The organism is Streptomyces sp. NPDC055099, assembly GCF_053607685.1.
This window is the reverse complement of the sequence record NZ_JBSGUA010000016.1, coordinates 57,672-112,918: the sequence shown is the minus strand read 5'-3', so window position 1 is coordinate 112,918 and position 55,247 is coordinate 57,672. Positions and strand designations below refer to the sequence as shown.

54 protein-coding genes, 5 tRNA genes and 1 other RNA gene (2 of these 60 cut by a window edge) are annotated in these 55,247 nt (G+C 71.1%); 29 read left to right on the top strand and 31 right to left on the bottom strand.

Features of this window, described 5'->3' with window-relative positions; all coding sequences use genetic code 11:
• Positions 1-639: the 5' portion of a PAS domain-containing protein gene (locus tag ACWFRU_RS32675; protein ID WP_453691743.1), read on the bottom strand. It extends 3,912 nt beyond the left edge of the window; only the first 639 of its 4,551 coding nucleotides appear in the window; the start codon lies at positions 637-639; its stop codon lies off the left edge, out of view.
• Between the two features lie 255 nt (positions 640-894).
• The gene (locus ACWFRU_RS32670; protein ID WP_453691741.1) at positions 895-1,380 is read right to left on the bottom strand and encodes an SSI family serine proteinase inhibitor; all 486 of its coding nucleotides are present in this window, start codon (positions 1,378-1,380) and stop codon (positions 895-897) included.
• Positions 1,381-1,635: 255 nt separating this feature from the next.
• Between ACWFRU_RS32670 and ACWFRU_RS32665 the strand changes: the two genes are divergently transcribed.
• Positions 1,636-1,726, top strand: a tRNA-Ser gene (locus ACWFRU_RS32665).
• 191 nt (positions 1,727-1,917) lie between these two features.
• Positions 1,918-1,990, top strand: a tRNA-Arg gene (locus ACWFRU_RS32660).
• A gap of 85 nt (positions 1,991-2,075) precedes the next feature.
• On the opposite strand, the gene ACWFRU_RS32655 is transcribed toward ACWFRU_RS32660, so the two are convergent.
• Complete coding sequence (locus ACWFRU_RS32655; RefSeq protein WP_453691739.1) at positions 2,076-3,290, bottom strand: NAD(P)/FAD-dependent oxidoreductase; 1,215 nt, start codon at positions 3,288-3,290, stop codon at positions 2,076-2,078.
• Positions 3,291-3,400: 110 nt separating this feature from the next.
• Entirely contained in the window at positions 3,401-4,348 is a 948-nt protein-coding gene (gene sigJ / locus ACWFRU_RS32650; protein WP_453691738.1) for an RNA polymerase sigma factor SigJ, read from the bottom strand.
• 161 nt (positions 4,349-4,509) lie between these two features.
• On the opposite strand from sigJ, the gene ACWFRU_RS32645 reads away from it, so the two are divergent.
• The 6 genes from ACWFRU_RS32645 (at position 4,510) to ACWFRU_RS32620 (ending at position 9,056) form a co-directional block, all read left to right on the top strand.
• Positions 4,510-4,932 (top strand): hypothetical protein, encoded by a 423-nt coding sequence (locus ACWFRU_RS32645; protein WP_453691736.1) that lies wholly within the window; start codon positions 4,510-4,512, stop codon positions 4,930-4,932.
• Positions 4,933-4,964: 32 nt separating this feature from the next.
• Positions 4,965-5,774 (top strand): ATP-binding cassette domain-containing protein, encoded by an 810-nt coding sequence (locus ACWFRU_RS32640; protein WP_453691735.1) that lies wholly within the window; start codon positions 4,965-4,967, stop codon positions 5,772-5,774.
• On the top strand, positions 5,774-7,072 hold the full coding sequence (locus tag ACWFRU_RS32635) for a DUF7224 domain-containing protein (protein WP_453691734.1): 1,299 nt from the start codon (positions 5,774-5,776) through the stop codon (positions 7,070-7,072). The genes ACWFRU_RS32640 and ACWFRU_RS32635 overlap by 1 nt, the downstream gene beginning before the upstream one ends.
• Positions 7,069-7,683: a hypothetical protein gene (locus ACWFRU_RS32630; RefSeq protein ID WP_453691732.1), complete on the top strand. Its 615-nt coding sequence runs from the start codon at positions 7,069-7,071 to the stop codon at positions 7,681-7,683. Before ACWFRU_RS32635 ends, ACWFRU_RS32630 begins: the two co-directional genes overlap by 4 nt.
• Before the next feature lie 28 nt (positions 7,684-7,711).
• A complete protein-coding gene (locus ACWFRU_RS32625; RefSeq protein WP_453691731.1) occupies positions 7,712-8,581 on the top strand; it encodes a DUF2797 domain-containing protein in 870 nt (289 codons plus the stop codon).
• Positions 8,582-8,705: 124 nt separating this feature from the next.
• Positions 8,706-9,056 carry an antibiotic biosynthesis monooxygenase family protein gene (locus ACWFRU_RS32620; protein WP_453691730.1) on the top strand — a complete coding sequence of 117 codons (351 nt, stop codon included), beginning with the start codon at positions 8,706-8,708 and terminating at the stop codon, positions 9,054-9,056.
• An 83-nt stretch (positions 9,057-9,139) separates the two neighbouring features.
• Here the strand turns inward: ACWFRU_RS32620 and ACWFRU_RS32615 are convergent, their stop codons facing one another.
• A complete protein-coding gene (locus ACWFRU_RS32615; protein WP_453691728.1) occupies positions 9,140-9,424 on the bottom strand; it encodes a hypothetical protein in 285 nt (94 codons plus the stop codon).
• Entirely contained in the window at positions 9,424-9,717 is a 294-nt protein-coding gene (locus ACWFRU_RS32610; protein WP_453691726.1) for a hypothetical protein, read from the bottom strand. Before ACWFRU_RS32610 ends, ACWFRU_RS32615 begins: the two co-directional genes overlap by 1 nt.
• A gap of 158 nt (positions 9,718-9,875) precedes the next feature.
• Here ACWFRU_RS32610 and ACWFRU_RS32605 point away from each other — a divergent pair, with 158 nt between their 5' ends.
• The 7 genes from ACWFRU_RS32605 (at position 9,876) to ACWFRU_RS32575 (ending at position 19,113) form a co-directional block, all read left to right on the top strand.
• Positions 9,876-10,376 carry a GntR family transcriptional regulator gene (locus ACWFRU_RS32605; protein ID WP_453691725.1) on the top strand — a complete coding sequence of 167 codons (501 nt, stop codon included), beginning with the start codon at positions 9,876-9,878 and terminating at the stop codon, positions 10,374-10,376.
• Positions 10,377-10,698: 322 nt separating this feature from the next.
• Complete coding sequence (locus tag ACWFRU_RS32600; protein WP_453691724.1) at positions 10,699-11,460, top strand: response regulator transcription factor; 762 nt, start codon at positions 10,699-10,701, stop codon at positions 11,458-11,460.
• A complete protein-coding gene (locus ACWFRU_RS32595; protein WP_453691723.1) occupies positions 11,457-13,040 on the top strand; it encodes a sensor histidine kinase in 1,584 nt (527 codons plus the stop codon). The genes ACWFRU_RS32600 and ACWFRU_RS32595 overlap by 4 nt, the downstream gene beginning before the upstream one ends.
• Positions 13,041-13,066: 26 nt before the next feature.
• Positions 13,067-14,425 carry a glycosyltransferase gene (locus ACWFRU_RS32590; RefSeq protein WP_453691721.1) on the top strand — a complete coding sequence of 453 codons (1,359 nt, stop codon included), beginning with the start codon at positions 13,067-13,069 and terminating at the stop codon, positions 14,423-14,425.
• Positions 14,422-16,581, top strand: coding sequence for an ArnT family glycosyltransferase (locus ACWFRU_RS32585; RefSeq protein ID WP_453691720.1), 2,160 nt, complete (start codon positions 14,422-14,424; stop codon positions 16,579-16,581). Before ACWFRU_RS32590 ends, ACWFRU_RS32585 begins: the two co-directional genes overlap by 4 nt.
• Positions 16,582-16,728: 147 nt before the next feature.
• On the top strand, positions 16,729-18,246 hold the full coding sequence (locus ACWFRU_RS32580) for an MFS transporter (protein ID WP_453691718.1): 1,518 nt from the start codon (positions 16,729-16,731) through the stop codon (positions 18,244-18,246).
• 96 nt (positions 18,247-18,342) lie between these two features.
• Entirely contained in the window at positions 18,343-19,113 is a 771-nt protein-coding gene (locus ACWFRU_RS32575) for a TetR/AcrR family transcriptional regulator (RefSeq protein ID WP_453691717.1), read from the top strand.
• Positions 19,114-19,135: 22 nt separating this feature from the next.
• Here ACWFRU_RS32575 and ACWFRU_RS32570 read toward each other — a convergent pair whose 3' ends face one another.
• The 4 genes from ACWFRU_RS32570 to ACWFRU_RS32555 form a co-directional block, all read right to left on the bottom strand.
• Complete coding sequence (locus ACWFRU_RS32570; RefSeq protein ID WP_453691716.1) at positions 19,136-19,597, bottom strand: PPOX class F420-dependent oxidoreductase; 462 nt, start codon at positions 19,595-19,597, stop codon at positions 19,136-19,138.
• Between the two features lie 35 nt (positions 19,598-19,632).
• Positions 19,633-20,451 carry a YceI family protein gene (locus ACWFRU_RS32565; protein WP_453691715.1) on the bottom strand — a complete coding sequence of 273 codons (819 nt, stop codon included), beginning with the start codon at positions 20,449-20,451 and terminating at the stop codon, positions 19,633-19,635.
• Positions 20,452-20,645: 194 nt separating this feature from the next.
• Positions 20,646-23,174, bottom strand: a complete 2,529-nt coding sequence (locus tag ACWFRU_RS32560; RefSeq protein ID WP_453691714.1) for an MFS transporter — start codon at positions 23,172-23,174, stop codon at positions 20,646-20,648.
• A gap of 14 nt (positions 23,175-23,188) precedes the next feature.
• On the bottom strand, positions 23,189-23,668 hold the full coding sequence (locus tag ACWFRU_RS32555; protein ID WP_453691713.1) for a MarR family winged helix-turn-helix transcriptional regulator: 480 nt from the start codon (positions 23,666-23,668) through the stop codon (positions 23,189-23,191).
• A gap of 172 nt (positions 23,669-23,840) precedes the next feature.
• Between ACWFRU_RS32555 and ACWFRU_RS32550 the strand changes: the two genes are divergently transcribed.
• Positions 23,841-24,044, top strand: a complete 204-nt coding sequence (locus ACWFRU_RS32550) for a hypothetical protein (protein ID WP_365827773.1) — start codon at positions 23,841-23,843, stop codon at positions 24,042-24,044.
• 80 nt (positions 24,045-24,124) lie between these two features.
• Here the strand turns inward: ACWFRU_RS32550 and ACWFRU_RS32545 are convergent, their stop codons facing one another.
• From ACWFRU_RS32545 to ACWFRU_RS32505, 9 genes are all read right to left on the bottom strand, one after another.
• Positions 24,125-24,913 (bottom strand): hypothetical protein, encoded by a 789-nt coding sequence (locus tag ACWFRU_RS32545; RefSeq protein WP_453691711.1) that lies wholly within the window; start codon positions 24,911-24,913, stop codon positions 24,125-24,127.
• Between the two features lie 107 nt (positions 24,914-25,020).
• Complete coding sequence (locus tag ACWFRU_RS32540) at positions 25,021-25,896, bottom strand: RNA polymerase sigma factor SigF (RefSeq protein ID WP_453691710.1); 876 nt, start codon at positions 25,894-25,896, stop codon at positions 25,021-25,023.
• Positions 25,897-26,140: 244 nt separating this feature from the next.
• Positions 26,141-27,073 carry a SigB/SigF/SigG family RNA polymerase sigma factor gene (locus ACWFRU_RS32535; RefSeq protein WP_453691708.1) on the bottom strand — a complete coding sequence of 311 codons (933 nt, stop codon included), beginning with the start codon at positions 27,071-27,073 and terminating at the stop codon, positions 26,141-26,143.
• 236 nt (positions 27,074-27,309) lie between these two features.
• Positions 27,310-27,603, bottom strand: coding sequence for a Dabb family protein (locus tag ACWFRU_RS32530; RefSeq protein WP_363210197.1), 294 nt, complete (start codon positions 27,601-27,603; stop codon positions 27,310-27,312).
• 52 nt (positions 27,604-27,655) lie between these two features.
• The gene (locus ACWFRU_RS32525; RefSeq protein WP_367043590.1) at positions 27,656-27,835 is read right to left on the bottom strand and encodes a hypothetical protein; all 180 of its coding nucleotides are present in this window, start codon (positions 27,833-27,835) and stop codon (positions 27,656-27,658) included.
• Between the two features lie 395 nt (positions 27,836-28,230).
• Positions 28,231-28,315: transfer RNA gene (locus tag ACWFRU_RS32520), tRNA-Ser, on the bottom strand.
• A 58-nt stretch (positions 28,316-28,373) separates the two neighbouring features.
• On the bottom strand, positions 28,374-28,805 hold the full coding sequence (gene tadA, locus ACWFRU_RS32515) for a tRNA adenosine(34) deaminase TadA (protein WP_453691849.1): 432 nt from the start codon (positions 28,803-28,805) through the stop codon (positions 28,374-28,376).
• 110 nt (positions 28,806-28,915) lie between these two features.
• The gene (locus ACWFRU_RS32510) at positions 28,916-29,488 is read right to left on the bottom strand and encodes a tRNA adenosine deaminase-associated protein (protein ID WP_453691706.1); all 573 of its coding nucleotides are present in this window, start codon (positions 29,486-29,488) and stop codon (positions 28,916-28,918) included.
• A gap of 205 nt (positions 29,489-29,693) precedes the next feature.
• Positions 29,694-29,879, bottom strand: coding sequence for a hypothetical protein (locus tag ACWFRU_RS32505; RefSeq protein ID WP_363210195.1), 186 nt, complete (start codon positions 29,877-29,879; stop codon positions 29,694-29,696).
• 141 nt (positions 29,880-30,020) lie between these two features.
• Between ACWFRU_RS32505 and upp the strand changes: the two genes are divergently transcribed.
• Positions 30,021-30,656, top strand: a complete 636-nt coding sequence (gene upp, locus ACWFRU_RS32500; protein ID WP_453691705.1) for a uracil phosphoribosyltransferase — start codon at positions 30,021-30,023, stop codon at positions 30,654-30,656.
• Positions 30,657-30,695: 39 nt separating this feature from the next.
• Here the strand turns inward: upp and ACWFRU_RS32495 are convergent, their stop codons facing one another.
• Positions 30,696-31,343 (bottom strand): LytR C-terminal domain-containing protein, encoded by a 648-nt coding sequence (locus tag ACWFRU_RS32495; protein WP_453691704.1) that lies wholly within the window; start codon positions 31,341-31,343, stop codon positions 30,696-30,698.
• Between the two features lie 180 nt (positions 31,344-31,523).
• Positions 31,524-31,820 carry a type II toxin-antitoxin system VapB family antitoxin gene (locus tag ACWFRU_RS32490; RefSeq protein WP_003955420.1) on the bottom strand — a complete coding sequence of 99 codons (297 nt, stop codon included), beginning with the start codon at positions 31,818-31,820 and terminating at the stop codon, positions 31,524-31,526.
• A gap of 279 nt (positions 31,821-32,099) precedes the next feature.
• Between ACWFRU_RS32490 and ACWFRU_RS32485 the strand changes: the two genes are divergently transcribed.
• A complete protein-coding gene (locus ACWFRU_RS32485; RefSeq protein WP_453691702.1) occupies positions 32,100-33,647 on the top strand; it encodes a helicase HerA-like domain-containing protein in 1,548 nt (515 codons plus the stop codon).
• Positions 33,648-33,690: 43 nt separating this feature from the next.
• Here ACWFRU_RS32485 and ACWFRU_RS32480 read toward each other — a convergent pair whose 3' ends face one another.
• Positions 33,691-33,843: a hypothetical protein gene (locus tag ACWFRU_RS32480; protein ID WP_453691701.1), complete on the bottom strand. Its 153-nt coding sequence runs from the start codon at positions 33,841-33,843 to the stop codon at positions 33,691-33,693.
• Between the two features lie 475 nt (positions 33,844-34,318).
• Complete coding sequence (locus tag ACWFRU_RS32475) at positions 34,319-34,909, bottom strand: HhH-GPD-type base excision DNA repair protein (RefSeq protein WP_453691700.1); 591 nt, start codon at positions 34,907-34,909, stop codon at positions 34,319-34,321.
• 198 nt (positions 34,910-35,107) lie between these two features.
• On the opposite strand from ACWFRU_RS32475, the gene ACWFRU_RS32470 reads away from it, so the two are divergent.
• A complete protein-coding gene (locus ACWFRU_RS32470) occupies positions 35,108-36,709 on the top strand; it encodes an ABC-F family ATP-binding cassette domain-containing protein (protein WP_453691699.1) in 1,602 nt (533 codons plus the stop codon).
• A gap of 17 nt (positions 36,710-36,726) precedes the next feature.
• Here ACWFRU_RS32470 and ACWFRU_RS32465 read toward each other — a convergent pair whose 3' ends face one another.
• Positions 36,727-37,923, bottom strand: a complete 1,197-nt coding sequence (locus ACWFRU_RS32465) for a cation:proton antiporter (RefSeq protein ID WP_453691698.1) — start codon at positions 37,921-37,923, stop codon at positions 36,727-36,729.
• A gap of 38 nt (positions 37,924-37,961) precedes the next feature.
• Positions 37,962-38,861, bottom strand: a complete 900-nt coding sequence (locus tag ACWFRU_RS32460; RefSeq protein ID WP_453691697.1) for a LysR family transcriptional regulator — start codon at positions 38,859-38,861, stop codon at positions 37,962-37,964.
• 123 nt (positions 38,862-38,984) lie between these two features.
• Between ACWFRU_RS32460 and ACWFRU_RS32455 the strand changes: the two genes are divergently transcribed.
• From ACWFRU_RS32455 to ACWFRU_RS32440, 4 genes are all read left to right on the top strand, one after another.
• Positions 38,985-39,470 carry a cupin domain-containing protein gene (locus ACWFRU_RS32455; RefSeq protein ID WP_453691695.1) on the top strand — a complete coding sequence of 162 codons (486 nt, stop codon included), beginning with the start codon at positions 38,985-38,987 and terminating at the stop codon, positions 39,468-39,470.
• A gap of 296 nt (positions 39,471-39,766) precedes the next feature.
• Complete coding sequence (locus ACWFRU_RS32450) at positions 39,767-41,146, top strand: FAD-binding oxidoreductase (protein WP_453691694.1); 1,380 nt, start codon at positions 39,767-39,769, stop codon at positions 41,144-41,146.
• Positions 41,147-41,237: 91 nt separating this feature from the next.
• Positions 41,238-41,522, top strand: a complete 285-nt coding sequence (locus tag ACWFRU_RS32445) for a hypothetical protein (RefSeq protein WP_453691693.1) — start codon at positions 41,238-41,240, stop codon at positions 41,520-41,522.
• An 11-nt stretch (positions 41,523-41,533) separates the two neighbouring features.
• A complete protein-coding gene (locus ACWFRU_RS32440; RefSeq protein ID WP_453691692.1) occupies positions 41,534-42,688 on the top strand; it encodes a sulfite oxidase in 1,155 nt (384 codons plus the stop codon).
• Between the two features lie 71 nt (positions 42,689-42,759).
• Here the strand turns inward: ACWFRU_RS32440 and ACWFRU_RS32435 are convergent.
• Positions 42,760-42,847 (bottom strand) — tRNA-Ser (locus ACWFRU_RS32435).
• Positions 42,848-43,001: 154 nt separating this feature from the next.
• Between ACWFRU_RS32435 and ffs the strand changes: the two genes are divergently transcribed.
• The 6 genes from ffs (at position 43,002) to ACWFRU_RS32405 (ending at position 51,837) form a co-directional block, all read left to right on the top strand.
• An RNA gene (gene ffs, locus ACWFRU_RS32430) (signal recognition particle sRNA small type) lies at positions 43,002-43,100 on the top strand.
• Between the two features lie 44 nt (positions 43,101-43,144).
• Positions 43,145-45,475, top strand: coding sequence for a DNA polymerase III subunit gamma and tau (locus ACWFRU_RS32425; RefSeq protein ID WP_453691691.1), 2,331 nt, complete (start codon positions 43,145-43,147; stop codon positions 45,473-45,475).
• 120 nt (positions 45,476-45,595) lie between these two features.
• Positions 45,596-46,894: a phosphoribosylamine--glycine ligase gene (purD, locus tag ACWFRU_RS32420; RefSeq protein ID WP_453691690.1), complete on the top strand. Its 1,299-nt coding sequence runs from the start codon at positions 45,596-45,598 to the stop codon at positions 46,892-46,894.
• A gap of 326 nt (positions 46,895-47,220) precedes the next feature.
• Positions 47,221-49,056, top strand: coding sequence for a hypothetical protein (locus ACWFRU_RS32415; protein WP_453691688.1), 1,836 nt, complete (start codon positions 47,221-47,223; stop codon positions 49,054-49,056).
• 297 nt (positions 49,057-49,353) lie between these two features.
• Positions 49,354-50,856 carry a N,N-dimethylformamidase beta subunit family domain-containing protein gene (locus tag ACWFRU_RS32410; protein WP_453691686.1) on the top strand — a complete coding sequence of 501 codons (1,503 nt, stop codon included), beginning with the start codon at positions 49,354-49,356 and terminating at the stop codon, positions 50,854-50,856.
• Positions 50,857-50,940: 84 nt separating this feature from the next.
• The gene (locus ACWFRU_RS32405) at positions 50,941-51,837 is read left to right on the top strand and encodes a phosphoribosylaminoimidazolesuccinocarboxamide synthase (protein WP_453691684.1); all 897 of its coding nucleotides are present in this window, start codon (positions 50,941-50,943) and stop codon (positions 51,835-51,837) included.
• A gap of 65 nt (positions 51,838-51,902) precedes the next feature.
• Here the strand turns inward: ACWFRU_RS32405 and ACWFRU_RS32400 are convergent.
• The 5 genes from ACWFRU_RS32400 to ACWFRU_RS32380 form a co-directional block, all read right to left on the bottom strand.
• Positions 51,903-51,978, bottom strand: a tRNA-Gly gene (locus ACWFRU_RS32400).
• 23 nt (positions 51,979-52,001) lie between these two features.
• The gene (locus ACWFRU_RS32395; protein WP_453691682.1) at positions 52,002-52,610 is read right to left on the bottom strand and encodes a response regulator; all 609 of its coding nucleotides are present in this window, start codon (positions 52,608-52,610) and stop codon (positions 52,002-52,004) included.
• The gene (locus tag ACWFRU_RS32390) at positions 52,607-53,824 is read right to left on the bottom strand and encodes a sensor histidine kinase (RefSeq protein ID WP_453691681.1); all 1,218 of its coding nucleotides are present in this window, start codon (positions 53,822-53,824) and stop codon (positions 52,607-52,609) included. The genes ACWFRU_RS32395 and ACWFRU_RS32390 overlap by 4 nt, the downstream gene beginning before the upstream one ends.
• A 77-nt stretch (positions 53,825-53,901) precedes the next feature.
• A complete protein-coding gene (locus tag ACWFRU_RS32385) occupies positions 53,902-54,696 on the bottom strand; it encodes an ABC transporter permease (protein ID WP_453691679.1) in 795 nt (264 codons plus the stop codon).
• Positions 54,693-55,247, bottom strand: the 3' portion of a protein-coding gene (locus tag ACWFRU_RS32380) for an ABC transporter ATP-binding protein (RefSeq protein WP_453691678.1). 411 nt of this gene lie beyond the right edge of the window; only the last 555 of its 966 coding nucleotides appear in the window; its start codon lies beyond the right edge, outside the window; the stop codon is at positions 54,693-54,695. The genes ACWFRU_RS32385 and ACWFRU_RS32380 overlap by 4 nt, the downstream gene beginning before the upstream one ends.

The window sequence follows — 55,247 nt, the reverse complement described above, 5'->3', positions numbered from 1 at the left end:
GAGGGGGGACTCCTCGTACGGGAAGGGCTCGCCGTCGGCGCGCGAGTGGAGCACCAGATGGTGCAGCTGCTGCCCGCCGAGGTCGCTGGCCCTGAAGCCCAGTATCTGCGCGGCGGCGGGGTTGACGAGGACGACCCGCCCCTCGGTGTCCGTCCCGACGACACCCTCCGCGGCGGCGCGCAGGATCATCTCGGTCTGCCGCTGGGAACGCGCGAGTTCGGCCTCGGTGTCCACGGCGCCCGAAAGGTCGCGTACGACGAGCATGAGCAACTCGTCGCCGGTGTAGCCGTAATTGTCGTAGGCGTCCCGGATGTCCTCGAGGTTCGAGCTGGTGACCTCGACGGGGAACTCGCTGCCGTCCGTGCGGCGCGCGACCATCCGCGTGGGCTTCGTGCGCCCGCGCTCGTCGATGGATTCGGGCCTGCGCATCGATCCGGGAATGAGCCGGGAGTCGAACTCCGGCAACAGATCGAGGAGCCCGCGGCCCACGAGGGCTGTGCCCGGTGCCTCGAACGCCTCCAGCGCGATCGCGTTCGCGTTCACGACGGTCCCGTTCGCGTTCACGAGGACCAGCGCGTCCGGGAGCGCGTCGAGTATGGCTGCGAGGCGAGCAGCGCCTCGGGATGGCCTGCTGCTCACGACGACGCTTCCTCCCTGGTTACTGCTGCTTGCCGACTCGCCCAGGCCATCTTGCCCCGCGGCCCGCGGCGTGTCACGGGAGGGAGTCTACGGGGAGTGGTTGTGCGCGCGACGCCGGATGAGAGGGAGGTCGCACGCAGAAGATGTGTGGCTTCCGTACCGCCTGGTCACGACGAGGTCCCGGCCGGGCGGTTTTCGCCGTGGCCGGGAACCGATTCAGAAGTGGCCGGAAGTGGCCGGAACGGATCGGCGGAGTCAGGCGCCGGTCTCGGGCAGCACCGGGACGAGCCGGTTCCACCGGGAGATCTCGCATCCGTTGCTGCGGTTGTACGTCGCGTCGACGGGCCGTCCGTTCCACGTCCCCGTGATGTGCGCGGTGGCGGGGCCGCCGTACTGCATGGTGCAGTTCGAGTCGGCCGGCGTGGGCGCGAACGTGTCGGTGCCCCAGGTGCCCTCGTCGAGCTTCGCGCACGCGTCCTTGGCCTGCGGGTGCGTGCCGCCCGCCGGGTGGCACTCCAGCTCGAACTTCCCGTCCCGGCCGTTCCCGGTGTCGGTGACCTCCACCGTGAGCCGGTTGGGGGTCGACTCCGTCACCGGCGTGGGCAGGGGCAGCGGCCCCATGTCGGCATGGGCGACGGCGGGCGCGACGGACAGCGCGGCGACGGAGGCGGCGGCGGTGAGGACGAGACGGCGCAGCATGACGGGGCTCCACTGGGTGCGGGGTACCGGGTACGCGAACACGTACGGGCTCTACCGCGTCTAACGCCGTTGACGCCGCGACGTTGCGGGCAGGAGTCATGGGCACGGAGTTGCGGGCGCGGAGTCGTGCCCACGTAGCCGTGCCCACGTAGCCGTGCCCACAGAGCCATGGGCACGGAAAGATGCTTTGCCCTGCGGGCCGCCCGACTAGTACCTTGGAAGCCGCGATTGGTGACACGCCGCCCGGCTGTGTCATCATCTGCAACGCACCCCCGCGCTCGCGCCGGAGTGCAAGCTGGAGGCGTCGCCTAGTCCGGTCTATGGCGCCGCACTGCTAATGCGGTTTGGGACTTAAATCCCATCGAGGGTTCAAATCCCTCCGCCTCCGCTGCAAGATCCGAAGCCCCGGTCCTGATGGACCGGGGCTTCGGCGCTTCCTGCTCATGAGGAACGTTTCCGCAGGTCGCAAGCGGTGCGGCTAACGGATTTCACATGGCGGCGGCGGTCATGTAATGTTCTTCCTGTCGCCGCGAACGGGCCGAAAGGCCGGGAAGCGAAGACAGAAAACAGAAAAATCAAGCACTCGTAGCTTAACGGATAGAGCATCTGACTACGGATCAGAAGGTTGCAGGTTCGAATCCTGCCGAGTGCACACAGTCGAAAGGCCCCCGGTTCGCCGGGGGCCTTTCGCGTTGTCCGGGGGCGGCCCCCGCACCGGGTGCGGGGGCGGTGCCCGGTCAGGCTGCCGTGGCCTCGGCCGGAGCGGCCGGGCTGGTCGGGCGGCTGGTCGGGGGCTGGGTCACCGGGCGGCGGCGGGCCGGCATGCCGAGCAGGGGGTTGGCGACGCCCCAGGCCGCGCCCTTGCAGATCAGTTCCTTGTAGAGGGCGGCGAGGCGTCCTGTCAGGGCCGCGTTGACCGAGCGGTCGTCGGCGGTGACGTACTGGATCAGGCCCTCCTTGCGGCCCAGCGAGATGCACTGGTTGAAGTAGCGCATCGGCGTCTTCGGGACCTTCTGGCCGGTCAGGCGGGCCGCGATGGCGTCGGCGGCCTGCCAGGCCATGGGGGTGCCGGTGGCGCACGACATCCGCAGCGGCTTGTCGCCGGGGCCCATCGCCATGGCCGCGTCGCCGATCGCGTACACGTCCGGGTGCGAGACCGAGCGCATGCTGCGGTCCACCACGATCTGGCCGGTGTCGGTGACCTCCAGGGCCGTGGCCTCCGCGATCGGGTGCACCGCGAAGCCGGTGGTCCATACGGTGACCGCGGCCGGGATGACCTCTCCGTCGGCCGTGGTGACCTGGTCGGCCCGTACGCCGGTGACGGCGGTCTGCTCGTACGCGGTGATGCCGAGCCCGGCGAAGACCTTCCGCACGTGCTCGCGGCCCTTGGGCGAGAGCCAGTCGCCGAGTCCGCCGCGGGCGGCCAGGGCGACGTCGAGGTCCGGGCGGGCCTCGGCGATCTCGGTCGCCGCCTCCAGACCGGTCAGGCCGCCGCCCACGACGAGCACGCTCTCCCCGGCGCCGAGGCCGGCCAGGCGCTCGCGCAGCCGGAGCGCTCCGGGGCGGCTCGCGATCTCGTGGGCGTGCTCGGCGGTACCGGGGACGCCCTGGGTGTTCCAGCCGCTGCCGATGGCGTACACGAGGGTGTCGTATGCCAGTTCGGCGGTGCCCTGTGCGTTGCTGACGGAGACGGCCTTGCGGTCGACGTCGACCGCGGTGACCTTCGCGAGCCTCAGTTCGACGCCCGTGCCCGCGAACATCTCGCTGAAGGGCCGGTGCCTGAGGTCCTGGCCGACCGTGAGCTGGTGCATCCGGACGCGCTCGACGAAGTCGGGCTCCGGGTTCACGAGGGTGATGGCGACGTCCTCGCGGCGCAGCCGCCTGGCGAGGCGTCCGGCGGCGATGGCTCCGGTGTATCCGGCTCCGATGACGACGATGCGGTGCTGCTGCATTTTCCTGCTCCTGTCATCAGCTCTTCAGCGGGTTCGCCACTTGAACCGGGCAGCCCGGCGATTCCTGACAGGTGTGTGGTGTGAAGCAGGTCACATCGTGGTGGTGGGGGTCAGAACGCCTTGAGCAGGGGTTCCCCGTGGTCCGTCGCCGCCCACTGCCGGGTCGCGCGTTCGAGCTTGTCGGGGTTGACCTGGTTGCGGAACGCGACGATGCCGTCCGCGGCGATCTCCAGGCACATGACGCCGACGACCCGGCCCTCGACGGCCACCACCAGGGCGGGGCCGCCGTTCGCCGTCGCGGCCCAGACGTCGGGCGAGCCGCCGACGATGGCGCGCTTGGCCTCGCTGGGCTTGCCGAACAGACCCCGCATGAACTTCGCGACCGCGATGGCGCCCTCGAACGCCTTGGCGCGCGCGGGGACCTTGCCGCCGCCGTCGCCGATGGAGATGGCGTCCTGCGTGAGCAGCCGTACGAGCGGCTCGGTCTGTCCGCTGGTGGCGGCTGCGAGGAACTCCTCGACGATGCGCTGGGCGGTGGCCTCGTCGATCTCGGTGCGGGCCTTGCCGGCCGCGACGTGCTTCTTGGCGCGGTGAAAGATCTGCTGGCCCGCGGACTCGGTGATGTCGAGGATCTCCGCGATCTCCCGGTGCGAGTAGCCGAAGGCCTCGCGCAGCACGTACACCACGCGCTCGTTGGGCGAGAGGCGCTCCATCAGGGCGAGGACCGCGTACGAGACGGATTCGCGCTGCTCGGCGGTGTCGGCGGGGCCGAGCATCGGGTCACCGGCGAGCAGGGGCTCGGGCAGCCACTGGCCCACGTAGGTCTCGCGGCGGGCGCGGGCCGAGGTGAGCTGGTTGAGGCACAGGTTGGTGAGGACCTTCGTCAGCCAGGCCTCGGGGACCTCGACGCGGTCGACGTCGGCGGCCTGCCAGCGCAGGAAGGTGTCCTGCACGGCGTCCTCGGCGTCGCTCGCCGATCCGAGGAGGCGGTAGGCGATGGCTTCGAGGCGGGGCCTCGCGGCCTCGAACCGGTCCACGTCGTTCACGGTCAGAGCCATGCTGCGGATCCTAGCCCGCGCCCCCTGAGGCTCCCATGACCGTCCCATGACGGACTCCGATGTGATCATCGGCACAGCTGTGGTGAACCTCGCCGGAGTCACGTATTCCGCACATAGCGTGATCAACGACCAAGTAAGTCCTGCTTTATTGGAGGATTTTGATGCGCAAGTTGTACTCGGGGAAGCGCAAGCTCGCGGTCGTCGGGACGCTGACGGCGATCGCCATCGGTGTGCCGGCCGTGGGTGCGGTGGCGGCGGAGATCAGCGGGAGCCGGCTGCCCTTCTCCATAGCCACCGCGGGGAACAAGGAGGACGGTGACCGCTGGAAGGGCAAGAGCAGCGGTCACGCCAAGGCCTGTGGCGATGTGCCGGTGAACGACACCCGTACGTTCAGCGCGTACATCTACCAGGACAAGAGCTTCCGCCCCGACCCGAAGATCGCCGGCACCTCCCGCAGCTACAAGCAGGCGTACGGCTGCAGTGGCTACAAGGGCACCAGCACCAGTGGCAAGTACTACACCAAGGCCACCTGGGCCGGGATTCCCGGCAGCCGGGCCTACGGTTACGTGAACGCCCAGAACTGATTCGTGAACGCCCAGAACTGATCAGGAATCACGTGACCATCAGCAAGAGCGCCGCCGCGACCGGCTCCCAGCCGGTCGCGGCGGTCGCGGCCGTGACCGTCCAGTACGGCTCCACGGTCGCCCTCGACGACGTGTCCCTCGAATTTCCCTCCGGCGTCACCGGACTGCTCGGCCCCAACGGGGCGGGGAAGAGCACCCTGTTGTCGCTGCTCAGCACGGCTCGCAGACCCAAGTCCGGTTCCGTCACCCTCCTCGGTGACGAAGCGCCGGGGCGGGCGCGGGTGCAGCGGATCCGGCAGCGGATCGGGGTGCTCCCGCAGTCCTTCGGGTTCTATCCCCGCTTCACCGTCCAGGAGTTCACCGAGTACGCGGCCTGGCTGCGCAAGGTGCCTGCGGGCGAGCGGCGGGAGCGGGCCCGCGACGCCTTGCGCCTGGTCCAGATGGAGAAGCACGCGGACCGGAAGATGGGCGCCCTGTCCGGCGGCATGCTGCGCCGCGTCGGCATCGCCCAGGCCATGGTCAACGAACCGGCCCTGGTGCTCCTCGACGAACCGACCGTGGGCCTCGACCCGGCCCAGCGCGTCGGATTCCGGGCGCTGATCCAGGAGTTGGGCGAGCGTTCCGCCGTGGTGATGAGCACGCACCTCGCCGAGGACGTCGCCCACGTGTGCGACCGGGTGGCGGTACTCCTCGAAGGTTCGGTCCGCTTCACGGGGACGGTCGCCGAGCTGTGCGCGCTGCCGGACGGGGGCGTGACCGGCGAGGACGGCAAGGAAGTCGACGGGGGAGCCGTGGAAGCCGGTTATCTGCATCTCGCCGGTACGGAAGCGGTGGCGACCTGATGCGTGTGCTGCTGACCGAGATGCGGCGCGGCGAGGCCAAGTGGGCCGCCGCGCTCATGGGAGCCATCGGCGTCTACTACTTCACCGCCGACAGCCCCGACGAGAGCGACTGGATCGGTTGGTGGACCCAGACCAGCCTCCAGGTCCAGCTCTACTCGGTGATCGTGATGGGCTCGGTGATGAGTGCGGCCGCCGCCTGGGGAGCAGGCCGCGCCTTCCGGCACCGCACCAGGGTCTGGGCGGACACCGCGGCGCGCGGTGGCTGGGCGCAGGCGCTGCTGCTGTGGCTCGCGGTGTGGCTGTGGGCGCTGCTCGCGTACGCGGTGCTCGTGGCCGTCGCGTTCTCGCGGACCGCGGGGGTCAGTGACGTCAGCGAGCCCGCCTGGACGCCGCTGCTGCTCGGGGCCGGGATGATGGGCCTGGAGATCGCCGTGGGGGTCGCGATCGGTTCGGCGCTGCCGTCCCGCGTCGTCGCTCCCTTCGCGGGAATCTTCTGGTACGGGCTCTTCGTCTTCGTCGCGTTCGTCCCCGACACCCCGCTGGACAAGCTGTTCCCGGCGATAGACGAGTTCTGGAGCTCGGAGTTCGAGCCCAACACCACGCGCATGCTGATCGCCTTCGCCTGGTGCCTGGCCCTCGGGCTGCTCCTGACCGCACTGCCCGCGCTGCGGCGCCGTGCGTCGCTCACCCCGCGGCCCCTCGCCCTCGGGGCGCTCGTCGTGGCGGCCGTCGTCGCGGGCGGGGCGCTGGTGGCCTTCCGTACGCCGACGCCCGACTCGTACTGGGCGGTGCGCAAGGCCCAGCCCGCGCAGCCGCTCTGCGCCACCAGTGGCGGCACGAAGGTGTGCCTGTGGCCGGAGGACCGCCATCTCCTGCCGAAGGCCCGCGCCGCGGTGAAGACGGTCGACGCGCGGCTCGGCTCGCTGAAGGGCCTCAACCGCGCCTTCTACGCGAGCGGCCTGAAGCGGCCGTCGGACGCCGCCGAACTGTCCCTGATGACGCCGGCCGAGACCGAGGCCGACCTGACCGACGCGCTCTTCGCGGCGGCCCTTCCCCAGCCCAAGTCCTCCTCCTGCGAGCCCCACCTGCTCAAGGAGACCGGCGGCTACCCCGACACGTTCCTCTTCGAGGCCGTCATCCGCGCCCGCGCAGGGGCGCCCGGCGAGTACTACGGCGAGAAGTTCGGCCGCGTCCTCGCCCGGGTCACCGAGGCCCCGGCAGCGAAGCAGGACGCGTGGATCGAGGAGGCGGCCGGGGACATCCGCGCCTGCCGCGCCGTCCCGGAGCCGCCGCGGTGAACGCCGCGACCGCCTTCGTACGGTGTCGTGGCCTGCCCCGGGCGGCCGGTGTCGCGCTGCTGATCGCCCTCGCGGCGACCGCGTTCGCGGGGCAGCGGGTTGCGGTGCCGGAGTTCCGCTATCTGGTCGACTTCAGCGTGCCGGTGGCGGAGATCGTGCCGCTCGCCCACGCGGTGGTCCTCGCCACCACGCTCTTCTCGCCGATGGCGGACCTGGAGCAGACCGCGGCCCAGCCGATGAGCCGCCTGCGGGGCGGGTATCTGGTGCTGCTGCTGGTGCTCGCCCTCGGCCTGACCGCGCTGCCGCTGCTCTCCGGCGCGACCGCCGAGGTGTTCGCCTCGGCGGCCCGCAACGTCGTCGGCTACCTCGGCCTCGGCATGATCAGCGCCCGCCTCTTCGGCAGCGGGCTCGCCTGGCTGCTGCCGCTCGGCATGTTCGGCCCGACGCTGCTGCTCGGCGTGGACAGCGACAACACCCCGGAGCCGTGGGCCTGGTCGCTGCACGCGTCGTCCAGTACGTCGGCCGCTGTGGTGGCCGTGCTGCTGTGGCTGACGGGAGTGGTGGCCGCGGCGACGGGCCGCCCTCGGCAGACGGAGCGGGCGGAGCAGTAGGGGCGCCGGGCTGCGCGAGACTGTGGGCATGGAGTGGCGCAGTGCGGGGCTGAGCTGGGCGGACGGTGCGGACGGCGCACGGCCCGTGCTCGTGTGGGAGCGGGGGGACGCCGTCAGTCCGCTGGTCGTGGGTCGGCGCGTGGGCTTCCGCGCGCTGGGCCACAGGGGGTGCGTGGGGGCCCGGGGCAACCCCTGCCCGGTGGCCGCCCCGGTCCCGGCGCGGGGGACGCAGGCCCGGTGCGCGGAGTGCGCGCGCCTCGACCGTGCGCATTCGGTGGCCGCCGACACGATCGCCGACGATCCGCGTACGTACCGCGTGTACTTGGCGTGGTTCGGCGCTGAGCTGCTCAAGGTGGGGATCACCCGAGAGGAACGAGGCTCCGCCCGGCTCCTCGAACAGGGAGCGATGGCCTTCGCCTGGCTGGGGCGCGGGCCTCTGATGGCGGCGCGCCGGGCCGAGGAGCTGCTGCGGGTGGCCCTCGGGGTGCCGGACCGGATCTCGTACGCGAGGAAGCGTGCCGTGCGGGCGACCTTGCCGGGCGCGGAGGAGCGCCGACGCGAACTGGAGGCACTCCACGGCTTCGCCCTCGCGCTCGAAGGCTGGCCGGAGTCGCTGGAACGGCTGCGGGCGGCTGTCGTGGACCACGGCGAGACGTTCGGCCTTGACCGCCTCGCGGGCGACGCGGGCCACGCGGTGACGGAACTCGTAGACGGTGGGGTGGTGCTGGGCGACGTCGTGGCGGTGGCGGGCCCGGACATCTACCTCACCAACGCCGACCGCCTGCTCGTCCTGGACAGCCGACTGCTGCGGGGCTGGCGACTGGAGGGGCCGGGGGAGGCAACGCACACGAGTGTGCCGGTGCGGGAGATCCCGGCGATCCAGGGCGGGCTTTTCTGACCTTTTCCGGGACCGAGGACCGCGTACCTTCTTGGCTGACCGAATGGTCAAGTCTCTCTGCCCGTACGGCAATGAAGGGCGGGCGAGGGTGGACAGGCTGGTGGGGGCGGTTGAGGGTGGGGGCATGAGTGATCAATCCGAATCCGTCAGACCTGTCCAGAACTTCGAACCCCCTTACTACGCCGTCGTGTTCACCTCCCTGCGGACCGACTCCGACGACGGTTACGACGAGACCGGCGAGCGTATGGACGAGATCGTCGCCTCTGTTCCCGGCTTCCTGGGGATGGACTCCGCGCGGACGCCCGGCGGGCTCGGCATCACCGTCGGGTACTTCCGCGACGTAGAAGCGATCAAGCAGTGGCGCGGCAACGCCGAGCACCGTACGGCGCAGAAGCGGGGGCGCGCCGAGTGGTACGAGCGGTACGTCGTCCATGTTGCCAAGGTGGAGCGGAGCTACGGCTTCGAGCGGGGGTAGGGGGGCGGCTTGGCTGGCCGTCCGTTGCAGGTAAATCCCGGCGGCAGTCCCTCCCGCCGGGATTTCCCTGCAACCCATCCACCTCAGCGCAGCCTGTGACCCCTGCTCTCCGCCACCCGCAGCGCGTCCTGCAACGCCTCCGTCAACCTCTGCGCGAGGTAGCGGAGTTCGCCCTCGGGAGCGTCCGCGAGCATGCCTCGCGCGTATGTGAGTAGTTCGCCGCCCATGCCGAGCTGTACGGACTCCATGGCGTCGGCGACCCGGGATACCGGGCCCGTCGCGTCGCCGATCAGGTAGCAGGGCCTGCCCTCCGGGCCGGACCAGGGCAGCAGGCGGGCGGGGGTGATGAGGTCGTCGTCGTCCGTCATCAAGCCACCTCCACGCCGTGGATCCAGTACGGGCCGGGCGTGTCCAACCCGAGGGTTGCCAGGGCCAGTTCGCGGCGGCGTGCGTGTTGTTCGTGCGCGGTGAGGTAGGGGCGTACGAGGCGGGTCGCCTCACCGGTCAGGGGGAGCAGGGCGTCCAGGCCGTAGCGGCTGCGGGGCGTGGAGGGGGTGGGGTCCGCTGGTCTGGGTGGTGTGGGGGCGGTTGCCGTGGGCGTGGGCTCGGGGATCAGGAAGAGTCTCACCCAGGCGGTCAGGCGGCGGATAAGGTCGGGCATGTCGTCAGCTCCGATGTAGCTGGTGGCCGTGCCCCGGGGCGGTTCCAGCCGTCGCCGGGGCTTCCTTGCCAAGGCATACTGCCATCCGCGTACAGCAGTGTACTAGGGTCTGGTGGGTGTCGCACTGATGTGCCTAGTGTGCCGATGATGGTGCGGTGATGCAGTTCGCTCCGGATATCCCGCGCTGGCGCCAGGTCGCCGACATCATCCGTCGCCGGATCGAGGACGGGACGTACGCCCCGCGTACGCGAGTGCCGTCGGTCGTGCAGATCGTCGACGAGTTCGGCATCGCGACGGCCACCGCGCAGAAGGTGCACAAGGGGCTGCGCACAGAGGGGCTGATCTACACAGAGCCGGGTCTCGGCTCGTTCGTGTCCTCTCCCGAGTCGCGGCCCACGGGCCCCTTCGAGGACGAAGGGGACACTCGTGCTGTCTGGAAAGGGATCGCGGCAACGATCGCCAAGCGCATCGAGCAGGGCGAATACCCCGTAGGCGCACGGGTTCCGTCCGTGTTGGGGCTCTCCGCCGAGTTCGACATCGCGGGCTCGACCGCACAAAAGGTCCTGGCCCACCTCAGGGCGGAGGGGCTTGTGCGTACCGAGATGGGCCTCGGCACCTTTGTCGCTGAGCGCCCCGAGAGCCTGGGCAGTAGCGAGTAGCCAGGGCCTTAGCCCAGACCATGGGTCGGTAGGTGGCCGGTAGCCGGTGCAGATGGCCCGGGGCCTGGGACCCGGCCCCTGGTCGGTGGCTCTGGGCCGTAGCCGTAGCCGTAGCCGTAGTCCGAGTCCGAGTCCGAGTCCGAGTCCGAGCCGGAGCCTGGGCCGTGGCCTGCAGCCGGTAGCCGGTGCCGGTGCCGGTAGCCCGGGACCCAGGAGCCCGGCCCCTGGCCCGCAGCCGGGCAGCACCCCCCACCCCCCTTTCTCAGGAAATTCACAGGTTCCCGCAAGACCCCTCTAAGAGCCGCCCCGCACCCTTTGTGGCATGACTACGACCTCGCCCCAGGGGCGTACCGAACTGCTCAGGGCGGACGGGAGCCCCGTCCGCGTCCTCGTCGTCGATGACGAAGTCTCGTTGACCGAGCTGCTCTCCATGGCCCTGCGCTACGAAGGCTGGCAGATCCGCAGCGCCGGGGACGGCGCCGGTGCCGTACGCGCCGCGCGGTCCTTCCGGCCCGATGCCGTCGTGCTCGACATGATGCTGCCGGACATGGACGGCCTCGCCGTCCTCGGGCGGCTGCGGCGTGAACTGCCCGACGTCCCCGTGCTGTTCCTCACCGCCAAGGACGCCGTCGAGGACCGCATCGCCGGACTCACCGCCGGGGGCGACGACTACGTCACCAAGCCCTTCAGCCTGGAGGAGGTCGTGGCCCGGCTGCGCGGGCTCATCCGCCGGGCCGGGGCCGCCGACCGGCGCAGTGAGTCCGTCCTCGCCGTCGGGGATCTGACCCTCGACGAGGACAGCCATGAGGTGACGCGCGGCGGGGACTCCATCCACCTCACTGCCACCGAGTTCGAGCTGCTGCGGTTCCTCATGCGCAACCCGCGCCGCGTGCTCAGCAAGGCGCAGATCCTCGACCGCGTGTGGAACTACGACTTCGGGGGCCAGGCCAACGTCGTCGAGCTCTACATCTCGTACCTCAGAAGGAAGATCGACGCCGGTCGTGAGCCGATGATCCACACGCGGCGCGGCGCCGGGTACCTGATCAAGGCCGCGCCCTTGGCCGAGGTGGCCGCCGCCTCATGACGCGGCGGCGGCAGCCGCGGTCGCTGCGGACGCGGCTCGTCGTCTCGGCGGTGGCGTTGATCGCCGTCGTCTGCGCGGTGATCGGCACGGTGACCACCATCGCGCTGCGCTCGCACCTGTACGAGCAACTGGACAGCTCGCTCGGCGCGGTGGCCATGCGCGCCTCGGGGCCGGTGCCGAAGCCGGGGGAGGACCTTCCCGGAGGCTTCTCCGAGGGCTCGGGCGATCCGTTGCGGTTCGTGTCCAAGGGGCCGCAGGAGATCGGCACCATCGGGGCCGTCGTCGAGGGTGATGGCTCTGTCGGCCAGGCCCTGGTCAGCAAGGACAGCGACAGCGGTGACGTGGCCCCGCGGGCCGAGCAGCTCGACGCGGGGCAGTCGGACGCGCTCGGCTCGGTCCCGCGTGACGGGCGCGCCCACAACGTCGACCTCCCGGGCCTCGGCGAGTACCGCGTCGAGTACACGACCGGCCCGCACGGCGACTTCCTCGTCGGCGTCCCCACCACCAAGGTGCAGAACACCCTCAATACGCTGATCATCGTCGAGGTCAGCGTCACCGCCGCGGGCCTGGTCGCCGCCTCGCTGGCCGGCGCCGCCATGGTCGGCGTCGCGCTCCGCCCGCTGCGCCGGGTCGCGGCGACGGCGACGCGCGTCTCCGAACTCCCGCTGCACAGCGGCGAGGTGACGCTGTACGAACGCGTCCCCGACGCGGCGCCGAACACGGAGGTCGGGCAGGTGGGCGCCGCGCTCAACCGCATGCTCGACCACGTCCACTCCGCGCTGCACGCGCGCCAGGAGAGCGAGACGCGCGTACGCCAGTTCGTCGCGGACGCCAGCCATGAGCTGCGTACGCCGCTGGCTTCGATTCGTGGCTATGCCGAACTGACGCGCAGGGGGCGGGAGTCCACCGGGCCCGACACCCGGCACGCCCTCGGGCGGATCGAGTCCGAGGCCCAGCGGATGTCGGGGTTGGTGGAGGATCTGCTGTTGCTTGCCCGTCTCGACGAGGGGCGGGACGGCGGGCATTCCGCGACCTCCGGCCACCCCGGAGCCAGACTGCCGCTCTCGTACGAGAGCACTGATCTCTCGCCGCTCGTCGTGGACACCGTGAGTGACGCGCGCGCCGCAGGGCCAGCGCACTACTGGGCCCTGGAGCTGCCGGACGAGCCCGCTCTCGTCCTCGCCGACCCTGCCCGCCTCCAGCAGGTCGTCGTCAATCTGCTGGCCAACGCGCGTACGCACACACCACCGGGCACGAAGGTCACCGCACGCGTACGGCGGGCCGGGACCTGTGTGCGCCTGGAGGTCGAGGACAACGGTCCCGGCATCTCCCCCGCCCTCCTCCCCCACGTCTTCGAGCGCTTCGCCCGCGGCGACGCCTCGCGCTCCCGCACCGCGGGTTCAACCGGGCTCGGACTCGCCCTCGTACAGGCCATCGTCACAGCACACGGCGGAGGCGTGACGGTGGACAGCGTGCCAGGACGGACGGTCTTTACGGTGACGCTGCCCGCAGCGTCCGACCAGGTCAGCAGCCCGGAACGGCACTCACAGTCGGGGCACAGGCTCACCACACAGGCCTGACAGAGCAGTTGGCGAATGTCGGTGCCATGCAAACCGACTCTGCTTCGGGCGGTGCTTTCTCGGTCCCTCTGCCGGCCCGGGCCCACCTCCCCGCCGCCTGGCGCGACGTGCCCGTCCTGGACATCGTGATCCCCGTCTACAACGAGGAGAAGGACCTTGGGCCGTGCGTAATGCGCTTGCACGACCACCTCGTACGGACCTTCCCCTACCCTTTCCGCATCACCATCGCGGACAACGCGTCCACGGACCGCACCCCCGAGGTGGCGGCCCGGCTCGCCGCGTCGGGCGAAGAGGTCCGCTACACGCGACTTGAGCAGAAGGGGCGCGGGCGGGCCCTGCGCGCCGTGTGGTCCGCATCGGACGCCCCCGTCCTCGCGTACATGGACGTGGACCTCTCCACCGACCTGAACGCGCTGCTCCCGCTGGTGGCGCCGCTGATCTCCGGGCACTCGGACCTGGCGATCGGCTCCCGGCTCGCGCGCAGTTCGCGCGTGGTACGCGGGCCGAAGCGGGAGTTCATCTCGCGCTCGTACAACCTCATCCTGCGCGGCTCTCTCCAGGCGCGTTTCTCCGACGCCCAGTGCGGGTTCAAGGCCATCAGGGGCGACGTGGCGGGGGTGCTGCTTCCGCTGGTCGAGGACACCGGGTGGTTCTTCGACACGGAGATGCTGGTGCTCGCCGAGCGCGCGGGCCTGCGCATCCACGAGGTGCCGGTCGACTGGGTCGACGACCCGAACTCCACGGTCCACCTGGTCAGGACGGCCATGGACGATCTCAAGGGGGTGTGGCGGGTCGGACGCGCCCTCGCGGTCGGCGCGCTCCCGCTCGACCGCCTCGCGCGCCCCTTCGGCGACGACCCGCGCGACCGGCAGCTGGCCGGTGTGCCGGGCGGTCTGGCCCGCCAGTTGGTCGGTTTCTGCGTGGTCGGCGCGCTCTCCACGCTCTTCTACCTGCTCCTGTACTCCGGCTTCCGTACGTTCTCGGGCTCGCAGGTGGCCAACGCGCTCGCCTTGCTCGTGTCGGCGGTCGCCAACACCGCCGCGAACCGGAGGCTCACCTTCGGGGTGCGCGGGCGTGACCGGGCGATGCGGCATCAGGCACAGGGCCTGGTCGTGTTCGGGATCGGCCTCGCCCTCACCAGCGGCTCGCTGGCCGCACTCGGCGCGGCCTCCGGCGACCCGTCCCACTCCACGGAACTCGCCGTGCTGATCGCCGCCAACCTCGCGGCGACGGTGCTGCGGTTCCTGCTCCTTCGGGCCTGGGTCTTCCCGGAGCGCCGCTCGGACCCGCCACTGCCCTCGCCACAGTCCCCGCCACTGCCCTCGCCCGACGCCTCGTCCTCGTACGAGCTCACCTCCGCACACGACCCGAGGAACGCACGATGACGACGACTTCCCCCGCGGCCGCGTCGCTGGACGCGGCGACGCACGGGCGAGCGCACCGGGGCCCTCGCACCCTCCCCACGCGCCTCTGGCGCGGTCGCCCCGACGACCCCCGCTGGGCACGCCCCGCCTTCCTGGGCCTGCTGCTCGCGACCGCGGTCCTCTACCTGTGGAACCTCAGCGCGTCCGGCTACGCCAACTCCTTCTACTCCGCGGCCGTCCAGGCGGGCAGCCAGAGCTGGAAGGCGATGTTCTTCGGCTCGCTCGACGCGGGGAACGCGATCACGGTCGACAAGCCCCCGGCCGCGCTCTGGCCGATGGCTCTCTCCGTACGGCTTTTCGGGCTCAACTCCTGGGCCGTGCTCGCCCCTCAGGTGCTCATGGGCGTCGCCACGGTCGGTGTGCTCTACGCCGCCGTACGCCGCCGCTTCAGCCCGGCGGCCGGGTTCATCGCGGGCGCGGTGCTCGCGCTGACGCCCGTCGCCGCGCTGATGTTCCGGTTCAACAACCCGGACGCGCTGCTCGCGCTCCTGATGACGGTCACCGTGTACTGCGTCCTGCGCGCCCTGGAGCACGGCCGCACCAAGTGGCTGGTCTGGGCGGGCGTCGCGGTCGGTCTCGCCTTCCTGGCCAAGACGCTGCAGGCGTTCCTGATCCTGCCGCCGCTCGCCGTCCTGTACGCGGTGTGTGCCCCCGTGCGGCTGCGCAAGCGCTTCGGTCAGCTGGCCCTCTCCGGGCTCGCGATGATCGTCGCGGGCGGCTGGTGGGTCGCGATCGTGGAGCTGTGGCCCGCGTCATCGCGCCCGTACATCGGCGGCTCGCAGAACAACTCCTTCCTTGAGCTGACCTTCGGCTACAACGGCCTCGGCCGCATCAACGGCGAGGAGACCGGCAGCGTCGGAGGGGGTGGCGGCCCCGGTGGCGGCGGCCAGTGGGGCGAGACCGGGCTCGGGCGGATGTTCAACTCCGAGGTCGGCGCCCAGATCTCCTGGCTGCTCCCGGCCGCGCTGATCCTGCTCGTCGGCGGCATCGTCCTCACCTGGAAGGCCCGCAGGACCGACACCACGCGCTCGGCGTTCGTGGCGTGGGGCAGCGCCCTGCTGATGACGGCGGCCGTCTTCAGCTTCATGGCGGGGATCTTCCACCAGTACTACACGGTCGCCCTCGCCCCCTACATCGCCGCCCTGATCGGCATGGGCGCCACGGTCCTGTGGGAGGAGCGGGCCAAGTGGTGGGCGGGCGCGCTGCTCGGCGTGAGCGTCGCGGGCACGGCGTGGTGGGCGTACGTCCTGCTCGGCCGCACCCCGGATTACGTGCCGTGGCTGCGCTGGTCGGTGCTGATCGGCGGCCTCGTGGGCGCGCTCGGCCTGCTGCTCGTGGCCAGGCTCGGGCGGTACCTCGCGCTGGCGGCGGTGGGGCTGGGCCTCGCCGCTTCCGTGGCGGGACCGGTCGCGTACACCCTCTCCACCGTGAACAGTGCGCACACCGGGTCGATCGTGACCGCGGGTCCGGCTTCCGCGGGACGGATGGGCGGTGGTCCCGGCGGCGGCGGTCCCGGGGGCGGCCGTGGTGGTGACGGTGGCCTCGGTGGCGGGACGCGGCCGCCTGGTCAACAGGGGCAGCAGGGCCAGCAGGGCGGCGGCATGGGCCAGCCCCCGGGTCAGAACGGCCAGAACGGCCAGAACGGCCAAGCCCCCGGAGGCCAGCAGGGCCAGCAGCCCCAGCAACAAAACCGCATGCCCGGCGGAGGGATGATCGAGCGCGGAGGCGGCGGCATGGGCGGTCTCCTCAACGGCGCCCAGGTCAGCGCCAAGGCGAAGAAGCTCTTGGAGGCGGACTCCGCGGACTACACCTGGGCGGCGGCGGCCATCGGCTCGCAGAATGCCGCGAGCTACCAACTCGCGACCGGCGACCCGGTGATGGCCATCGGCGGCTTCAACGGCAGCGACCCGTCCCCGACCCTCGCCCAGTTCAAGCAGTACGTCGAGGACGGGAAGATTCACTACTTCATCTCCGGCGGCGGCATGGGAGGCGGAGGAGGCGGCATGGGCGGTGACAGCGGCACCTCCTCCAAGATCACCTCCTGGGTGGAGGACACCTTCGAGAAGGTCACGGCCGGCAGCGCGACGTTCTACGACCTGACCCAGCCCAAGAGCTGACGCGACCCGTACGACGACGGGCCGGCCGCCACCCGCGGCCGGCCCCTCACGCATGCCCGCCGACAACTCTCTTGTACGCCGTACGGGAGATGCTCTACGGTGTAAGGCACACCCCACACGTACACCGTATAAGCAGAAGGAGAGGGCATGACGGCAACGACGACCGCCGAGACCCCCACCCCCTCACAAGGGCACCCGCAGCGCTGGCTGATCCTCGGCGTCATCTGCCTCGCTCAGCTCACCGTCCTCCTGGACAACACCGTCCTGAACGTCGCCATCCCCTCCCTCACCGAGGAACTGGACGCGTCCACGGCCGACATCCAGTGGATGATCAACGCCTACTCGCTCGTCCAGTCCGGCCTGCTGCTCACCGCGGGCAGCGCCGCCGACCGCTACGGCCGCAAGAAGATGCTCGTCGCGGGCCTGGCCCTCTTCGGGATCGGCTCGCTGGTCGCGGGCCTCGCCCAGTCCTCGTCGCAGCTCATTGCCGCACGGGCCGGGATGGGCGTCGGCGGTGCGCTCCTGATGACCACCACGCTCGCGGTGGTCGTCCAGATCTTCGACGACACCGAGCGGATGAAGGCGATCGGCCTCTGGTCGACCGTCAACTCCCTCGGCTTCGCGCTCGGTCCGCTGATGGGCGGGGTCATGCTCAACCACTTCTGGTGGGGCGCGATCTTCCTGATCAACATCCCGGTCGCGCTCATCGGGCTCGTCGCCACGGTCAAACTGGTCCCCGAGTCCAAGAACCCCCTGGGCGACCGCCCCGACCTGCTCGGCGCGCTGCTCTCCACCATCGGCATGGCCGCGGTCGTGTACGCGATCATCTCCGGTCCCGAGCACGGCTGGGCGTCGACGCAGGTCCTGGTGGCGGCCGCGGTGGGCGTCGTGGTCCTCGGCGTCTTCGTCGTCTGGGAGCTGCGCATCCCGTACCCGATGCTGGACATGCACTTCTTCCGCAACCAGCGCTTCATCGGCGCCGTCGCGGGCGCCATCCTGGTGGCCTTCGGCATGGGCGGCTCACTGTTCCTGCTCACCCAGCACCTGCAATTCGTGCTCGGCTACGAGCCGTTGGAGGCGGGCCTGCGCACGGCGCCGCTCGCGGTGACCGTCGTCGCGCTCAACCTCACCGGTCTCGGCGCGCGGCTCCTGAAGAAGACCAGCACTCCCGCGACGATCGCCATCGGCATGAGTCTGCTCGCCGCGGGCCTCGCGGCCATCGCCCTGCTCGGCGGCGACAACTACGGCGGGATGCTGGCCGGTCTCATCGTGATGGGCGCGGGCATCGCGCTCGCCATGCCCGCCATGGCCAACGCGATCATGAGCGCGATCCCGCCGGAGAAGGCGGGCGTGGGCGCGGGCGTCAACGGGACGCTCGCGGAGTTCGGCAACGGTCTCGGCGTGGCCGTGCTCGGCGCTGTCCTGAACTCTCGGTTCGCCTCGCTCGTCACCGTCTCCGCGGTCTCGCTGCCCGCCGCGCTTGCGGCAGCGGGGTCGGACGCCGAACGCGCCAGGATCGCCGACGCGTTCTCCTCGGGTCTTGAGACCAGTCAGCTGGTGGGCGCGGTGGCCGTGTTCCTCGGGGGCATGCTGGCAGCGGCGTTGCTGAAGCGTGCGGAGAGGGCAGACTCTGCGAAGACGGACCCGTCAGCGGCGTCCGCATAGCATCGACGGACGGGCGACGGACTGGCTTATTCCGGTCTGTCGCCCGCTTCGGACCACCGGTACCAGTACAAGAGCTCAGGACCAGGAAGGTGCGCCATGGCGAAGGCAGCCGACCGCGCGAAGCGCCCCGCGCGGACCAGCGTCTGGCTGGAGGGCAAGGCCCCCCGGAACGGCGCGGGCCGCAGGAGTGATCAGCCGTCGGGCCTGGACCGGGAGCGCATCACCGAGGCCACGGTCCGCCTCCTGGACGAGGAGGGCCTCGCCAAGTTCTCCATGCGCCGCCTCGCGGCGGACCTGAACGTCACGGCGATGTCCGTGTACTGGTACGTCGACACCAAGGACGACCTCCTCGAACTGGCCCTGGACGCCGCCGCCGGGGAGATGGTCCTGCCCGACCCGGAGTCGGCCACGCCCGAGCGGTGGCGCGAGGCGCTGCGCGAACTGGCCGAGGAGTACCGGCGGTTGCTGGTCCGGCACGCGTGGGTGTCACCGCTGGTCGGCAACTTCCTGAACATCGGGCCGAACTGGATCAAGTTCGCCCTCGCCGTGCAGGAGGTGGTCCGCGGGACCGGCCTGCCCACGGAGAAGCAGGCCGGCGCGATCGCCGCGGTCTTCCAGTTCGTGTACGGATTCGGCACCGTGCAGGGCCACTACATCGCGCGGTGCGCGGCCGCCGGACTCACGCCGGGGGAGTACTTCAGCCAGGCCATGGGCGCGGTGAGCGACCACCCGAGCCTGGAGGAGACCCTGCACAGCTCCACCGACATGATGAAGGCGCGGGGCGGGTCCACGGTCGAGGAGATGTGGGAGCTGGACTTCAAGGTCGCGCTCGACCTGCTGATCGCGGGCATCGAGGCGACCCTGTAGGCGGACTCCCGGGGCACGGCCGCTAGTCCTTGGGCGCAGGGAATCCCCCGGTGGCCACCGGCCCCCACCGCTCCGGGGTGACGCGGATGATGGACTTGCCCTGCTTGACCATGGCCTCGCGGTACTCGTCCCAGTCCGGGTGCTCGCCGGAGATGTTCCGGAAGTACTCGACGAGGGGCTCGACCGACTCCGGGGAGTCGATGACCTCCGCCGTGCCGTCGATCTGCACCCACGGCCCGTTCCAGTCGTCGCTCAGCACGATGACGCTGACCCGCGGATTCCGCTTGGCGTTGCGCGTCTTGGCCCGCTCCGGGTAGGTGGACACCACGATCCTGCCGGAGTCGTCGACCCCGCAGGTCAGGGGAGATCCCTGCGGGGTGCCGTCGGCACGGGCGGTGAGCAGGATCGCCCGGTGCCGGGGCCGGACGAAGTCCAGCAGCTCGTCAAGGGAGACCGTGGTGTTCGTAGCGATGTTCGGTGCCATGACCGCACCCTAGGTCCCTTCTCCCCTCCGGACGGCTAGACCTGCGGAAGCGAATCCCCTTGCACGGCCTGGATGTCCAGCTCCACCCGCAGGGTGGTGCCGATCGCCGAGATGCCCGCCTGGACCACCTGGTTGTAGTTCATGGCGAAGTCCTCGCGGCGCAGTTCGGCCGTGGCCCGGAACGCCGCGCGGGTCCCGCCCCAGGGGTCCGCACCCGTACCGAGGTAGCTGAGGTCCAGGTCGACCGGGCGTACGACACCGTGCATCTGCAGCTCGCCGTGCACCGTCCAGCGGTCCGCGCCGGCGGGCGTGAGGCCCGTCGAGCGGTAGACGAGCTCCGGGTACTGCTCGACGTCCAGGAAGTCCGGCGACTTCAGGTGGCCGTCGCGCATGCCGTTGCCGGTGTCGATGGACGCCGACCTGATGACCGCCTCGACGCGCGACTTCTCCACGTCCTCGGCGATCTCCACGAGGCCCCCGAACTCCGTGAACCGGCCGTGCACACTGGTGATCCCCAGGTGCTGGGCGACCGCGCCCACGGTCGAGTGCGCCGGGTCGATGGTCCACGGCCCGGGCGGCGGCAGCTCCGTGCCGCCCTGCCGGGCGAGGACGATGTTGCCGACCTCGGCACGGCCGCTCGCCGTGACGAGCGCGGTCGAGGCCACGGGCGCGTAGCCGACCGCGGTGACGATGACGGTGTACGGGCCGGGCGGCAGGTCCGTCGCGTCGCGCACGGCACCTTCCTGGTCCGCGGCGGCGCGCAGCACCTGCGCGCCGGTCATGTCCGTCAGGGTGACGACGGCGTGCGACACCGCCCACCCGTCACGCGTCCGGATCCGAGCGCTGAGTCCCATCCCGTTTCTCCTTGCCAGAGCCCAAGAGCGTATGAGCTCAGAAGTCTCAAAAAGTCTCAAAAAAGGGTGCGGCCCCCGGCGGTGGTGACACGGCCGTCCCCTGCCGTGTACGTCACCACCAACCCGGGGGCCCTTTCCACAACCGGCCCGTGCGCGCCCATCCGCTCGAAAGCGCGCGCACGGGCCGGGGTCAACTACTCGCCCGGGTGGGCGAGTTCGATGTCGTGGTCGCCGACACCTTCACCGGCGACGGTCAGACCCGTCGCGACCGGCGGGTAACCGGTCGCGATGACCGTGTACTCGCCGCTGTCCAGGTCGGTGAAGGCGTACGCGCCGTCCGAGCCGGTGGTCGCGGTGGCGACGACGTTGCCCGCCGCGTCCACCAGCGTGACCCGCGCGTCGTTCAGCGGCCCGCCCGCGGCACGCACGGTGCCGAGCACCTGCGCACCGGAGTTGAGCTCGACCTCGACCCGGGTGACACCGACCGCGCCGACCTCGACGGGCAGCGCCATCGGACGGTGCCCCGCGGCGTTCACCGCGATGGTGACCTGGCCGGGCACCAGCTCGGCGAAGGTGAACTCGCCCTGCTCGCCGGTGAGCCCGGTGGCCAGGACGTCACCGCGCACGTCGGTCACGATGACCATCGCGCCCGCGACCGGCAGCTTGCCGTCGGAGGCCCGCACCACACCGCTGAGGCCGCTCGTGCCGCTCAGCAGGATGTCGTACGTCAGGGCCTCGTCGGAGACGACGATCGTGGAGGCCTGCGGCTGGAAGCCGTCGGCCGAAGCGATCAGCACGTACGAACCGGCGCCGGGGGCGTCGACCGCGTAGGACCCGTCGCCCTGCGCGACCGAGCGGCCGAGCTGCCGTCCCCCGAGGGAGATCAGCGTGACCGCGGCCCGCGGGACCGGGGTGCTCTCCGCGCCACGGACGAAGCCGCGGACGGGAGTGCCGCCGGTGGTCTGCAGGGGGGCGTCACCGGTGGCCGACGAGGCGACGGCGGCGAGCTTCTGCGTGCCGTCGGGGCCCGTCTCGGTGTGCGCGCCGACGGAGGCGAGGACCGGCTGCTCGGCGGCGGCCGCGGCGGCCGACGGGGTGGCGGCCGGAGCGTCGGTGTCCGAGGACTCGGCGGCCTGGGCCAGCGCACCCGACGTACGCAACGGAACCTCCTTGATGAAGATCGTGATGAGGAAGGCGAGGAACGCCAGCGGTGCGGCGATCAGGAAGACGTCGGCGATGCCGTGCCCGTAGGCGCTCTCCATGACCGTGCGGAACGGGGCCGGGAGCTTGTCCAGGTCCGGGATGGCGCCGCCACCCGTGCCGCCGTGCCCCGCCTGCGCGGCCTTGGGACCGAGGTCGGCCAGGCCGTCCTTCACGTAGTCGGTGATGCGGGTCGCCATCACGGCGCCGAGCGCCGAGACGCCGATGGCGCCACCGAGGGAACGGAAGAAGGTGACGACCGAGCTCGCGGCACCGAGGTCCTCGGGAGCGACCTGGTTCTGCGTGGCGAGCACGAGGTTCTGCATCATCATGCCGATGCCGAGACCCATCAGCGCCATGAAGATCGCGATGTGCCAGTACTCGGTGTCGTACCGCATGGTGCCGAGCAGGCCGAGACCCGCGGTCAGGAGCGCACCGCCGGCGACCAGCCAAACCTTCCACTTGCCGGTCTTGGTGATGATCTGCCCCGACACCGTCGAGGAGATGAACAGGCCACCGATCATCGGGATCGTCATGACGCCGGACATCGTCGGCGACTTGTCGCGCGCCAGCTGGAAGTACTGGCTGAAGAACACCGTGCCCGCGAACATGCCGACGCCCACGAAGAGCGAGGCGAGCGAGGCGAGGGTGATGGTGCGGTTGCGGAAGAGGCGCAGCGGGATGATCGGCTCGCTCGCCTTGGACTCGACGAGCAGGAAGAGCAGGCCGAGGACGATCGAGCCGCCGACCATGGCGCCGGTCTGCCAGGACATCCAGTCGTACTTGTCGCCCGCGAAGGTCACCCAGACCAGGAGCAGGCAGACGGCCGCCGTGATGAAGAAGGCGCCGCCCCAGTCGACCTTGACGTCCCGCTTCACGACGGGGAGCTTCAGGGTCTTCTGCAGGACGATCAGGGCGATGATCGCGAAGGGCACGCCGACGTAGAAGCACCAGCGCCAGCCGAGCCACGACGTGTCGGTGATGACGCCGCCGAGCAGCGGGCCGCCGACGGTGGCGACGGCGAAGGTCGCGCCGAGGTAGCCGGAGTAGCGCCCGCGCTCACGCGGGGAGATCATCGCGGCCATCACGATCTGCGCGAGGGCGGAGAGACCGCCGACGCCGATGCCCTGCACGACACGGCAGGCGATCAGCATCTCGGGGCTCTGCGAGAGGCCCGCGACGATCGAGCCGCCGACGTAGATGATCAGGGCTATCTGGACCAGGGCCTTCTTGCTGAAGAGGTCCGACAGCTTGCCCCACAGGGGCGTGGTCGCCGTCATCGCCAGGAGCGAGGCGGTGACGACCCAGGTGTAGGCGGACTGGCCGCCGCCCAGGTCGCCGATGATTTCAGGCAGGGCGTTGGAGACGATCGTCGACGACAGGATCGCGACGAACATGCCGAGCAGCAGGCCGGAGAGGGCCTCCATGATCTGACGGTGCGTCATCGGAGCCCCGGCGTCGTGCGACGCGGCTCCGTGCTTGGCGTGGCTGCCCCGCACACCGGATGGTGTGGTTGTTGCCATGGGCTTCCTCTTCGTTACGCGGGTGTACGGGTGGTCTCTTCCAGGGGGAGCCGGGCCGAAGCCGCACGGCAGTCCCCGAAGCTGTCGCGCAGTCGCGCGAGCAGCGTGCTGAGCTGGGCGACCTCGTCGTCTGACCAGTCATGCAAGTAGTGGGTGAGTGTCCTGATGGACAGGTCGGACAGCTCGTTGACCTTCGCCTTGCCCTCGGGGGTCAGGCGCAGGATCCGGGAGCGCTTGTCGGCGGGGTCGGGATCCCGCAGGATCCACTCCTTCTCCGCGACATGGGCCACGTGGCGGCTGGTCACCGACATGTCCACGGCGAGCAGCTCGGCGAGCCTGCTCATCCGCATCTCTCCGTGCCGGTCGAGCAGGATGAGTACGGCGGCCGACCCTCCGGGGCAGTCGTGCGGCAGACCTCTGCCGAGGCCACGCTTCACGGCACCGATGGCGCTGAGCTGTCGGGCCAGCTCCTCGTAATGACGCTGCGCGGCCACGGCACCTCCTATGTTGTTGCTTAGGGCAACGATAGAGACAGTTGGTTGCCGCAGGCAAACTAAAAGTGGACCAACCGCATAAAGAGTCGGCAAAGCTCTGGGACCGCGCTCGTAAAGTCCGTGGTCAGCGGGGGTTGGGCGGACCCCCGCTGATTCGCTAGGGTCCTGCGCTATGGCACACAACCCCCAGGGCCCCCAGAACACCCCCGACCCCGCCGGCAGCACGCAGATGTTCCGCGCCTTCGTCGACGAGTCCCCGCAGGGCCGCGCCCAGCAGCCGGCGACGGCGTCCGCCGGCCCGCGCGTCGGACTGATCATCGGTGTCGTCCTCGCGATCGTGGTGATCGCGGGGGTGGCTTGGCTGGCGTTGAAGTAATCCGGTGGGGGGCGCCCCTTTAGGGGCGCGGGGAACTGCGCGACCAGCCACAGCGGACCCGCGGACGAAGAGGGCGCCCCTTACTTCCAGTCCACGGAGACGTCCCGCGTCTCCACATGCATCCCCAGCGGCACCCGCCAGGCCTCCACACACACGGGCCAGGTCTTCTTCACGGTCTCCCCCGCACCAATGGGTGCGGGCAGCTTCTCCGTGGATTCAAGCGTGGCCCAGTCGACGCCGAGCGCGCCGATGACGTGCGTACCGAAGGTGACCGTGCCGGACCGCACCGGCGATCCGCCGGTGTTCCGGAAGGAGACGGTCACTTTCTCGCACCAGCGGTCGTCCGCGGGCTTCCGCTGCGGTTCACCGACGCTGAGCTTCGCGGGCCCGCTGGGCTCGCTGGAGCCGCCGGGCGCGGAGGGAGAGTCACTCGGGCTCCCAGAGGCCCCAGAGCCCTCAGGGCGGCCCGCAGAGCCGCTTCCGGAACTTCCCTCTGTACGACCGGGCTTGGTGCCCTCGGCCGAGGAGCCGCCGCCGCCCGGGGTATCCGGTGAGTCCGAACCTGCCCTGCTGTCAGCGGACTTGCCGGAAGAATCGCTGGACGGTTCGCTGGAGCCGGGCTCCCGCGACCCGGAGCCGTCACGCCTGTCGTCGCCCCTCTCGCCGGGAGGCGACGTACCGTCCAAGGGGACCAACTCCACGTCCCCAGTGGGGGCGACACCCTGCCCCGGTGCCCGCACAGGCCCCGCCGCAGCCGGCCCCGTGGCCACATAGCCGTCGCCGTCCCCGCCGCCGCAGGCCGCGAGCAGCCCGCCCAGGCACAGGGCGGCCGTAGACGCACCCAGTACGTTCCGCATGCCACGTCGCATCGCGACAGTGTGGCTGACGGACCGTCAATTAGGAACCCCGTCAGCAACAGTCGCACCGAGGCAACTCCGTTCCCCCTGCGGCGCCTTGAGCCACAGGGGGAGTGCCGTCAGTCCGCGATGAGCCCTTCCCGGAGCTGCGAGAGAGTCCGGGTGAGCAGCCGGGACACGTGCATCTGCGAGATGCCGACCTCCTCGCCGATCTGCGACTGCGTCATGTTCGCGAAGAAGCGCAGCATGATGATGCGGCGCTCGCGCGGCGGGAGCTTGGCGAGCAGCGGCTTGAGCGACTCGCGGTACTCGACGCCTTCGAGCGCGCTGTCCTCGTACCCCAGACGGTCCGCGAGGGAGCCCTCGCCGCCGTCGTCCTCGGGGGCGGGGGAGTCGAGCGAGGAGGCGGTGTACGCGTTCCCGACGGCCAGGCCGTCGACCACGTCCTCCTCGGACACCCCGAGCGCCTTGGCGAGTTCGGGCACGGTGGGCGAACGGTCAAGCCTCTGCGCCAGCTCGTCGCTCGTCTTCGTCAGCGCGAGCCGCAGCTCCTGGAGGCGGCGCGGGACGCGCACCGACCAACTGGTGTCGCGGAAGAAGCGCTTGATCTCACCGACGACCGTCGGCATCGCGAACGTCGGGAATTCCACGCCCCGTTCGCAGTCGAAGCGGTCGATCGCCTTGATCAGGCCGATCGTGCCGACCTGGACGATGTCCTCCATCGGTTCGTTCCGGCTGCGGAAGCGCGCCGCCGCGTACCGGACGAGGGGGAGGTTGAGCTCGATCAGCGTGTCCCTCACATAGACACGCTCCGGGCTGTCCTGGTCGAGCGCGGCGAGCCGCAGGAACAGGGAGCGGGACAGGGTGCGGGTGTCGATGGCTCCGGAAGCCGCGGAAACTGCTGAACTCACCAGCGCGTCAGGCGCTGATTCGCTCGGCGCTGATTCGCTCTTCGTGAGCGTGAGCACCTTCGAGCTGCCCTGGTCTGCGGACATGCCACCCCCTTGAGGTCGCGGACGGTCACGGCGGACGCTCCCGTCGGAGGAACGCAGCCTCCACCTGAATACCGGAAGGTGAGCTGCGGCAAACGCGGTTCCAGCAGAATGTCACATGTCGGCAACACGCTGTAGTTACATGTCGACAAAGAAGGGTGACATCGATGCAGGAAAGAGGGGGTCTGAGGCATTTCTGCGCGCGAGACCGTCGGGAACCGCCTTCGAGGCAGTCCACTCGATACGGTTACGCCTCGATACGGTTTGCGGATCGAAGTCGCGCGAAGCTTCTGGCCAGCAGTCTTGACACATGCATCTGAGAAACGCCCAATTCGGCGCTGATCTGTGATTGCGTCAGATTGCTGTAGTAGCGGAGCAGCAGGATGCGCTGTTCGCGCTCGGGCAGTTGGACGAGAAGATGGCGGACGAGGTCGCGGTGCTCGACGCCGTCGAGGGCCGGGTCCTCGTAGCCGAGCCGGTCGAGCAGACCGGGCAGTCCGTCGCCCTCCTGGGCCGCCTCCAACGACGTCGCGTGGTACGAACGCCCGGCCTCGATGCAGGCCAGGACCTCCTCCTCGGTGATCCGCAGCCGCTCGGCGATCTCCGCGGTCGTGGGCGAGCGCCCGTGGGTCGTGGTGAGGTCCTCGGTCGCCCCGGTCACCTGCACCCACAGCTCGTGAAGACGGCGCGGCACATGGACCGTTCGTACGTTGTCGCGGAAGTACCGCTTGATCTCGCCGACCACGGTGGGCATCGCGAAGGTCGGGAACTGCACGCCGCGCTCGGGGTCGAAGCGGTCGATGGCGTTGATCAGGCCGATCGTGCCGACCTGGACGACGTCCTCCATCGGCTCGTTGCGGCTGCGGAAGCGGGCGGCGGCGTACCGCACAAGCGGCAGGTTGGCCTCGATGAGCGCGCCGCGGACGCGGCCGTGCTCGGGGCTGCCCGGCTCCAGGCCCTTGAGCTGGCCGAAGAGCACCTGTGTCAGGGCCCGGGTGTCGGCGCCCCTGCTGCTGGGGGTGCTGGGGGCCGGCTGCGTGTCCTGGAGGGGCGGCGCGCTCTGTGGACCCTGTGCGCTCTGGGGGCCCTGCGCGCTGCCGTCGCTCTCCGCGTTGGGTGGGCCGGGGCTGCTCGCCTGCGGGGTCACGGGTGGTGCTTCGGGCGCAGTACTGGCCGGCACGGTCAACGCCACCCCTTCTCGGTCAAGCCAAGTCAAGTCCTGTCGAGCTCAGTCAAGATCAGTCGACCTTCGTCAACTCATCCGTCAAAAGCGGTCATAGCATCACAAGACATGTGCACTGTGTGCAAGCACCCGATAACTACGTGTTGTGGGCCAAGTTGGGCCATAAGACGCAGAAAAGCCCCTCACCGTTCCGGTGAGGGGCCGCTTCGGGCGGGGGCGCTGAGCCGGGTGGCTCAGTACTCGTAGTCGGCGATCACCCACGTGGCGAACTCCCGCCACAGCGCGACGCCCGCCTGGTGGGCCGGGTGCTCGATGTACCGCTTCAGCGCATCGGTGTCCTCGACCGCCGAGTTGATGGCGAAGTCGTACGCGATGGGCCGGTCGGTGATGTTCCATTCGCACTCCCAGAACGCCAGCTCCGGGATCTGCTCGCCGAGCGCGCGGAAGGCCTTGACGCCCTCGACGACACGGGGCTCGTCGCGTTCCACACCGTCGTTGAGCTTGAAGAGGACCAGATGGCGGATCATGCGCACTCCTGGGAAGCGGGGAGAGGAGGGTGGGGACGGCGGGCCGAACCGCTCAGTCCTTGCCTCCGTTGGCGACCCACGTCATGAAGTCGCCGATGCTCTGAGCGGCGTCCGAGACCGCCTCGAAGCCTATCTGGACGTAGTCCGCGGCCTTGGCGGGGTCAGTGATGATCACGTAGAGCATGAAGACGACGAGCGCGAAGAGTCCGACCTTTTTCCACTGCACCGCCATGCTCTCGGCCTCCCCTTACCTGCTGCGCTCTGTGGCCCCTGTGACGGCGGTGAGTCTAACCCGGCCAGTGCTCACAAGGTCTTTAAGGACCAACGGCCCGGCAGCGGAGGCCCTTTGCCGTGCCGCTCCCGGTGGCGCCGGGCGCAGGATTGGTGTGTGCCCGGCGGATCTGGCAGGAATCCGCGGGCAAGGGACTGGCCCCACTGCGGGGTCACGCGCCGTCGGCTTCCCCCGGAAGACGGCGCTGGCTCAGGGGTTCCAGTCCTCGTCGGGGGGAGCGGCTTGTCCCCCCGATGCCGCTCCCCCCGTCCTCACCCCGCCCGACCACCCCGTTCCGGCACCGTCCAGAAACGACGAAGGCCCCGTCCTCGCGGACGGGGCCTTCGTTTCAAGAGCGGTAGCGGTGGGATTTGAACCCACGGTGAGTTTCCCCACACTCGCTTTCGAGGCGAGCTCCTTCGGCCGCTCGGACACGCTACCGAGAGGAACTCTAGCCCAAAGAAGGCCGTGGTCAGAAATCCGTTCTTCGGGAGGCTTCTCAGCGTCCCCGGAAGAAGCGGGTGAGCACCCCCGCGGTCTCCTCCGCGAGCACGCCCCCGATCACCTCGGGACGGTGGTTGAGCCTTCTGTCGCGTACGACGTCCCACACGGAACCCGCGGCGCCCGCCTTCTCGTCACGCGCTCCGTAGACGACCCGGTCGACCCGGGACTGGACGAGCGCGCCCGCGCACATCGTGCAGGGCTCCAGGGTCACCACCAGCGTGCAGCCGGTCAGCCGCCACTCCCCGAGCGCGGCCGCGGCCCGGCGGACGGCGAGCACCTCCGCGTGCGCCGTCGGGTCGCCGGTCGCCTCGCGTTCGTTGTGGCCCGACGCGAGCACCGTCGTGCCGTCCGGGGACAGCACGACGGCGCCGACGGGCACGTCCCCGCCCTGTGCGGCCAGTTCGGCCTCGGCCAGGGCGAGCCGCATGGCGGCCCGCCAGCGGTCGCGCACGGGATCGGGTTCGCGGTCGGGTACGGGTGGGGTGAGGGGGGCGTTCCGGTCGGTCACACCGGGAACCTATCGGTCACACCGGGAACCTAGCGGACGGCCTCCAGCACCTCCGCCGCCCCGAGGATCTCGGCGATGTCGCTGAGCGCGTCACCGGGCTCCAGACCGAGCAGGTCCTTCTCGGGCACACCGAGGTCGGCCATCAGCTCGGAGTCGCCGAGGGGCCCCGCGGGCACCGCGTCGCCCGAGGCGTCCCCCGGTTCGTCGTCATCGGCGGAATCGGGGGCGGCGCCGGAGCCGGCGGGTTCGCCGTCCTCCGTGCCGTCCAGGTCGAGGGCGTCCAGATCGACGCCCGGATCGTCGTTGCCCGGCTCGCGGCCGAGCATCTCGTCGGTGAGCAGGATCTCGCCGTACGAACTCCGGGCGGCCGCGGCCGCGTCCGAGACGTAGATACGAGGGTCCTCCTCACCGTCCACGCGGACGACGCCGAACCAGGCGCCCTCCTGTTCGATGAAGACGAGGACGGTGTCGTCCTCAGCGCTCCCGGCCGTGGCTTCACGGGCCAGGTCGGCGAGATCCGACAGGGTCTCCACATCGTCGAGCTCCGTGTCGCTCGCTTCCCACCCGTCTTCGGTGCGCGCGAGCAGTGCGGCGAAGTACACCGTGACTCTCCCACTGGTCATAGACAGTGCCGGTTGACGGTTTGGGTGTCCCCCCGGCGAGTTCGGGGAGCGGGGGAGTTGCTGTTCCAAGCCCCGCCCACTCGGAATCGTGGCAGAAACCACGGCCTGAGGAGAGGTCTTCCGCCCGCTGTGTCCGCGTCGCGTTTCCCGGACAGCTCCCCGACGCCTGCGTGAGAGGTGGCCGCTACCAGCGGAACGTGCGCATACGCATCTGCTGACGCATCCGTGCCGCCCGGGCGCGGCGCGGCTTCACACGGTCGCGGAGTTCGAGGGCCTCGGCCCTCTCGCGCAGGAACTGCGCACGGCGGCGCCCGCGCTCGGCTTCGGTCTCGCGGTCCGGCTCTCGGCCGCCGGGCTCTCTGTCAGGCATGGGCAACACCACCCCAGGTCGTACGTCCACTTTCCCCCGTACGGCGGGTTTGATGCCAGCGCGGGCTGTCGCGGGGCGGCGGCGGAGGTGGCCGGGACGAGGGGAGACCAGGTGGTCCCGGGCGCGGTTACCGTTGATGGCATGCGTATCCATGTCGTCGACCACCCGCTGGTGGCGCACAAACTCACCACGCTGCGCGACAAGCGCACCGACTCCCCTACCTTCCGGCGCCTCGCCGACGAGCTGGTCACCCTGCTCGCGTACGAGGCGACCCGGGACGTGCGCACCGAGCAGGTCGACATCGAGACCCCGGTCACCCCGACGACCGGCGTCAAGCTGTCGCACCCGCGCCCCCTGGTCGTGCCGATCCTGCGCGCCGGGCTCGGCATGCTGGACGGCATGGTGCGGCTCCTGCCGACCGCCGAGGTGGGCTTCCTCGGGATGATCCGCGACGAGGAGACCCTCCAGGCGTCGACGTACGCGACGCGCATGCCGGAGGACCTCTCCGGGCGTCAGGTGTACGTCCTCGACCCGATGCTGGCCACCGGCGGCACGCTCGTCGCGGCCATCCAGGAGCTGATCAAGCGCGGCGCCGACGATGTCACCGCCGTGGTGCTCCTCGCCGCGCCCGAGGGCGTCGAGATCATGGAGCGTGAACTCGCGGGCACGCCGGTGACGGTCGTGACGGCGTCGGTGGACGAGCGGCTCAACGACAACGGCTACATCGTCCCGGGCCTCGGCGACGCCGGGGACCGGATGTACGGGACCGCGGAGTAGCCCTCAGCGGTCCTTGGAACGGTCCTTCGGGACCGGCGCTCAGCAGTCCTTCTTGCCGTCGGACGTCGAGGGCGCCGGCTTGGGTTCGGCGAGTACCGCCAGAGCCTTGTCGGCGTCCTCTTTCTTTGCCAGATCCTTGAACTTCGTGCCCAGGATGAGGTCCACCTCGCCGCCCTTGCGGGCGTCGGCCTTGCTCTCGGTGCCCGCGAGCTGCGTGCCGAGCACCGGGAGCGCGGTGTCCATGGCGGACGGGGCGCCGAGCAGTATCCCGGTGCCCTTGACCTTCTTGTCGTACTCCTTGGGCGCGTTATCCACCTTGCCGATGGCGAAGCCGCGCTTCTTGAGCTCGGCCGCGACGTCCTTGGCGAGACCGGAGCGGGGCGTGGCGTTGTAGACGTTGACCTTGACCTCGCCCGGCTTGGGCAGCGCCTTGGGGGCGGCCTGGGTGGCCGAGGGGGCGGGCTTGGCCGCGCAGCCGCTGCGCGAGCTCGCCGCGGTGGCCTTGTCGCCGCCCGTGAAGACATCGATGAGCTGCAGGGTTCCCCAGCCGATCAGGCCGACCGCCACGACGGACGCGACCACCGCGAGCACGAGCCTGCGGCGGCCACGGGGCCGGCGCATTCGCGGGTACTTGGCCCCCGTGATGCGGTACTTGCCGCCCATGCCGGGGGGAGTGAGCATGCTCATGGGCGCAGCGTAGTGCGACGACGCCGTGATGCCTACTAAATGATCATTGGCTTGGGCGCAGTCCAACCCGAAAGGGCCAATGGAGGTGTGGGCGCGGGTGTGGGCACGCGCACGGGTGTGAACGCGAGGTGGGCACGCGTGTGACACGCGTGCCCGTCGTCACGGCTGTGTGCGCCGCCGTCAGCCCAGTTCGAGTACGCGGGCGTGCAGCACCTGGCGCTGCTGGAGCGCCGCGCGGACCGCGCGGTGCAGTCCGTCTTCCAGGTACAGGTCGCCCTGCCACTTCACCACGTGCGCGAACAGGTCGCCGTAGAACGTCGAGTCCTCCGCGAGGAGCGTCTCTAGGTCCAGCTGGCCCTTGGTCGTCACGAGCTGATCGAGGCGGACCGGGCGCGGCGCGACGTCCGCCCACTGCCGGGTGCTTTCCCGGCCGTGGTCGGGGTACGGCCGGCCGTTTCCGATGCGCTTGAAGATCACACGGAAAGCCTACCGGGCAAGGCTCTCCGGGCGCAGCCATGGAGACGCAGTGCGACTCTGGGAAATGACGCCGGATATCGGGGCAAACCGGGAACACTCAAGCCGGGAACAGGGGCAGAAGTGAGCGAGAGCCATCCGATCCCGTCCACGACGGGGACCGCAAACCCCTCTAACGTGTCGTCGCCGGTCACAGGGGTGACGACCGGAGGAGAAGGTTCCGGTGGGGGTGCCGCGTCTGCGGGTGGCGCGCCTGGGAGTGCCGCGCTGCCCCAGGAAGCGATGGAGATCGTCTCCGGCTATGCCTTCGCCGGGCCCGCGCTGGACCTCGGCGCGCTCCTGTGGGACGGGCAGTGCCTTCCCGACGCCCAGATCCGCATCCCGCTGGCCATGCTCAACCGGCACGGGCTCGTCGCGGGCGCGACCGGCACGGGCAAGACGAAGACCCTCCAGCTCATCGCCGAGCAGCTTTGCGCGCAGGGCGTGCCGGTGTTCCTCGCCGACATCAAGGGGGACGTGTCCGGGATCTCGGTGCCGGGGGAGAGCGGCGAGAAGGTGGCCGGGCGGGCGCGGGAGGTCGGGCAGACGTGGGAGGCGAAGGGCTTCCCGAGCGAGTTCTACGCGCTGGGCGGGACCGGCACCGGGATTCCGGTACGGGCCACGATCACGAGCTTCGGCCCCGTGCTGCTGTCGAAGGTGCTGCGACTGAACCAGACGCAGGAGCAGTCGCTGGCGTTGATCTTCCATTACGCCGACCAAAAAGGGCTTGAACTGGTCGACCTGAAGGACCTGCGGGCCGTGGCGACCTTCCTGACGTCGGACGAGGGCAAGTCCGAGCTGAAGGGGATCGGCGGGCTCTCCACGGTCACCGCGGGCGTCATCCTGCGGGCGCTGACCGCCTTCGAGGCGCAGGGCATGGGGGACTTCTTCGGGGAGCCGGAGTTCGACACGAGCGAGTTCCTGCGGACGGCGCCGGACGGGCGGGGCCTGGTGTCGGTCCTCGAACTGCCGGCCGTGCAGGACAAGCCGCAGCTCTTCTCGACGTTCCTGATGTGGCTCCTCGCGGATCTCTACAACGACCTGCCCGAGGTGGGCGACGTGGAGAAGCCGAAGCTCGTCTTCTTCTTCGACGAGGCGCACCTGCTCTTCAACGGGGCGTCGAAGGCGTTCCTGGAGGCGATCACGCAGACCGTGCGGCTCATCCGCTCGAAGGGGGTCGGCGTCTTCTTCGTGACGCAGACGCCGAAGGACGTGCCCTCCGACGTCCTCGCCCAGCTGGGCAACCGCGTCCAGCACGCGCTGCGGGCCTTCACCCCGGACGACCAGAAGGCGCTGAAGGCGACGGTCCGTACGTTCCCGGACTCGGCGTACGACCTGGAGGAGACGCTGACCGCGATCGGCACGGGCGAGGCGGTGATCACCGTGCTGAGCGAGAAGGGCGCGCCCACGCCGGTGGCCGTGACGCGGCTGCGGGCCCCGGAATCGCTGATGGGGCCGGTGGAGGCCGGTGCGCTCGACGCGGCGGTGAAGGGTTCGCCGCTGTACGGGCGGTACGCGGAGGCGGTCGACCGGGAGTCGGCGTACGAGAAGTTGACCGCGCGTCAGGCGGAGGCGGAGGAGGCGGCAGCGGAGGTCGCGGCGGCCGCTGAGGCGGCGAAGGCGGCGGCGAAGACGGGGGCGAAGGGCGGCAAGGCGTCGCAGGCTCCCGGGTCCGTGGTGGACCAGGTGGTGGGGAGCGGGATCTTCAAGTCGCTCGCACGGTCGTTGGGGACGCAGATCGGGCGGGAGATCTCACGGTCGGTGTTCGGGACGGCGAGGCGCAGACGCTGATCCCGGCGGGGGCGCGTGGGACCGGCGTCTGCGCCTGGGGGGCCTAGAGCTCGCGCGTGGTCTGCACGCCCCGCTCCTGCTCCTTCTCCCTCTCCTGCTGCTGATCGGCCTCTTCCGTCCGCGCCGGGTCAGGTGCGTTGCGCACGGCTTCGGCGCGGAGGAGGGCGTGCAGGGCCGCGTACGGGTCGATGGGCATGGCTGTCTGTCCTCGCTGCTGTGGTGGTGGTCGTGGTCGTGAGTGACGGGACCTGTCAGCAGCGGAGGACGACGGAACGTGGTGCGGGTACGTGTCTGCGGCACCGGGCGGGGAGGGGCGGGCTCCGGCGCGGGGCGCGGGGACGGGCGGCCGGAACGCTGACGGTGACGGACCGTCTGCCGGACACCCGTACGGAACTGTCGACGGTGTCCTGATGGGCCTCCCCGGCGGGCTCGGTGGAGATGACCGCGGGCGGGGCGGCGAGGGCTTCGGAGGGGGCGGAGGGGGCGAGAACGGCACCGAGGAGGGCCAACAGGACAAGAGCAGCGCGAAACCACACGGGGCGGCGCATCGCGACACAACTCATGAGGGTCATGTCCCACGACCGCCCCCACTACCTGTTCCCCATCCCCCAGATCCGCCCTCTTGGGCTACGGGCACCCGCCCCGTGAACCGCGGGACAACCGAACCGGGGTCACTGGCCGGAGGCCTTCGCCTTCGCCTCCGCCTTGAGCTGCTGCTTGTGGGCGCGGACCCGCCGCAGGGACTCGGGTCCCGTGATGTCCGCGACAGAGCGGTACGCGTCCGGCTCCCCGTAAGCCCCCGCGGCCTCCCGCCACCCCTCAGGACGTACGCCCAGCTGCTTGCCGAGCAGGGCCAGGAAGATCTGGGACTTCTGCTTGCCGAAGCCGGGCAGGTCGTTCAACCGCGCAAGGAGATCCTTGCCGGACGCGGCACCCTCCCACAGGGCGGCGGGGTCACCCCCGTAATGCTCCACGAGGTACGCGCACAGCTGCTGGATCCGCTTCGCCATCGACCCGGGATAGCGATGCACCGCGGGCTTCGCGGAGAGCAGGGCGGCGAACTCCTCGGGGTCGTACGCAGCGATCTCGTGCGCGTCGAGATCGTCCGCGTTCAACCGCCGCGCGATCGTGTGCGGGCCCGCGAACGCCCACTCCATCGGTACCTGCTGGTCCAGCAGCATCCCGACGAGCGCGGCCAGCGGACTGCGGCCGAGGAGCTCATCGGCTTCCGGCTCCTGGGCCAAATGCAGCGTGACGTCCATGGAGTCGATCATCCCGCGCCGGGAGGGGCTCCGCACGGGGAGGCCCGGAGGCCCTGAGCCCTCGGGAGGGAAAATCCGCGTGCGGTCCCGGAACCCACGCCGTTACCCTCGCCGTATGTCTACGCCCCGCATCTCCTAGCCAGGACACCGGTCTCCACGTCACCCGTGTGTCCATTCGCTACTGCGGAGCGTTACCACATGATCACCGCCCGACGCATCGACGTCCGCGGCGGCGCCCGGCTTCTGCTGGCCGGCGCCTCCTTCCACATCGCCCCCGGCGACCGCATCGGCCTCGTAGGCCGTAACGGCGCCGGAAAGACCACCCTGCTCAAGACCCTCGCGGGGCAGCTCGCCCCGGCCGCGGGCACCCTCACCCGCACCGGCTCCCTCGGCTACCTCGCCCAGGACCCCGCCGCCGCCGACCCCCACGGCACCGTCATGGCCCGCATCCTCTCCGCCCGCGGCCTCGACCGAGCGGCGCAGGCCCTGCGTACCGCCGAGAGCGCGATGGCCTCGGCGACGAGCGCCGCCGAGCAGCGGCGGGCCATGGCCGCCTACGCCCGCGCGGACGACGCGTTCCAGGCCCGCGGCGGGTACGCCGCCGAGGCGGAGGCCGCCCGCGTGGCCGCCGGCCTCGGGCTCCCCGAGCGCACGATGGACGCACCGGTCGGTCACCTCTCCGGCGGCCAGCGGCGCCGCGTCGAGCTGGCCCGCATCCTCTTCTCGCGCCACGACACCCTGCTCCTCGACGAGCCGACCAACCATCTGGACGCCGATTCGGTGGGCTGGCTGCGGGGATACCTCGGGGCCTATCCCGGCGGGCTCGTCCTCATCAGCCATGACACCGGGCTCCTCGCGGACACCGTCAACCGCGTCTTCGCGCTCGACCCGGGCCGCGCCGCCCTCGACGTACACAACACGGGCTGGCGCACCTTTCTCGACCAGCGCGCGGCCGACGAGCGGCGGCGCGGCCGCGAGCGGGCCAACGCCGAGCGCAAGGCCGCCTCGCTGCGCAGTCAGGCGGAGAAGATGCGCTCGCACGTCGCCACCGCCACGGCGGCGAAGAACATGGCCCGCCGAGCCGACCGGATGCTCGCCGCCACCGAGCCCGTGCGGCGCGGCGAGCGGGTCGCGCGTATCCGGCTGCCGGAGCCCGCGCCGTGCGGACGTACGCCGCTCGGCGCGGTCAGCCTGGTGAAGGCGTACGGAGGCCGTCGCGTGCTCGGCGGCGTCGACCTGGCCGTCGACCGGGGGAGCCGGCTCGTCGTCCTGGGGTTCAACGGCGCGGGGAAGACCACCCTCCTGCGTCTCCTCGCCGGGGCCGAACTCCCGGACAGCGGCCGTGTGGTGCACGGTCACGGTGCCCGGCTCGGCTACTTCGCGCAGGAGCACGACACCCTCGACCCGGGGTCGACCGTGCGGGAGAACCTCGCGGCCGCCGCTCCCGGCCTGACGGACGGGGAGGTGCGGGGCGTCCTGGGGTCCTTCCTGTTCCGCGGGGACGACGCCGACAAGCCCGCAGCGGTGCTCTCCGGCGGCGAGAAGACCCGCCTCGCGCTCGCGGGCCTCGTGCACTCGGGGGCGAACGTGCTGCTCCTCGACGAGCCGACCAACAACCTCGACCCGGCGTCGCGCGACGAGGTGCTCGGCGCGGTGGGCACGTATCCCGGCGCGATCGTGATGGTCACGCACGACGAAGGAGCCGTCGACGCGCTGCGGCCCGACCGCGTGCTGCTCCTGCCGGACGGGACCGAGGACCTCTGGGGCCCTGACCACCGCGAGCTCGTCACGCTCGCCTAGGGCCCGCGGGAGGGACCTCAGCCGGTGCCGGGAACGCTGAGGCTGCGGGACGAACGTGCCCGCAGCCTCAGCGCAAGCAGCGGGAAGACGAGCACCGACACCATCGCGGCCCCGACGAGCGCCGCGGCCTCACCCGCCGTCAGGGCCTTGTCGTCGAGGCCGATGGTGGTGATCGCGACGACGAGCGGCAGGGCCGTCGAGGAGTAGAGCGTCAGCGCGCGCCGGTCGTGCGCGGCCAGGTCCCGAGGCGCCAGGAAGTACACAGGCAGGCCGCGTACGACGAGGAAGAGGAGGAGGAAGGCGGGCAGCAGGACGAGTGCGCGGCCGCCGTGCAGCAGGGCGTCCAGGTCGAAGTCGATGCCGGTGACGATGAAGAAGACCGGCACCAGGAAGCCGAAACCCATCGCCTCGATCTTCCCGAGGATCACCTCGCTGCTCCCGGGCACCGCGCCCTGCAGCACGAGGCGGGTGAGCAGGCCCGCCGCGAACGCGCCCAGGAGCGTGTCGAGGCCGAAGGCGTACGAGAGGCCGAGCATCGCGGCGAGCAGCAGCATCACGAAGCGCACCGCGAACTGGCCGCTGCTGTGCAGGGTCTTGGCGATAACCTGGGAGAACCAGGGCGGCCTCGGCCGCAGCGCCCAGAAGACCGCGGCGGCCGTGACGGCGGCGAAGGCGACGAGCACCACGGTCGAGACGCCGGGGGAGCGTCCGCTCAGGAGCAGCGACATCGCGATGATCGGCCCGAACTCGCCGACCGCGCCGAAGGCCATCATCACCGTCCCGAAGCGGCCCCGCAGATCCCCGGAGTCGCGCAGGATCGGGAGCACCGTGCCGAGCGCGGTGCTGGTCAGCGCCGTGCCGATGACGAAGCTCTTGGTGACGGCGCCCGCGGTCAGCGCGAACGCGACGCCGAGTCCGAGCGCCAGCGAGATCACCCACGCCCACACGGAACGCCGCAGGGTGTCGCCGCGGACTGCGCCGAACTGGATCTCGTACCCCGCGAGGAAGATCAGCATCGAGAGGCCGAGGTCCGAAAGCATGTCGATGGCCGCGTCCTGATGGGCCCACCCCAGCACGTCGGGGCCGATGAGGATGCCGAGCAGGATCTCGAAGATGACCAGGGGGACGGGGAGCCAGCGGCTGAAGCCGTGGGTGAGGAGGGGTGCGAGCACGGCGATGGCCATGATCAGGATGAGGGTCCCCGGCTGCGACATAGCTTGTATTTAACCTAAAGCCGGGCAAATGTGCCGTCTCAGGGCAGCTGAGTCGCCGTGGCCCTCAGCGCGTCCAGGAGGCCCCCGACCGCCGGGCGGTCCGGCGCCGGCCCTCGCACCGCCGCGTGGATCGACCGGAGCGGCACCGGATTGCGGACCTCGCGGACGACGACACCGGAGTGCGGCGTGTCCAGGCCCAGTTCCGGTACGAGGCTGACGCCGAGCCCCGCGGCGATGAAGCCCTGCGCCGTGGCGTAGTCCCCGCTCTCCACCACGAAGTCCGGGCTGAAGCCGGCCGACCCGCACGCGTCGAGGATGGGGTCGAGACAGGGCCCCGGCGACTCGCTCGCCACCCACGGCTCGTCGGCCAGGTCCGTCATCTCCAGGACCTGCTTCGCCGCCAGCGGATGCCCCACGGGCAGCACCGCCTTGTACCGGTCGTCCAGGAGATGCTCGAACCGGACGCCCTCCACGCCCAGTTGGCCCCGCGGCCTGACCACGAGGGCGAGATCGGCCTGCCGGTCCAGGACGGCGGGCAGCGGGTCGTCGGGGTCCGACAGCTTCAACTCGACCTGCACACGCGGCTGCGTGCGCCGGAGCGCGGCCAGGGCCGGGGCGACCAGCTTGGCGCCCGCCGTCGTGAAGTACCGCATGGCGACCCGGCCCGTACGCCCCGCGCGCAGTTCGGCGAGCGCGGTCTCCGCCTCGGCGAGCTGCTTGCCGATCGCCACCGCGTACTCGGTGAGCAGCCGCCCGGCGTCCGTCGCCCGCACCCCGCGGCCGGTGCGCTCCAGGAGGGCGATGCCCGCCTCCTTCTCCAGGGCCGCCATCTGCTGGCTGACCGCGGAGGGCGTGTACCCGAGGTTGCGTGCCGCGGCGGTCACGGAGCCGCTGGTGACCACTGCCCGCAGGACCTGCATGCGCCGCGTATCAAGCATGCAGGTCACCTTAATCCGGGCCGACGACCCTTTCGTACAACTAACAGGGCGAGCGGGCACCCGCTGGATAAGGTCGGCAACCGATGAGCGACAACTGACCGTGTCACGACGCAAGGAGTGGACATGTCCTACCCGGAGCCCCGCTATCTCGGCGAAGAGGGCGAGATCAACGCCGTGTTCAGGCCGGCCGACCAGGAGCCCGAGCTGGTACGCCCCGGCGGCAACCGCACGCACTACCTCGCGACGCACGCCTCCACCGGCGGCGAATTCGGACTCTACAAAGTGGACTTGGGCCCGAAGTCCCCCGGGCCGAAGACCCACTTCCACAAGGCGATCTCGGAGTCCTTCTTCGTCCTGTCCGGCCAGGTCCAGCTCTACAACGGCGAGCGCTGGATCACCGGCGGCCCCGGCGACTTCCTGTACGTGCCGGTCGGCGGCCTGCACGCCTTCAAGAACGACGGCGACGACCCCGCCTCCATGCTCCTGCTGTTCGCGCCGGGCGCCCCGCGCGAGGAGTACTTCGAGCAGGTGGCGGAGATGGCCCAGAAGGGCGGCAAGGAGTTCGGCGAGTTCCTCGTCAAGCACGACAGCTACTTCGTCGAGAGCTGAGGACCACGGCGAAGACCGGCCGTCGGGATCGGCAGTGGCCATGAATTGCGGTCCCGGCCGAACGGCGGGACGCTGGAGAAGTCAGCTCCGCGGCTGATGTCTGAGGCTGTTGTCGGCGGCAGACGTCTGCGGCTGATGAAAGAGGTCGGCTCGCGGCTGACGGGGGGCGCCAGGACGCCGGCGCACGAACCGCTCACCGACGGCCCGACAGGGGGAGGGCAGGGGAGGAAGACAGGGGGAGGCCGGCCGCGAGGCCGGTGGCGAGAAGCGGTGTGCGCCTCGGCAAGGAGCCCGTCATGGACGGCAGCACCCTCGAAGACATGAGAGCCGCGCTGCGCGGCCCGGTCATCGGTCCGACGGACCCCGAGTACGACCGGGCCCGCACCCTCTACAACGCGATGATCGACCGGCGTCCGGCCGCCCTCGTGCGGTGCGCGGACGCGGCGGACGTCATGGCCGCCGTCGACTTCGTCCGCGACCGGGGCCTGGAACTCGCCGTGCGGGGCGGCGGCCACAGCGGCGCCGGGCTCTGCGAGGTGGACGACGCCGTCACCATCGACCTCTCCCCGATGCGCTGGGCGCGCGTCGACCCGGTGGCGAGGACGGCCCGGGTCGGCGGCGGCAGCCAGCTCGGCGACCTGGACCACGCCGCCCACGCCTTCGGCCTCGCCACCCCCGCCGGGATCATGTCGACGACGGGCGTCGGCGGCCTCACCCTCGGCGGCGGCCACGGGCACCTCACCCGCAAGTACGGCCTGACGATCGACAATCTCATCGCCGCGGACGTCGTGCTCGCCGACGGCAGCTTCGTCACCGCGAGCGAGTCCCAGCACCCGGACCTGTTCTGGGCCCTGCGCGGCGGAGGCGGCAACTTCGGCGTCGTCACCTCGTTCCGCTTCCGGCTGCACCCGGTGGGTGACGTGGTCGCCGGGGCCACCGTGTGGCCGGTCGACCTGACCGGTGACGTACTGCGCTGGTACCGCGACTTCCTGCCGCAGGCCCCCGACGACCTGAACGGCTTCTTCGCCGCGCTCACCGTTCCGCCGGGCCCGCCGTTCCCGGAGGAGATCCACGGCCAGAAGATGTGCGGCGTCGTGTGGTGCTGGACCGGCGACCCGGAGGACGCCGACCAGGCCCTGGCCGCCGTACGCGAACCGGGCCCGCCCGCCTTCCACTTCGCCGCCCCGATGCCCTACCCGGCGCTGCAGACCATGTTCGACGAGCTGATCCCCACCGGCCTCCAGTGGTACTGGCGCGGCGACTTCTTCGACCGGATCACCGACGACGCGATCGACATCCACAGGAAGTACGCCGAGAACCTCCCCACCGACCTGTCGACGATGCACCTCTACCCCGTCGACGGTGCCGCCGCCCGCATCGACCAGGAGGACACCGCGTGGGGCTACCGCGACGCGGTCTGGTCCGGGGTCATCGGCGGCATCGACCCGGACCCGGCCAACGCCGGGGTGATCAGGCAGTGGTGCGCCGACTACTGGGAGGAACTGCACCCGCACTCCATGGGCGGCGCCTACGTGAACTTCATCGGCGAGGACGAGAGCCACAGCCGCGTGAAGGCCACCTACCGGGACCACTACGCCCGCCTGACCCGCATCAAGAACGCGTACGACCCCGCCAACCTCTTCCACGCCAACCAGAACATCGCCCCGGCGCCGTGACCCTGCGTCGCGAAGCCTCACCACTCACCACGCAACTCACCGCACCACTCTCCGCACCACACACCCCATCACTCGACAAGGAGCAGCAGTCATGCCGATCTTCATGCACGCTGCCGTCCCGGGAATCACGACGGACCAGTACGACACCCTCAACGCGAAGCTCCAGGAGACTCCCGAGATCTTCGACGGCTGTATCGCCCACGTGTGCGTGGCGGGCCAGGACGGCCTGGACATCTACGACGTCTGGGAGTCCGAGGCGCAGATGAACGCGTTCGGCGAGAAAATGATGCCGGTGGCGGCCGGACTCGGCTGGCCGACCAGCGAAGGGAAGTCCGAGGTGTCCACCATCTACAACCACTGGATTCCCGGCGCCTGAACGAGGCCGCCATGGAGCGGACATCCACGGATCAGACATCCACGGATCAGACATCCACGGATCAGACACCCCTGGGCGATGTCAGCGCACCGGGGCGGGTCGCCGCCTCCGGGGAGGGCATCAGCGAGGAAGAACTGGCGCTCGCGGCACGCAATCACGGCCTGCCGCTGGAGGCCTTGGGCCACGACGTCACGCCCCCGGGCCTGCACTACGTACTGGTCCACTACGACATCCCGTACATCCCCGAGGCTGACGCGAACGGATGGCGGCTCTCCGTAGGAGGGCGGGTCGGCGAACACCTCGACCTCGGCCTCGAGGAACTGCGGCGACTGCCGTCCGTCACACACCGGGTCACGATGGAGTGCGCGGGCAACGGCCGCGCCAGGCTGACGCCACGGCCGGTCAGCCAGCCCTGGCTGGTGGAAGCGGTGGGAACGGCCGACTGGACGGGCGTACCGCTGCGGACCGTGCTGTCCGCGGCAGGGGTCGAAGCCGACGCGGTCGAGGCGGTGTTCACGGGCGCGGACCACGGAGTCGAGCGCGGCGTGGAGCAGGACTACCGCCGCAGCCTGCCGCTCCCGGTGGACGCGGAGGTACTGCTCGCGTACGAGATGAACGGCGCCCCGATCCCGCCCCAACACGGATACCCGCTGCGTCTCGTGGTCCCCGGCTGGTACGGCATGGGCAACGTCAAATGGCTGCGCTCCATAGAGCTGGTCGACACCCCCTTCACGGGCTTCCAGCAGGCGGTGGCGTACCGCTGCCGCCAGTCCCCCGAAGACCCCGGCGAGCCCGTCACGCGCATCGCCCCGCGTGCCCTGCTGATCCCGCCGGGCTTCCCGGACTTCATGTCACGGGTACGCGTGGTGCAAAGCGGCCCGGTGAATCTGCGGGGCCGCGCGTGGTCCGGGTACGGCCCCGTCACGCGGGTCGAGGTGAGCACCGACGCCGGCCACACCTGGACGGACGCCGAGGTGACTCCGCCCGGCCCGCACCGCTGGGCCTGGCAGCCCTGGCACACCACATGGACGGCAACCCCCGGCCACCACACCCTGACAGCCCGCGCCACCGACACCACGGGCCACACCCAGCCCCTGGACCAGCCCTGGAACAGAGGCGGCTTCGCGAACAACGCCGTACAACGCGTCGAGGTCCTGTGCCGCTGAAAGCCCCCGGAAACGTCGAAGGGCCCCACTGCGAACAGTGGGGCCCATCAACCTCGTGCCCGGTGAGGCACTGGCGGAGGATACGAGATTCGAACTCGTGAGGGGTTGCCCCCAACACGCTTTCCAAGCGTGCGCCCTAGGCCACTAGGCGAATCCTCCGCGGCAAACAATACAAGACGTTGAGGAGTGCTCGCGAACCAGATCCGTCCGCGGTCCCACAGCCGGTCTCAAGATCGCTTCCGAGATCGTTCCGCGGGGGATGCCGGGGTGGGGCCGGCGTCGCTTCCGGGCCCGGGGATCCGCTAAGGTGGGCGTCAGCCCCTCACGTGGCGCTATCTGACTGAACTCCCCCAGGGCCGGAAGGCAGCAAGGGTAGGTTGGCTCTGGCGGGTGCGTGGGGGGCGCTTTGCGTTGGGGCGGTCCTGGTTGTCAGTGGTCGCCATTAACCTCGTATGTGTGTCGTCTCTCGCGTTGTACCGCCGTTATCGCCCGGAGTCGTTCGCCGAGGTCATCGGGCAGGAGCATGTAACCGACCCGCTGCAGCAGGCGCTGCGCAACAACCGGGTCAACCATGCCTACCTGTTCAGTGGCCCGCGCGGCTGCGGCAAGACGACGAGCGCGCGCATCCTGGCCCGCTGTCTCAACTGTGAGCAAGGTCCCACCCCGACGCCCTGCGGCGAGTGCCAGTCCTGCCGCGACCTGGCGAGGAACGGCCCGGGATCGATCGACGTCATCGAGATCGACGCCGCCTCGCACGGAGGCGTGGACGACGCCCGTGATCTGCGCGAGAAGGCCTTCTTCGGCCCGGCGAGCAGCCGGTACAAGATCTACATCATCGACGAGGCGCACATGGTCACCTCGGCGGGCTTCAACGCCCTGCTGAAGGTGGTCGAGGAGCCCCCGGAGCACCTCAAGTTCATCTTCGCGACGACGGAGCCCGAGAAGGTCATCGGGACGATCCGGTCGCGCACGCACCACTATCCGTTCCGCCTCGTGCCGCCGGGGACCCTCCGTGAGTACCTGGCGGAGGTGTGCGGCCGGGAGCAGATGGCCGTCGAGGAGGGTGTGTTCCCGCTGGTCGTGCGGGCCGGTGCCGGGTCCGTGCGTGACTCGATGTCCGTCATGGACCAGCTCCTCGCCTCCGCGGCCGACGACGGTGTGACGTATGCCATGGCGACCTCCCTTCTCGGTTACACGGACGGGTCGTTGCTCGACTCCGTGGTGGAGGCCTTCGCCTCGGGGGACGGCGCCGCCGCCTTCGAGATCGTCGACCGCGTCATCGAGGGCGGCAACGACCCGCGGCGCTTCGTCGCCGACCTTCTGGAGCGGCTGCGGGACCTGGTGATCCTCGCCGCGGTTCCGGACGCGGCGGAGAAGGGGCTCATCGACGCCCCGTCGGACGTCGTGGAGCGGATGCAGGCGCAGGCGAGCGTCTTCGGCGGCGCGGAGCTCAGCCGCGCGGCCGACCTCGTGAACGAAGGCCTCACGGAGATGCGGGGAGCGACATCGCCCCGCCTGCAGCTGGAACTCATCTGCGCCCGCGTGCTGCTTCCGGCGGCGTACGACGACGAGCGCTCGCTCATGGCCCGCCTCGACCGGCTGGAGCGTGGCGGCAACTTCATGGCGGGAGCGCAGGGCGGGGCGCCCGGACCGGCCATGGGGTACGCGCCGGGGCCCGAGGCTCACGCGGGTGTGCAGCAGGGGGCGGCCATGCAGCCGGGGCCCGCCGCGCCGCAGGTTCCGCCGGGGGGCGGGGTCGCGGCGGCGCGGGCCGCGGTGCGGGGAGGGGGCCAGGCGGCTCCTGCTCCTGCCCCTGCGTCGGCCCCTGCGCCCGCTCCCGCTGCTCCTCCCGTCGTCCCGGAGCCCGCGGCTCCGGTTCAGGAAAGCCCTCCGGTGGCTCCGGAGCCGGCTGCTGCCGCCGCCCCGCCGTCCGGCGAGCGGCGCCCCGGTGGGTGGCCCACGGCTTCGGCGCCCGGCAGTGGCCCGGCGAAGTCCGCTCCTGCGGCTTCCGCTCCGTCTGCCCTTGCTCCGGAGGCGGCGCCCCGGCCGGGCGGCTGGCCCACGGCCGCGGCGGCGGGGGGCGGTGCCCCGGCCCCGCAGGAGACCGCGCCCGCGCAGGCGACGCCCGCTCCGGCGGCCTCCCCGGCTCCGGCGCAGGCCCCGGCCCAGGCGGCCCCGGTGGGCGGCCCCGACCCCCGGACCCTGTGGCCGAACATCCTTGAGGCGGTGAAGGGGCGCCGCCGCTTCACCTGGATCCTGCTGAGCCAGAACGCCCAGGTGGCGGGCTTCGACGGGACGACACTGCAGATCGGCTTCGTGAACGCGGGGGCGCGGGACAACTTCGCCAGCAGCGGCAGTGAGGACGTACTGCGGCAGGCGCTGTCCGAGCAGTTCGGGGTGCAGTGGAAGGTCGAGGCGATCGTCGACCCCTCGGGGGGCTCGGCACCGCCGCCCGCCGCGGGCAACTTCGGGGGCAGCGCACCCTCGCCCGCGGGTGGGTACGGGGGCGGTGCGCCGTCGGCTCCTCAGCAGCACCAGCCGTACCAGCAGCAGCGGCAGTCGCCGTCGTCCGCGCAGCCCGCCGCCGGTCCGGCACCGGCTGCTCCCGCGCCTGCCCCGGCTCCCGCTCCGGCCCCGGAGCGACGCGTCGCGGACCACGTCTCGCCGGAGGACGACACATGGGCGGACGACGACCCCGACCTGGTCGAGTCGGCACTCTCCGGCCATGACCTGATCGTCCGCGAGCTGGGCGCGACGATCGTCGAGGAATACAACAACGAACCCTGAGCCACCGCCCCCGGGGCCCGGGACAGCGCCCCATCTCTGGAGGAACGTACAAACGAGGCGGTCCCCAGGACTGGGGCGGCCGTACGAAGGCACGGGCCGCGCCAAGCTAGGCTGGCGCCCGTGAAGGTCCTCGTCATCGGCAGTGGTGCCCGCGAACACGCCCTGTGCCGCTCTCTGTCCCTCGACCCCGACGTCTCCGCCCTGTACTGCGCCCCCGGCAACGCCGGCATCGCGGACGTGGCCGAGCTGTACCCGGTCGACGCCCTCGACGGCAGCGCGGTGGCCGCCCTCGCCACCCGGCTCGGTGCCGGGCTGGTGATCGTGGGCCCGGAGGCGCCCCTGGTCGCCGGAGTCGCCGACGCCGTGCGCGACGCCGGAATCCCCTGCTTCGGCCCCTCCGAGGAGGCCGCGCAGCTGGAGGGCTCCAAGGCTTTCGCCAAGGACGTGATGGCGGGTGCCCAGGTGCCCACCGCGCGCTCCTACGTCTGCACGACCCCGGAAGAGATCGACGAGGCCCTCGACGCCTTCGGGGCGCCGTACGTCGTCAAGGACGACGGTCTCGCCGCCGGCAAGGGCGTCGTCGTCACCGACGACATCGAGGAGGCCCGCGCGCACGCCCTGGCCTGCGACCGCGTCGTCATCGAGGAGTTCCTCGACGGCCCCGAGGTCTCCCTCTTCGCCGTCACGGACGGCGTCACCGTCGTACCGCTCCAGCCCGCGCAGGACTTCAAGCGCGCGCTCGACGGGGACGAGGGGCCGAACACCGGCGGCATGGGCGCGTACTCGCCCCTCCCGTGGGCCGACCCGAAGCTGGTCGACGAGGTCATGGAGAGCGTGCTCCAGCCGACCGTCGACGAGCTGCGCCGCCGCGGGACCCCGTTCGCGGGGCTGCTCTACGCGGGCCTGGCGATCACCAGCCGGGGCGTAAGGGTCATCGAGTTCAACGCCCGCTTCGGCGACCCCGAGACGCAGGTCGTCCTCGCCCGCCTGAAGACCCCGCTCGCCGGGGTCCTGCTGGCCGCCGCGAACGGCACCCTCATGGACCTGCCCCCGCTGCGCTGGAGCGACGACGCCGCGGTGACCGTGGTCGTCGCCTCGCACAACTACCCGGAGACCCCGCGCACCGGCGACCCCATCGAGGGCCTCGGTGATGTCGCCGCACAGGATGCCCCGGACGCGTACGTCCTGCACGCGGGGACGAAGCGCGACGGTGACGCGGTGGTCAGCGCGGGCGGCCGTGTGCTCTCCGTGACCGCCACCGGCACGGATCTGACCGAGGCCCGCGAGCGCGCGTACAAGGCGCTGGCCCGCATCCGCCTCGACGGCTCCCAGCACCGTACGGACATCGCGGAGAAGGCGGCCTCGAACGCGGCCTCGGACACGTCGTCGAAGGCGGCCCCGGAGGCGGCGCAGGCGTAACGAACGTCACTCGCGCGCCACCCGCGAACGGCTCACAGGCCCCGGATCTGACACTGGATCCGGGGCCTGACCGTCATCCACCTTTACCCAAAGCCATTCCATCGAGTGACCGCTGGCCCATCCGGCTGACGATGCCCGGCACCCCAACTAGGGTGCGGCGCAAGCGGTTCAGGTGCCCAGAGCCAAACAGACCACCGGCATTGCGATGTCAGTGGCGGGTGCCACAGTGGGGGAGTGAGCAAATCCATCGGCGGCTGCCGTCCGCCCGTCGTCCCGGCCCCCGGCCGGGAGACAGGCGGCGCAGGCAGCAGGGGGTGACATCGGTCGTGTCAGGTACGGGTGTGGAGGTGGGCGTGCAGTCCGCGCGTTCCCAGGCGCTCGCCGTGCTGCGCATCCGCAGCAGGGCGCTCGCCGTCGCGCTGCTGCCCGCCGCCGTCGCCGTCGTGCTCATCGCGGGCGGCGTCACGGGCCATATGACCGGCGGGAGTTGGGACGTCGCGCGCGTCATCGTGACGGCCGTCGCCGCCCTCGTCCTGATCGCCGCCGCAGGCATCGCACTGGTGGTCGCGCGGTCCAGGCCCGCCGTCAGCCCGACCGTCCCGATCACCGAGGGCTCGGCCCCCGATCTGTACCGCCTGGTGCGGGACCTCGCCGACCGCCTCGACGTGCCGGCCCCCTCGGCGATAGCGCTCACCCCGGACTGCGACAGCTGGCTCGAGGACCGCACACATCCCGCGCACGGCCCGCCCGCGGAGAGTTCCGACTCGCGGCCCTCGAAGGACGAGGGCAATGGCGTACGGGACGGCCGTCCCGCCCCGCGCCGTCCGGCCCCCGTCGCTCCGGTGCTCGTCATCGGCTCCCCGTTCCTGTGGTGGATGCGGGTCGGCGAGCTGCGCGCGGTGCTCGCCCCGGTCGTGGCCGGCACGGGGCCCTCGGCGCACCCCGACATAGCCGCGGCCCGGCGTTTCATTCGCGGGCTCGACGCCGCCGTCGCGGTCACCTCCGCGCCGGGACGCGGTCCGCTCGCGCGGACGGTGCTCGGCGGTGCCGGCTGGGTGACGCGGCTGCTTCTGCGCAGTGTCCGGGGGCATGCGGGCGAGATGGAGCGTGGGGTCGCGGCAGCCGCCGCCGAGCGCGCCCAGGCCGTGGACTACGGGGTGCGGATCGTCGCCCAGGAGCAGGTGGGCCTGGCGTACGCCGGGTGGGACCGGCTCCTGACCAAGGTCGCGCTGCCCGCCTGGCGGATGGGCCGCTGGCCCTCCCGCCTGGACGCGGGCGTCGTCTCGGCCCTCACCGAGCTCTCCCGCAGGGACCGCCTGGCGGAGGGCTTCACGTCCCGCCTGGGCGAGCGCCCCGCCTGTGACCTTCTGGAGGAGCCGGGCTCGGTGGACGAGGCGGCTTCGCTGCTGGCCGCCCGCCTCTTCCACGGCGGCCCCGCCGAGCAGGGCCCGGACTGGGCGCCGGTGGCGTGGCAGGAGTATCCGGACGAGGTCGTCGACCGCAAGTGGCGCATGGACGCCGCGCGCCTGCACCGCGTACTGGACTCCCTGGGCGTCAGCCACTGCGCGGACCCGGCTACAGCCCACTCCAAGGGCCCGACGCTGGGCCGCGTACTGGACCATCTGACGGCGGAGGCCACGGAAACCACGGGGGCCACGGAGACCACGGAGACCACGGCGGAAGAACCCCCGCTCGGCGAAGAGCCCCTGCTTGCCGAGGAGTCCGGGGAGTCCGAAGAGTCCGAGGACGGCGAAGAGTCCACCGAAGGCCCCGGCGGTCTCCTGGCCGCGGGCCTCACCGCCGAGATCGCCCGCGAAGAAGCCGCCGCCCCGCCCCGCCCCGCGCCCACGGGACAGGGCCCGGACGACGCGCTCTGGGACGACGGGATGCTGCCGCTGTTCCCCCTCCAGCCGCCGCGTACGGGACGGGAGTTGCTGGCCGATCACGTCACGGCGCTGGTCTGCTGCGCGGCCGTGGACACGGCGGGCGCCGCCCCCGGTCTCGACTGGCTGGACGGCCCGTCCCTCCTGGTGGACGGGGAGCGCGCGGCGGATCTCACGCCGCATGTCCTGAGCCTCGTGGAGGACGGCGACCCCATCCCCCTGCGCGGCTGGCTGGCCCGCCTGGGCGTCCGCCCGGAAAAGCCGATCCGCCTGGTCTGAGCCGCCTCAACCGGCCGCCCCCGAAGCCCCACACCCACCTACGCCCGCCCACGCCCGCCCACGCCCATCCACCCGCACCCACCCACGCAGACCCCCACCCCGCGCCCGCCCCTCACCCCACTCCCCGGAACGCTCCCTTCCGTTCTCGGCGATTAGCGACGAACGGTGACGGAGTGCGTGCGTAATGTGATGTGCTGGGATCGGCCGTTTGTATGGCATGCGATCCGACAGCGCCGCACAGCGCGACGTAGGCAACGCAGAGCAATCTCGGGGGAGCAGCGAGGGAGGGGCACACACATGGGGTCGGAGCAGATCCGCAGGTGGGAATCGGGCGCGCTGGCGCACGCCGTGACCGACCCCTTCGGGCAGGGGCCCCTGCCCTGGCTCCGAGGCGCCGAGCACTACTTCGACGACACGGGCCAGGTCGTCCCCTGGTACATCGACCACGCCCCGGCCCCCGGCGCGCAGAACATCCCCGCACCCCGCACCCGCATCCGTACGAACGGCCCCCGTACCGCCGACGACGTGCACGGACAGATCAAGGGCTTCGCCTCCACCGGCGCCGCCGCCCCCGGCGAGGCGATCGACTTCCACGTCACGGTGGACCCGCCCCAGCAGTTCAGCGTCGACATCTACCGCATCGGACACTACGGCGGTGACGGCGCCAGCAAGATCACCACGAGCCCGCGCCTCTCCGGCATCGTCCAGCCGCCCCCGCTCGCCGCCGACCGCACGGTCTCCTGCCACCACTGGTGGCTCTCCTGGCGTCTGCAGATCCCGAGTTACTGGAGCGTCGGGGCGTACGTGGCGGTCCTCACCACGGTCGGCGGCTACCGCTCGCACGTCCCGTTCACGGTCCGCGACGACCACCGCGCCGATCTGCTCCTGCTCCTGCCGGACATCACCTGGCAGGCGTACAACCTCTACCCCGAGGACGGCCGCACGGGCGCGAGCCTCTATCACGCGTGGGACGAGAAGGGCCGCCTGCTCGGCGAGAGCGAGGCCGCGCACACGGTCTCCTTCGACCGTCCGTACGCGGGCGCGGGCCTGCCCCTGCACGTGGGCCACGCCTACGACTTCATCCGCTGGGCCGAGCGGTACGGCTACGACCTCGCGTACGCCGACACCCGCGACCTGCACGCGGGCCGCATCGACCCGACCCGGTACCGGGGCCTGGTCTTCCCGGGCCACGACGAGTACTGGTCGGCGAACATGCGCCGCGCCACGGAACAGGCCCGCGAGCACGGCACGTCCCTCGTCTTCCTCTCCGCCAACACCATGTACTGGCAGGTGGAGTTGGGCCCTTCCCCGTCCGGCGTGGAGGACCGCCTGCTGACCTGCCGCAAGCGCCACGGCCCCGGCAGACCGGCCCTCTGGCGGGAGCGGGACGGCGGCAAGGGGGCCGAACAACAGCTCCTCGGCATCCAGTACGCGGGCCGGGTCCCCGACCCGGCCCCCCTCGTCGTGCGCAACGCCGACCACTGGCTGTGGGAGGCGACGGGCGCGCACGAGGGGGACGAGATCGAGGGCCTGGTCGCGGGCGAGGCCGACCGCTACTTCCCGCGCACCGCGCTGCCGGAGCACCAGGGCCGCATCCTCCTCGCCCACTCGCCGTACGAGGACTCCGAGGGCGCCATGCGCCACCAGGAGACGTCCCTCTACCGCGCCCCCTCCGGCGCCCTGGTCTTCGCCTCGGGCACCTTCGCCTGGTCCCCGGCGCTCGACCGTCCCGGCCATGTGGACACCCGGGTCCAGCGCGCCACCGCCAACCTCCTGGACCGCATCTGCAAACGGGACTGACGCTCGCCGGCATCCCCCTGGCCGCGAGCCCTCTCCCCATGCGGGAGAATCAGCAGCATTCAGTCAGAACCACGGGGAGGAACCGTGTCCGGATTCGTAGAAAAGCCCGAGCCGCTTCAGGTGCCGGGCCTGGTGCATGTGCACACCGGCAAGGTGCGCGACCTGTACCGGAACGAGGCGGGCGACCTCGTGATGGTCGCGAGCGACCGCATGTCCGCCTACGACTGGGTGCTGCCCACGGAGATCCCTGACAAGGGCAGGGTCCTCACGCAGCTCTCCCTGTGGTGGTTCGACCAGCTCGCCGACCTCGTGCCCAACCACGTCATCTCCACCGACGTCCCGCCCGGCGCCCCCGCCGACTGGGAGGGCCGCACCACGGTCTGCAAGTCCCTGGCGATGGTCCCGGTCGAGTGCGTCGCCCGCGGCTACCTCACGGGCTCGGGCCTGGTCGAGTACAACGACTCGCGCACCGTCTGCGGCCTCGCGCTGCCCGACGGCCTGAGCGACGGCTCGGAGCTGCCCGCACCGATCTTCACGCCCGCCACCAAGGCGGAGGTCGGCGAGCACGACGAGAACGTGAGTTACGAGGAAGTGGCCCGCCAGGTGGGCGCCGAGACGGCGGCCCAGCTCCGCCAGGCGACCCTCGCGGTCTACGGCCGGGCCCGCGACATCGCCCGCGACCGCGGCGTGATCCTCGCCGACACGAAGTTCGAGTTCGGCTTCGAGGGCGAGACGCTGGTCATCGCGGACGAGGTCCTGACCCCGGACTCCTCCCGCTTCTGGCCCGCGGACAGCTGGCAGCCGGGCCGCGCCCAGCCGTCGTTCGACAAGCAGTTCGTCCGCGACTGGCTGACCTCGCCGGCCTCCGGCTGGGACCGCAAGAGCGAGCAGCCGCCGCCCGCGCTCCCGCAGGACGTGGTGGACGCCACGCGCGCCAAGTACATCGAGGCGTACGAGCGCCTGACGGGCATGTCCTGGTAGCGCAGTGGCTCAATAGCGCATACGAAGAAACCCCCGGCGCCGAGAGGCACCGGGGGTTTCTTCTCTGGAGCGGACGACCAGGTTCGAACTGGCGACCTCAACCTTGGCAAGGTTGCGCTCTACCAACTGAGCTACGTCCGCGCTGCGCCGAAGCGCGATGCCAACTATACCCAACCTCGCTCGCGTGCGAGACGCACCGCGGCATGACGGTTCTCGGCGCCGATCTTGATGGCGGCGGAGGAGAGGTAGTTGCGGACCGTTCCCTGCGACAACGCGGCCCGCTCGGCGATCTCCGCGACGGGCGCCCCGTCGGCGGCGAGTTCGAGCACCTCGGCCTCGCGGACGGTCAGCGGCGAGTCCCCGGCGGAGATCGCGTCGGCCGCCAACTCCGGGTCCACATAGCGATTACCGGCATGAACGGTACGGATGATCTCCGCGAGGCGCTGCGCGCTGACCGTCTTCGGCACGAAGCCCCGTACGCCCACCGCGAGCGCCCGTTTGAGATGCCCCGGTCTGCCATGGCTCGTCACGATCATGGTGCGGCAGTGCGGCAGTTCGTCCCGCAGCGATGTGGCGACACTCACACCGTCGGCGCCCGGCATCTCCAGGTCGAGCACGGCCACATCGGGTTGGTGGGCCCGTGCCATGGCGAGCGCCTCGGGCCCCGACGCGGCCTCGGCGACCACGACGAGATCGTCCTCCAGGGCGAGCAGCGCGGCGAGGGCGCCGCGGATGAGGTGCTCGTCATCGGCGAGCAGCACACGCAGGCTCATGGCGCGACCCTTTCGATCTCCTGTCGGCCGGCCCGCGGGGAATCGTCCTGCCGGGGGCGGTCCAGCGGCACCTGTGCGGCAAGGCGGAAGCGCCCGTCGCCGGAGGCGAAGTCCAGCGTCCCGCCCACCGCGGCGAGCCGCTCCCGGAGCCCGGCGAGGCCGGAGCCCTTCCTGCCTTCGGGCGCGGCCTCGGGGACTCCGTCGTTCTCGATGACCAGTGACGTACGTTCATCGGTGATCGTCAGGGTGATGTCGCACCGCCGCGCGTCCCCGTGCCGCAGCACATTGGTGGTCGCCTCGCGCACCACCCATCCGAGCGCCGACTGCACGGACACCGGAAGGCCCGCGGACGACCCGATCACCCGGCAGTCGATCCCGGCCGCCTCAAGTACCCCTTGCGCACCGGCGAGTTCGACGGCGAGGTCGGCCTCCCGGTAACCGCGTACCACTTCGCGCACCTCTCGCTGGGATTCCTGTGCGATGCGCTGCACCTCGACCATCTGGTCGACCGCCTCGGGCCGCCCCCGCCTGGCCAGCTGTACGGCCAGCTCGCTCTTGAGGGCGATGACCGCGAGGTTGCGCCCCATGACGTCGTGCAGGTCACGCCCGAACCGCAGCCGCTCCTCGGCCACCGCGAGCCGCGCCTCGACCTCGCGGGCCCGGTCGGCCTCCCACATCACGGCGAGCGTCCAGGCACCGCAGCGCGAGGAGACCAGCGAGATCAGACCGGCGAGGACGATCACCAGGGCCTGGCCGAAGAGCCGCCCGTCGTGGATGCCGGTCGCCGCCGCCGCGGCCACCGCCGCGACGGCGATCACGGCGATCCGGATGAGGAAGGAGCGGACGGGCACGGCGAACGCCAGGGACATCGTGTAGGGGACCACCCCGAAGAGGGACGCGAGGACGAGGGTCTCCGACTCGGCGCCGTCCACGATCTGCAGGGCGTTGACCAGGCCCAGGACGAGGACCATGAGCACCGCCGAAACGGCGAGATCGCGGCGCGGCATCCCCGCACGCTTCAGATAGTGGTCGAGGGACCCTCGGATGGTGCGGTTGACGTGCACGCACTGCACGGCGGCGAGTGCGATCAAGGTCCAGCCGAGGACGAGCGGAACCGTCTGGTGCCGCAGGCTCAGGCCGAGGGGCAGGGAAGCCCAGCTGAGGAAGAAGAGCCAGGGCATGGAGTGCCACATGGCCATGCTCTGCAGCTCCACCTTCCGGATCTTGCTGGAACTGTGCCAGTCCCGCTGCAGCCTCCGCATCCGCCCGACGACCACCGTTGGCCCCTTCCTCAACGCCGTGGTTCCCACCGGAACCACCGACGTACAGCAAACACCGAGACCACGGTCCAGGCCACAGCGGTGGCGGTGGCGCCGAGGGCGTCCGCCGCCCCGAGATTCCCCGTCCAGCCGCCCCGCACCAGTTCGATCACCGGCGAGAGCGGAAGCAGCTCGCAGACCGCGGCCAGCTTGTCGGGCATGACCTCGAAGGGGATGAAGAGGCCGGACCCGAACATCGATCCGAACGCGAGCGGCATGGCCATGACCTGCGCGGACTCCACAGACCTGCTGAAGCTGGCGGTCACCGCGCCGAGGGCGCCGAACATCACCAGGCCGAGCAGTACGCCGATGACGGCGAGGTGCGGCGCGCTCGGCGCCCCCGCGTCGAGCAGGACGACGCAGCCGACCGCGAGGACCACGGTCTGGATCACGCCGATGGCGACCGAGGGCAGCGCGGCCCCGGCAAGGATCTCCGGGTCCCGCAGCTCACCGGTGCGCAGCCGCTTGAGCACCAGTTCCTCGCGGCGCGCGGCGTAGACAGCGGTCAGCGTGGAGTAGACGGCGAAGAGCAGGGAGAAGCCGATGGCGCCGGGCACCACCACGGACCCGACCGAGAGCCCGGTGCCCTTGAGATCCATGCCGTCCGCGACCTGGCTCAGGCTGAACGGCATCACGAGCGGCACGAACAGCGCCGCGACCAAGGTCCCCTTGCTGCGTCCGAGCAGCGTCAGTTCGGCCCGGGCGAGGGCGGCCATCCGACGGGCGGGGGTCGTCACCGCCTGCGGGGTCAGTGTCAGCGCGCTCATGCCACCTTCTCCTTCTCCGCGACCCCGGCCGCGCTCTCGGCGTCCCGCGCGATGCGCAAGAACGCCTCCTCCAGCGACGCGGCCCGTACGTCGAGCCTGCCGAGCTCGACATTCGCGTCCCGCGCCCACAGCAGCAGCCCCGTGGCCGCCCGCTGCAACTCGTGCGTACGGAGCCTGACCCGACCGCCGACGATCTCGTGCTCGCTCACCCCGAGCTCGCCGAGCGGCGGCAGATCCCCGACGAAGTACCCGGTGGGCAGTTCGAAGGAGACGTGCGAGGGCTGCTCGGCCACCACGTCGGCGACCCGGCCCGCGGCGGCGATCCGCCCCTCGTGCAGGATCGCGAGCCGCTCGGCGAGGTTCTCGGCCTCCTCGAGGTAGTGCGTGGTGAGCAGCACGGTCGTGCCGCCGTCGCGCAGGGCACGCACCAACTCCCAGGTCTCGCGGCGCCCTTCGGCGTCGAGCCCGGTGGTGGGTTCGTCGAGGAAGAGCACCTCGGGGCGCCCGATGAGAGCGGTCGCCAGGTCGAGCCGCCGCTTCTCGCCGCCGGA

What these genes read in the sequence shown, in the direction of transcription:
- ACWFRU_RS32655 (WP_453691739.1), bottom strand. Translation starts at nt 3,290, where the DNA reads ATGCAGCAGCACCGCATCGTCGTCATCGGAGCCGGATACACCGGAGCC.
- ACWFRU_RS32635 (WP_453691734.1), top strand. Translation starts at nt 5,774, where the DNA reads ATGCGTGTGCTGCTGACCGAGATGCGGCGCGGCGAGGCCAAGTGGGCC.
- ACWFRU_RS32480 (WP_453691701.1), bottom strand. Translation starts at nt 33,843, where the DNA reads ATGCCCATCGACCCGTACGCGGCCCTGCACGCCCTCCTCCGCGCCGAA.
- ACWFRU_RS32550 (WP_365827773.1), top strand. Translation starts at nt 23,841, where the DNA reads ATGGCACACAACCCCCAGGGCCCCCAGAACACCCCCGACCCCGCCGGC.
- ACWFRU_RS32620 (WP_453691730.1), top strand. Translation starts at nt 8,706, where the DNA reads ATGAGTGATCAATCCGAATCCGTCAGACCTGTCCAGAACTTCGAACCC.
- ACWFRU_RS32505 (WP_363210195.1), bottom strand. Translation starts at nt 29,879, where the DNA reads ATGCCTGACAGAGAGCCCGGCGGCCGAGAGCCGGACCGCGAGACCGAA.
- ACWFRU_RS32450 (WP_453691694.1), top strand. Translation starts at nt 39,767, where the DNA reads ATGGACGGCAGCACCCTCGAAGACATGAGAGCCGCGCTGCGCGGCCCG.
- ACWFRU_RS32530 (WP_363210197.1), bottom strand. Translation starts at nt 27,603, where the DNA reads ATGATCCGCCATCTGGTCCTCTTCAAGCTCAACGACGGTGTGGAACGC.
- ACWFRU_RS32615 (WP_453691728.1), bottom strand. Translation starts at nt 9,424, where the DNA reads ATGACGGACGACGACGACCTCATCACCCCCGCCCGCCTGCTGCCCTGG.
- ACWFRU_RS32595 (WP_453691723.1), top strand. Translation starts at nt 11,457, where the DNA reads ATGACGCGGCGGCGGCAGCCGCGGTCGCTGCGGACGCGGCTCGTCGTC.
- ACWFRU_RS32455 (WP_453691695.1), top strand. Translation starts at nt 38,985, where the DNA reads ATGTCCTACCCGGAGCCCCGCTATCTCGGCGAAGAGGGCGAGATCAAC.
- upp (WP_453691705.1), top strand. Translation starts at nt 30,021, where the DNA reads ATGCGTATCCATGTCGTCGACCACCCGCTGGTGGCGCACAAACTCACC.
- ACWFRU_RS32645 (WP_453691736.1), top strand. Translation starts at nt 4,510, where the DNA reads ATGCGCAAGTTGTACTCGGGGAAGCGCAAGCTCGCGGTCGTCGGGACG.
- ACWFRU_RS32540 (WP_453691710.1), bottom strand. Translation starts at nt 25,896, where the DNA reads ATGTCCGCAGACCAGGGCAGCTCGAAGGTGCTCACGCTCACGAAGAGC.
- ACWFRU_RS32495 (WP_453691704.1), bottom strand. Translation starts at nt 31,343, where the DNA reads ATGAGCATGCTCACTCCCCCCGGCATGGGCGGCAAGTACCGCATCACG.
- ACWFRU_RS32475 (WP_453691700.1), bottom strand. Translation starts at nt 34,909, where the DNA reads ATGGACGTCACGCTGCATTTGGCCCAGGAGCCGGAAGCCGATGAGCTC.
- ACWFRU_RS32610 (WP_453691726.1), bottom strand. Translation starts at nt 9,717, where the DNA reads ATGCCCGACCTTATCCGCCGCCTGACCGCCTGGGTGAGACTCTTCCTG.
- ACWFRU_RS32545 (WP_453691711.1), bottom strand. Translation starts at nt 24,913, where the DNA reads ATGCGACGTGGCATGCGGAACGTACTGGGTGCGTCTACGGCCGCCCTG.
- ACWFRU_RS32440 (WP_453691692.1), top strand. Translation starts at nt 41,534, where the DNA reads ATGGAGCGGACATCCACGGATCAGACATCCACGGATCAGACATCCACG.
- ACWFRU_RS32580 (WP_453691718.1), top strand. Translation starts at nt 16,729, where the DNA reads ATGACGGCAACGACGACCGCCGAGACCCCCACCCCCTCACAAGGGCAC.
- sigJ (WP_453691738.1), bottom strand. Translation starts at nt 4,348, where the DNA reads ATGGCTCTGACCGTGAACGACGTGGACCGGTTCGAGGCCGCGAGGCCC.
- ACWFRU_RS32590 (WP_453691721.1), top strand. Translation starts at nt 13,067, where the DNA reads ATGCAAACCGACTCTGCTTCGGGCGGTGCTTTCTCGGTCCCTCTGCCG.
- ACWFRU_RS32605 (WP_453691725.1), top strand. Translation starts at nt 9,876, where the DNA reads ATGCAGTTCGCTCCGGATATCCCGCGCTGGCGCCAGGTCGCCGACATC.
- ACWFRU_RS32585 (WP_453691720.1), top strand. Translation starts at nt 14,422, where the DNA reads ATGACGACGACTTCCCCCGCGGCCGCGTCGCTGGACGCGGCGACGCAC.
- ACWFRU_RS32575 (WP_453691717.1), top strand. Translation starts at nt 18,343, where the DNA reads ATGGCGAAGGCAGCCGACCGCGCGAAGCGCCCCGCGCGGACCAGCGTC.
- ACWFRU_RS32465 (WP_453691698.1), bottom strand. Translation starts at nt 37,923, where the DNA reads ATGTCGCAGCCGGGGACCCTCATCCTGATCATGGCCATCGCCGTGCTC.
- ACWFRU_RS32560 (WP_453691714.1), bottom strand. Translation starts at nt 23,174, where the DNA reads ATGGCAACAACCACACCATCCGGTGTGCGGGGCAGCCACGCCAAGCAC.
- ACWFRU_RS32460 (WP_453691697.1), bottom strand. Translation starts at nt 38,861, where the DNA reads ATGCTTGATACGCGGCGCATGCAGGTCCTGCGGGCAGTGGTCACCAGC.
- ACWFRU_RS32470 (WP_453691699.1), top strand. Translation starts at nt 35,108, where the DNA reads ATGATCACCGCCCGACGCATCGACGTCCGCGGCGGCGCCCGGCTTCTG.
- ACWFRU_RS32445 (WP_453691693.1), top strand. Translation starts at nt 41,238, where the DNA reads ATGCCGATCTTCATGCACGCTGCCGTCCCGGGAATCACGACGGACCAG.
- ACWFRU_RS32565 (WP_453691715.1), bottom strand. Translation starts at nt 20,451, where the DNA reads ATGGGACTCAGCGCTCGGATCCGGACGCGTGACGGGTGGGCGGTGTCG.
- ACWFRU_RS32485 (WP_453691702.1), top strand. Translation starts at nt 32,100, where the DNA reads ATGGAGATCGTCTCCGGCTATGCCTTCGCCGGGCCCGCGCTGGACCTC.
- ACWFRU_RS32395 (WP_453691682.1), bottom strand. Translation starts at nt 52,610, where the DNA reads ATGAGCCTGCGTGTGCTGCTCGCCGATGACGAGCACCTCATCCGCGGC.
- ACWFRU_RS32410 (WP_453691686.1), top strand. Translation starts at nt 49,354, where the DNA reads ATGGGGTCGGAGCAGATCCGCAGGTGGGAATCGGGCGCGCTGGCGCAC.
- ACWFRU_RS32385 (WP_453691679.1), bottom strand. Translation starts at nt 54,696, where the DNA reads ATGAGCGCGCTGACACTGACCCCGCAGGCGGTGACGACCCCCGCCCGT.
- ACWFRU_RS32625 (WP_453691731.1), top strand. Translation starts at nt 7,712, where the DNA reads ATGGAGTGGCGCAGTGCGGGGCTGAGCTGGGCGGACGGTGCGGACGGC.
- ACWFRU_RS32600 (WP_453691724.1), top strand. Translation starts at nt 10,699, where the DNA reads ATGACTACGACCTCGCCCCAGGGGCGTACCGAACTGCTCAGGGCGGAC.
- ACWFRU_RS32570 (WP_453691716.1), bottom strand. Translation starts at nt 19,597, where the DNA reads ATGGCACCGAACATCGCTACGAACACCACGGTCTCCCTTGACGAGCTG.
- tadA (WP_453691849.1), bottom strand. Translation starts at nt 28,805, where the DNA reads ATGCGGCTCGCCCTGGCCGAGGCCGAACTGGCCGCACAGGGCGGGGAC.
- ACWFRU_RS32525 (WP_367043590.1), bottom strand. Translation starts at nt 27,835, where the DNA reads ATGGCGGTGCAGTGGAAAAAGGTCGGACTCTTCGCGCTCGTCGTCTTC.